This is a genomic window from Amycolatopsis coloradensis, from assembly GCF_001953865.1.
Lineage (GTDB): Bacteria > Actinomycetota > Actinomycetes > Mycobacteriales > Pseudonocardiaceae > Amycolatopsis > Amycolatopsis coloradensis.
Window position 1 is genome coordinate 55,008 of sequence record NZ_MQUQ01000010.1, and the last position, 55,332, is coordinate 110,339.

The window sequence follows — 55,332 nt, forward strand, 5'->3', positions numbered from 1 at the left end:
GTCGCGTATCAAGGCGACCAAGTCCATCGGCAAGATCACCAAGGCGATGGAGCTCATCGCCACCGCGCGCATCACCAAGGCGCGGGCGAAGGTCGCGGCGTCGCGGCCCTACTCGGACGAGATCACGAACGTGCTCTCGGCCCTGGCGGGCGCTTCGGCCAACCTCGACCACCCCTTGCTGGTCGAGCGCGCCGACCCGAAGCGCGCGGCGGTCCTCGTGATCACCAGCGACAAGGGCCAGTGCGGTGGGTACAACTCCAACGTGCTGAAGGCGACCGAGGAACTCCTCACGCTGCTGCGCAAGCAGGGCAAGGAGCCGGTGCTGTACGTGACCGGCAACAAGGGCCTGAGCTACTACCGGTTCCGTGGCCGCGAGGTGACCGAAAGCTGGACGGGGTTCTCCGACCAGCCCGGTTACGTCAACGCCTCGACCGCCGGTGAACTCATCGTCGAGTCGTTCCTGAACGGCGCCGACGACGAGGCAGGCAACGCCGACGGCATCCTCGGTGTCGACGAAATCCACGTCGTCTACACCGAGTTCGTCTCGATGCTCACCCAGCGTCCGGTCGCCAAGCGCGTCGCGCCGCTCGAGGTCGAGTACACCGAAGACGAAGAGGAGAAGCCCGAAGGCCTGCTCCCGAGCTACGAGTTCGAGCCCAACGCCGAAAAGCTGCTCGCCGCGTTGCTGCCGAAGTACATCAACACGCGGATCTTCGCGGCGATGCTCGAGTCGGCCGCATCCGAACTCGCGGCCCGCCGTACCGCGATGAAGGCGGCGTCGGACAACGCGAACGATCTGGTGGGCACGCTCACGCGGGAGATGAACCAGGCCCGTCAGGCGCAGATCACCCAGGAGATCTCCGAAATCGTCGGTGGCGCGAACGCGCTCACCGCAGCAGGAAGTGATGATTGATGACCAGTACTGAAACCCCGCGTGCCAAGGGGCGCATCGTGTCGGTGACCGGGCCGGTCGTCGACGTCGAGTTCCCGCGCGGTTCCGTGCCAGACCAGTTCAACGCGCTCAAGGTCGAGATTGAGTTCGAGCAGCTGCGCAAGACGGTGACCCTCGAGGTCGCCAGCCACCTCGGTGACAACCTCGTCCGCACCATTTCGCTCCAGCCGCAGGACGGCCTGGTGCGTGGTGCCGAGGTCACCGACACCGGCGGCCCCATCACGGTCCCGGTCGGCGACAAGGTCAAGGGCCACGTCTACAACGCGCTCGGCGAGTGCCTCGACGAGCCCGGCTACGGCGACGACCTCGAGCGCTGGGGCATCCACCGCAACCCGCCTTCCTTCGACCAGCTCGAAGGCAAGACGAAGATGCTGGAGACCGGCCTCAAGGTCGTCGACCTGCTGACCCCGTACGTCGAGGGCGGCAAGATCGGCCTGTTCGGCGGTGCCGGCGTCGGCAAGACGGTGCTCATCAAGGAGATGATCACCCGGGTCGCCCGGAACTTCGGTGGTACCTCGGTGTTCGCCGGTGTCGGCGAGCGCACCCGTGAGGGCAACGACCTCTTCCTGGAGATGTCCGAGGACGGCGTCATTAACGACACCGCCCTCGTCTTCGGCCAGATGGACGAGCCGCCGGGCACCCGTATGCGGGTCGCGCTGTCCGCGCTGACCATGGCGGAGTACTTCCGCGATGTGCAGAACCAGGACGTGCTGCTCTTCATCGACAACATCTTCCGGTTCACCCAGGCCGGTTCCGAGGTGTCGACCCTGCTGGGCCGCATGCCTTCGGCCGTGGGTTACCAGCCGACGCTGGCCGACGAGATGGGTCAGCTCCAGGAGCGGATCACCTCGACCCGTGGTCGTTCGATCACCTCGATGCAGGCGATCTACGTCCCCGCGGACGACTACACCGACCCGGCCCCGGCCGCGACGTTCGCCCACCTGGACGCCACCACCGAGCTTTCGCGTGGTGTCTTCCAGAAGGGCATCTTCCCGGCGGTGGACCCGCTGGCGTCGACGTCGACGATCCTCGACCCGGCCATCGTCGGTGAGGACCACTACCGGGTGGCCTCCGAGGTCATCCGGATCCTGCAGAAGTACAAGGAACTGCAGGACATCATCGCGATCCTCGGTATGGACGAGCTCTCGGAAGAGGACAAGCTCACCGTTCAGCGCGCGCGCCGCATCGAGCGGTTCCTGTCGCAGAACATGCTGGTCGCCGAGGCGTTCACGCAGATCCCGGGTTCGACCGTGCCGCTGTCGGAGACCATCGAGTCCTTCGACCGCATCACCAAGGGCGACTTCGACCACTACCCGGAGCAGGCGTTCCTGGGTATCGGTGGCCTCGAAGACCTCGAGAAGAAGTACAAGGAAATCACCAAGAAGTGATGTTCCGACGAGCGGCGGGATCAGTGTCTACTGTGGACGCTGGTCCCGTCGTTCGCATACAGGGAACTTCGACCATTACACTCGGTGCCAGCACCTGAGGTGAAGGGAAGCTACGTGGCTGAGATTTCTGTCGAGCTGGTAGCCGTCGAGCGCCGTCTCTGGTCCGGTACCGCCACGTTCGTGGTGGCCCAGACCACCGAGGGCGAGATCGGCATCATGGCCGGTCACGAGCCGGTTTTGGGCCAGCTCGTCGAGGGTGGCGTCGTGAAGGTGACGACGACGGACGGCGAGACCGTGACCGCCGCGGTGCACGGCGGGTTCCTGTCGGTCACCGCGACCGGCGTGAGCATTCTCGCCGAGAGCGCTGAGCTTTCGCACGAGATCGACGTCGATGCGGCCAAGAAGGCGTTGAGCGGCGAAGACGAGCAAGAGCGGGCTAGGGCGACCGCCCAGCTCCGCGCGGCCGGTCAGTCGGTCTGACCGGGAATCGGGCAGGGGCCGGGCCGTGGAAATCGCCGTGGGTGTTCTCGGGGCCCTGACCATCCTGGCCGTCGTCGCGGCCTGGTATTCGTTGCGGTGGGTCCGGATGCGCCGCGGTGGTGGCGTGAGCGTCGCGCTGCGGTGGCGTCCGGACGAGGCGCGGTCCAGTTGGCATCTGGGGCTGGGCCGCTACGAGGGCGACGAGTTCGTCTGGTTTCGGGTGTGGAGCCTGCGGACCGGCCCGGACCGGGTGTTCCAACGGGCGAGTATGGAGATCGCGGACCGGCGCGATCCTTCCGGCACGGAGGCGTACGCCGTCCCCGACGGCTCGATCGTCCTGCGGTGTGAGTCGGCCACCCAGGAGGCGATCGAGATCGCGATGGGCCCCGGCGCCCTCACCGGTTTCCTCTCCTGGCTCGAGTCGGCCCCACCCGGCCGCCGCCTCCCGCGCGCTTCCTGAGTTACGCCCCCAATCACGCGTGTTGCGCCTCTGATCACGCGAGTTCGCCGTTCCGGCACGCCGTATGCTCACGCGGTGACCATCGTCGACATCCCCGGTTCGAAGTCGATCACCGCCCGAGGCCTGTTCCTCGCGGCCGCCGCCCACGGCACGACCGTGTTGAGCAAGCCGCTGCGTTCGGATGACTCCGAGGGCTTCGCCGAAGGCCTCCTCAAGCTCGGCTACCAGGTCTCCCGCACTGACGGGGAGTGGACGATCGACGGCAGGCCTGAGGGTCCCGCCGTCGACAACGCCGACGTCTTCTGCCGCGACGGCGCCACCACCGCCCGCTTCCTGCCCGCACTGGCCGCCGCCGGTCACGGCACCTTCCGGTTCGACGCTTCCGGGCAGATGCGCGCCCGCCCGCTGGGGCCGCTCACCGACGCGCTGCTGGATCTGGGCGTCGACCTCACCTTCGAAGGCGCGCCGGGCCACCATCCGCTGGTGGTGCGGGCCGCCGGGATCAAGGGCGGGGGCCTGACGCTGGACGCCGGGCTGTCGTCGCAGTTCCTGACCGCGTTGCTGCTGGTCGGCCCGCTGACCACGGAGGGATTGCGGATCACCGTCACCGACCTGGTTTCGGTGCCCTACGTCGAGATCACCATCGCGATGATGCGGCGCTTCGGCGTCGAGGTCGTCCGGGAGGGTGACACGTTCCTCGTGCCACCCACGCCGTACCGCGCTTGCCACTACGAGATCGAGCCCGACGCTTCGACGTCGAGCTACTTCTTCGCCGCTGCGGCGTCGACCGGGCGTTCGGTGACGATCCCGGGTCTCGGCGCCGGGGCCCTGCAAGGCGACTTGGGGTTCGTCGAGGTGCTGCGGCAGATGGGCGCGGACGTCGAGGTGGGGGCGGACGCGGTGACCGTGACCGGGACCGGCGGGCTGCGCGGCGTCACGGTGAACATGCGCGACATCTCCGACACCGTGCCGACGCTCGCCGCCATCGCGCCGTTCGCGGACGGGCCAGTGCGGATCGAGGACGTCTACAACACGCGGATCAAGGAATGCGACCGGCTCGCGGCGTGCGAAGAGAACCTGCGCGCGATGGGCGTTCCGGTGGAGACCGGACGGGACTGGATCGAGATCCAGCCCGCTTCGCCTTCGGGGGCGCTCGTGAAATGCCGCCGGGATCACCGGATCGCGATGGCGTTCAGCGTCACGGGGCTGCGTACGCCGGGAATCACGCTGGATGATCCGGGATGCGTGAAGAAGACCTTCCCTGGCTTCCATGACGCGCTCGCCGTGCTTCGGGCTTCCTGGGGGCTGTGACCCACTCACGCAATTAGTCCTCTAGTTGCGGTCGTGGGAAGGGGGTCACGCAGGGGTAAGCGCACCGGCGTTGTCGCGCCCCAGCATCTCCGAAGCGAACATGAGATCTTCACCGACCGGCATTTCTACCGGGCTTCGCACGTGATCCACGTCTATTCTCGGCGTATGACTCAGAGCGAGGACGCGAACCGCTGGAGCCACCTTCCCGAGTCCGTGTCCCTGGAGGACACGATCACGATGAAGGCGATCGACCCGGGCAAGGACGGCACGCCCGACGTCGACCTCGAGCGCTATTGGGCGACACGGGAACAGGGCTGAACCCCGCCCCGTCACGCACTTCGGCACCTGCTTGCGGTACTTGCAACACGCAACGATCGCGATCAGGTGCCGAATCGCGTCGTCAGGAGGCGCCACCCGGCTGCCACAGGATGTCGCCGTCCGGATTCGCCAGCCGCGACAGGATGAACAGCAGATCCGAAAGCCGGTTCAGGTACTTGATCGCCAGCTGATTGGTCGTGGCCTGTTCGGCCTCGTACAGCGCCCAGCCGGAGCGCTCGGCCCGGCGCGCGACCGTGCGGGCCTGGTGCAGGAACGCCGCCCCCGGGGTGCCACCCGGCAGGATGAACGACGTCAGCTTCGGCACGCGTTCGTTGAACTGGTCGCACCAGCCTTCCAGCCGTTCGATGTACCGCTCGGTGATGCGCAGCGGCTCGTACGGCGGGTTCTCCACGATCGGCGCGCACAGGTCCGCGCCGACGTCGAAGAGATCGTTCTGGATCCCACGCAGGACATCGGCGATTTCGCCGGGCAGACCGCCCATCGCGAGCGCGAGCCCGATGACGGAGTTGGCTTCGTCGACGTCGGCGTACGCGGCCAGCCGCGGCGACGTCTTCGGCACGCGGGAGCCGTCGCCGAGTGCCGTGGTGCCGTTGTCGCCGACCTTCGTGTAAACGCGGTTGATGCGAACGACCATGAAGCCGACTCTACCCGGCCCGGCGTAAGGCAAATCCGGGTGAGAGGGCATGATTGGCGCCCATGAGTGAGCACTTCGACGTGCACGGCGGAGCACGGCTGGTCGGCGAGGTCGACGTGGTCGGGGCGAAGAACAGCGTCCTGAAACTGATGGCCGCGGCCCTGTTGGCCGAGGGTACGACGACCATCACGAACTGCCCCCAGATCCTGGACGTCCCGCTGATGGGCGACGTCCTGCGCAGTGTCGGCTGCGACGTCGTCATCGACGGCGACACCGCCAAGATCACCACTCCGGCCGAACTGTCGCACCGGGCCGATTCGGCCGCGATGGGCAAGCTGCGCGCGTCGGTGTGCGTGCTCGGCCCGCTGGTCGGACGGCTCAAACAGGCCGTCGTGGCGCTGCCGGGCGGTGACGCCATCGGCTCCCGGCCGCTGGACATGCACCAGAACGGCCTGCGCAAGCTGGGCGCCACCAGCACCATCGAGCACGGCTGCGTCGTGGCGAAGGCCGACGGCCTGCGCGGCGCGCAGATTTGGCTGGACTTCCCGAGTGTCGGCGCCACCGAGAACATCCTGATGGCCGCCGTGCTCGCCGAGGGCACCACGGTCATCGACAACGCCGCGCGCGAGCCCGAGATCGTCGACATCTGCACGATGCTGACCGAGATGGGCGCGAAGGTCGAAGGCGCCGGCACCTCGACCCTCACCGTCGAGGGCGTCGAGAAGCTGCATCCCACCGAGCATCGCGTGATCGGCGACCGGATCGTGGGCGCGACCTGGGCGTTCGCCGCCGCGATGACGCGGGGCGACCTGACCGTCCGCGGGGTCAACCCGCATTACCTCGACCTCGTCCTGGACAAGCTCCGCCTGGCGGGTGCCGAGGTCGAAACGTTCGGCGACAAGGGTTTCCGCATCGTCCAGACCGAGCGCCCGAAGGCGGTCGACTGGGTGACGCTGCCGTACCCCGGCTTCGCGACCGACTTGCAGCCGTTCGCGGTGGCGCTGTCGGCGGTGTCCGAGGGCACCTCGATGATCACCGAAAACATCTACGAGGCCCGGTTCCGGTTCATCGAAGAAATGATGCGGCTTTCCGGCGACGCCCGCACCGACGGGCACCACGCCGTCGTCCGCGGCGTGGAGAAGCTCTCCAGCGCCCCGGTATGGGCGGCGGACATCCGCGCCGGCGCCGGGCTGGTGCTGGCCGGATTGTGCGCGGACGGCGTCACCGAGGTCTGGGACGTCTTCCACATCGACCGCGGCTACCCGCATTTCGTGGAGAACCTGAACCGGCTCGGCGCGCGGATCGAGCGCGTTTCGGGCGAACCCGACCGGGCCTAAGCTTCGAGCACGAGCGCGGCGCCGAAACCGACCAGCGCGGTTCCGGTGACGCCGTCGAGCGCGCGGCGGACCTTGCGTCGTTCCAGCCAGGTCCGCACGCGGTGCACGAAGAACAGCAGTGTCATCAGCCAGAGCGTGCCCAGCACCGCGACCGTGTAGGCGAGCAGCAGCGCGTCCCACGCCGAGGTCGTCACCGGGTCGAGGAACTGCGGCAGCACCGACAGGTACAGCACGAGAACCTTCGGGTTGGTGATGTTGGAGAGGAAGCCCTCGCGGAAGCGGCGGAATCCGCTCGCCTGCTGCTGTTTCGCCGCCGCGACGCCGGAGTAGTCGCCTCGCCACGCGCCGCGCAGCGCCTGGAAACCGAGGAAGACCAGATAGGCGGCGCCGACCCACTTGAGCGTCACGAACACCGGCTGCGACTGCGCGATGAGGACGCCGAGGCCGAGCGCGGCGGCGGTGCCCTGGACGGAGTTGGCCACGAAGATCCCGGCCGTCGCCAGCAGCCCGCCGCGGGTGCCGCCGGACAGCGAATTCTTGAGCATCACCATCGTGTCCGGCCCCGGTGCGAGCACGATCAGGACGACGATGAGCAGATAGCTGCTGTACGAACTCCAGGTCACGGTCGCCAACGCTAGATGCCGGACGCGGCCGAGTCTCGTGGATTTCGGTCACAGTCACGATTCCCCCGGCGAACGCCTGATCTGGGAAGGCGCGCCGCGTCCGCGACCTGATCACCACGGCGCGGCAACGCGGCCGATAAGCCCGTTCGGCCCGGAGGTAACCGACGAACGGACACTGTCGCCCGCCTCCCGGACGGGTAGGGTGCGATGCCATGCATGAGGGGCAGATCGACCTCCTTCCGGGTGAACGGGTCATCTGGGCCGGGACTCCGGTGCGCAGGCCCCTCTTCAACCCCGGTGACTACTTCAACGTCCCCTTCGGCCTGCTCTGGCTGGGCACCGTCACGGTTTTCTTCTTCTACAACCACGAAACGGCGTTCCACACGGCCGCCTGGGTCGTGCTCACCGTCGCCGGCGTGTTCCAACTCGTCGGCAGGCCGCTCATCAGGTACCTCAGGCTCGCCTCGACCACCTACGCCGTGACGGACGGCCGGGTCATCGTGACCAGTTCGCTGGTGCGCCGCAGGGAGGAGTTCGCGGCGCTTGCCGGGCTGGCGGATCCCGTCGTCACCCCGGGACCCGGAAGGACCGGGACGATCACGTTCGGCAGGCTCGGCGTGCTGGTGTGGGCGTCGGCGAACTTCGGCGCGGGCTCCGGGAAGGATCGCAAGCCGCCAGTCATCCTCGTGGGTATCAGTGAGGTGGCGAAGGTGCGGGAAAAGCTCGCGAAAGCCGTTGACGAGGCACGAAAGCGCCAGGACTCGGCCGCCGGAGAATAACCCGACTGTGTCCGATTCAACTGGGCGCGCCATGTTACCGGCCGGTATGCTCGGACGGTCGTCCGCTGTGTCCGACCCGGAGGTGCACCGTGCCCTATCCCACGGACCGTGAACGGGACCGCCCCTGGGTGATGCGGACCTACGCGGGCCACTCGTCCGCGGCCGCGTCCAACGAGCTCTACCGGCGCAACCTCGCCAAGGGGCAAACGGGCCTTTCCGTCGCCTTCGACCTGCCGACGCAGACCGGCTACGACCCGGACCACCAGCTCTCCAAGGGCGAAGTCGGCAAGGTCGGCGTCCCGGTCTCGCACCTCGGCGACATGCGGCGGCTCTTCGACGGCATCCCGCTCGCCGAGGCCAACACGTCGATGACGATCAACGCGCCCGCCATGTGGCTGCTGGCGCTCTACGTCTCCGTGGCGCGCGAGCAGGCCGAAGCCGAAGGCCGCGACGTGGACGAGGTGCTGGCCCGGCTCACCGGCACTACGCAGAACGACATCATCAAGGAATACCTCTCCCGAGGCACCTACATCTTCCCGCCGGGGCCGAGCCTCCGCCTGATCACCGACATGATCGCGTGGACCGTGCACCACGTCCCGAAGTGGAACCCGATCAACATCTGCAGCTACCACTTGCAGGAAGCCGGCGCGACGCCGACGCAAGAGGTCGCGTACGCGTTGTGCACCGCCATCGCCGTCCTCGACGCCGTCCGGGATTCCGGGCAGGTCGAGCAGGCCGACATGGCCAAGGTGGTCGCGCGGATCTCCTTCTTCGTCAACGCCGGGGTGCGTTTCGTCGAGGAGATGTCGAAGATGCGCGCGTTCACCGCGCTCTGGGACGAGATCACCCGGGATCGTTACAGCGTAACGGATCCGAAGGCGCGGCGGCTGCGCTACGGCGTGCAGGTCAACTCGCTCGGCCTGACCGAGGCCCAGCCGGAGAACAACGTCCAGCGCATCGTGCTGGAGATGCTCGCGGTCTCGCTTTCCCGTGGCGCCAGGGCCCGCGCGATCCAGTTGCCCGCCTGGAACGAGGCGCTCGGCCTGCCCCGGCCGTGGGATCAGCAGTGGGCGCTGCGGATGCAGCAGGTGCTCGCGTTCGAGACCGATCTGCTGGAGTACGAGGACATCTTCGACGGCTCGCACGTCATCCAGGCCAAGGTCGACGAGATCATGGCTGGCGCGCGCGAAGAGATCGCACGAGTGCAGGATCTCGGCGGCGCTGTCGCGGCTGTCGAGAGCGGCTACATGAAGTCCCAGCTCGTCGCCGCGCTCGCCGAACTGCGGCGTGGCATGGAGAACGGCGAGCGGATCCTGGTCGGCGTCAACAAGTTCGAGACCACCGAGCCTTCGCCGTTGCAGGCCGAAGGTGCCAAGGCGATCGAGACGATCGACCCGGCCGTCGAGAAGCAGGCCGTCAGCGCGATCGAAGAATGGCGGGCGCAGCGTGACACCGCGGCCGCCGAGTCGTCACTGGAAAAGCTGAAGGCCATCGCGAAGACCTCGGAGAACCTGTTCGAGGCCACGATCGACTGCGCCCGCGCCGGCGTCACCACCGGCGAATGGTCGGGGGCCCTGCGCGAGGTGTTCGGCGAATACCGCGCTCCCACCGGGGTTTCCGCGTCGGCGGCCGCGGGCGAGGGCAACGCGGAGATCCGCCGCGTACGCGACCGGGTCAAGGCGACGAACACCGAGATCGGCGAGCGGCTGCGGATCCTGGTCGGCAAACCCGGCCTCGACGGGCATTCCAACGGCGCCGAGCAGGTGGCCGTGCGGGCGCGCGACGTCGGTTTCGAGGTGGTGTACCAGGGCATCCGGCTCACGCCGGAACAGATTGTCGCGGCGGCGGTCCAGGAGGGCGTGCACGTGGTCGGGCTTTCGGTGCTCTCGGGGTCGCATCTCGAGGTCGTGCCGCAGGTCGTGGACGGGCTCCGGGCCGCGGGCGCGGGCGACATCCCGGTCATCGTCGGCGGCATCATCCCGCCCGACGACGAGAAACTCCTGCTGGACCGCGGGATCGCGAAGGTGTTCACGCCGAAGGACTACGAACTCACCGACATCATGGACGGAATTGTCGGTTTGGTGCGGGAGCGCCACGGCTTGAGCACGTAAAGTCACCGTAAATCTCGGTACCGTAACGGCGGCTGGCGGGGGAGTCACTCACATTGCCTGGGCTAAGGTACCCACCTACGTTTCGATTAAACCGATTAATCGAAAAGGGGTGCGGCTATGGCGCACGGCGAGTGGTCGAGGCGAGAATTCTTCCGGCGGTCGGCCGTTCTGGGGGCGGTGACGATCGGCGGTCCGGTGCTGTTGTCCGCGTGCACGTCGACGACCTCCGGAAACGCGTTGGAGGCGGCGAAAAGCTCCAAGAAGATCAAGATCGGTATCGCGAACGAAGCACCGTACGGTTTCACGGATCAAAGCGGCAAGGTCACCGGTGAGGCGCCGGAAGTCGCGCGTGCCGTCTTCAAGGCCATGGGCATCGACAACGTGGAAGCCGAAGCGGTCTCCTTCGACCAGTTGATCCCCGCGCTCAACGCCAGGAAGTACGACCTCGTGGCGGCCGGGATGAACATCAAGAAGGAACGGTGCGACGCCGCCGCGTTCTCGATCCCCGACTACTCGGCGCTGACGGCTTTGCTGGTGCCGAAGGGAAATCCGCAGCAGGTCCGGAAGTTCGAGGACATCGCCGCGAAGAAGATCAAGGTCGCCGTGCTCTCCGCCGCCGTCGAGAAGGGCTACGCCACCGATGCCGGGGTGGCCGAGGACCAGATCGTCACCCTCGATTCGCAGGACAACATGCTCCGCGCGGTCACCGACGGACGGGTCTACTGCGCCGCGCTGACCGACATCTCGCTCAAGGACGTCCTGGCGAAGAACGCCGGTGCCGCGGCGGAAGTGACGCCGGGCTTCGATCCGATCAAGAACGGGCAGCCGGTCGTCTCCGCCGGCGCGTTCGTCTTCCGCAAGGACGACAACCCACTGCGCGAGGCGTTCAACGCCGAACTCGGAAAGCTGCACGACAGCGGTGAGTGGACCAGGATCGTGACACCGTTCGGGTTCTCGGCGGACAACCTGCCGAAGGCCGACGTCACCACCGAGAAACTCTGCGCGGTGTAACGGGGCTGACGTCATGTCGTCGTCGGTATCGCATATCGTCACTTCCGTCCTCAGTGGACTGACCGCGACCGTAACCGCCGCGCTCGGCGGAATCGCGGTCACCGTCGTGCTCTCGTTGATCGCGGGCCTCGCGCTCCGATCACCGTCCAGGATCGTGCGGGGGATCTCCCGGGTCTACGTGGAGATCTTCCGCGGCACCTCGGAGGTCGTCCAGCTGTTCTGGCTGTACTTCGTCCTGCCGGTGCTGGTGGGTTTCCAGCTGGTCCCGATGTTCGCCGGCATCCTGGTGCTCGGGCTGAATCACGGCGCGTACGGCGCGGAGATCGTCCGCGGCGCGGTGAATTCCGTCCCGCGGGCGCAGTTCGAAGGCGCTGTCGCGCTCAACCTGACGCCTGCCCAGCGGATGCGGCGGGTGATCCTGCCGCAGGCGTTCGCGGAAATGCTGCCACCGTTCAACAACCTGTTCATCCAGTTGCTGAAGAGCACCGCCCTGCTCTCGTTCATCGCCGTCCCGGAGATGGCGCGGCAAGGTGAACTGCTGCGGCCGGTGTTCGGTTCCGAGATCGGCTGGATCTACGGCACCGAACTCGTGCTCTACCTCCTGATCGCGTTGCTGATCACCGGCGGGATGCGGGCGTTGGAGCGGGTCGCGGCGCGGCGCCTCGGCAGGTCTCCGGCGAAGATGACGGCCACGGCGGGGGGTGTCTGATGGACTGGAGCTGGGAAGCGGCGTTCGACTCGATTCCCTTGCTGCTGAAGGGTTTGCTCGTCACCGTCGAGATCACGCTGCTCGCCTCCGCCGTCGCCTACGCGCTCGGGCTGGTGTTCGCGCTGATCCGCCGCACGGGGATTCCCGTGCTGTCGCAGGCGGTCACGTTGTTCATCGAGTTCGTCCGCAGTACTCCGTTGCTGATCCAGGTGTTCGCGATCTACTACCTGGTTCCGCCGCTGACGGGGTTCACGATGTCGGCGTTCGTCACCGGTGTGGTGGCGCTCGGCGTGCATTACGCGACCTACTCGGCCGAGGTCTACCGCGCCGGGATCGAGGCTGTCCCGAAAGGACAGTGGGAGGCCGCGACCGCGCTGAATCTGCCACGGTCTCGGGTGTGGACGGCCGTTGTCCTGCCGCAGGCGGTCCCCCGGGTTCTGCCCGCGCTCGGCAACTACACGATCTCGTTGTTCAAGGAAACCCCGCTGCTCCTGGGGATCGGCGTCCTCGACGTGCTCAACCGGGCGAAAGAGGTCGGCGCCGAAACGTTCCGCGTCATCGAGCCGTACACCCTGGCCGGGGTGCTGTTCCTGCTGGTGAGCCTGCCGGCGTCGATTCTGGTGAGAAGGTTGGAGCGTCGTGCCGCCCACAGTTGATTCCCCGATGATCCGGTTCTCGCAGGTGGTCAAGTCCTACGGTGACCACGTCGTGCTGCGGGACCTCGATTTCACCGTCGCGCCGGGGGAGTTCGTCTCGCTGATCGGGCCGAGCGGGTCCGGGAAGACGACGATCCTGCGGCTGCTGATGACCCTGGAGCGGGTCGACGGCGGCACCATCGAGGTCTGCGGTGACTACCTGAGTCATCTGAAGCGCGGCGGGAAACTGGTGCCCGCGGACGAGAAGTACCTGCGGGCCGTGCGCAAACGGATCGGCATGGTGTTCCAGCAGTTCAACCTGTTCCCCAACATGAACGTGCTGCGCAACATCACCGAGGCGCCGATCCATTCGCTCGGCCTCGCCCGCGACGAGGCCGAGGCACGAGCGGTCGACCTGCTGGAGATGGTTGGGCTTGCGGACAAGAAGGACGCGCATCCCACGCGGCTTTCCGGCGGCCAGCAGCAGCGCGTCGCGATCGCACGGGCGCTCGCGATGCGGCCGGACGTGCTGCTGCTGGACGAGGTCACCTCGGCGCTGGACCCGGAACTGGTCGCGGACGTCCTGCGTGTGCTGCGCGAGATCGCCGCGTCGACCGACATCACGATCCTGTGCGTCACGCACGAGATGCAGTTCGCCCGCGACGTCTCGGACCGGGTGATGATGTTCGACCAGGGACAGGTGCTGGAGGACGCCGTGCCGGACAAGTTGTTCAACGATCCCGATCACGACCGGACACGGCGGTTCCTCAAGGCGGTGATCGACCGTGCCTGAGGGAGCACGGCGGCGGTGAGGCCGTCGGCCGGGTGGTCATAGATCTGGTCCCCAGTACGTGAAGGCCCCCTTCATTGCGCTAGGCGCAATGAAGGGGGCCTTCACGTACTGCAAGAGAGGTTGCTGCGGCCCCACTCTCAAAGGTTGCCGAGGATCTCCTTCGTCGAGGTGACCGTGGCGAACCCGCCGCCGTGCAGGTTCGTCGCGGTCGCCTTGGACAGCTCGTCGGCGGTGAGGACGCTCCCGTCCGGCCCTGCGAGGTCGAAGGTGAACGTGGCGTCGAGCGCGAAAGTGACGTCGTAGCCGAGGTTCCCGCCGACACGCGCGGTGGTCTCGCAGCAGAAGTTCGTCTGGATACCGGCGAGCACGAACGACGTGATGCCGCGTGTCTTCAGCCAGCCGTCGAGGTCGATGTCCCCGTGGAAGGCCGAGTTGACCTTCTTGCCGAACACCAGATCCGCGCGCACTCCGTCGAGTTCGGGCTTGAAGTGGTTGCCCTCCTGGCCGGGCTGGAGCGACGAGCCGGGCCGCACGGAGTCGTGATGCACCAGCACGATCGGCAGCCCGCGCTCTTGGTAGGCGTCGACGAGCGCCTTGATGTTGGCCTCCGCGCCGGGGTTGTTGCGTGGTCCCCAGACCGGCTTGTCGAAGCCTCGCTGGACGTCGATCACGAGCAGGGCCTTGGTGTTTTCAGTGGTCATGGCTTCGAGTTTCCTGTGATCCGCGGCCGGACGGGAGTGGCAGAAGAAGCGCGATGCGGTACTTTTCTGCCATGCGCATCGTGGGTGTTCTCCTCCTGCCGGGCAGCCGGGCCTTCGACCTGGGCGTGATCGGCGAGGTCTGGGGCGTGGACCGGGCCGACAGCGGCATCGGCCCGTTCGAGGTGCGCCTGTGCTCGTCGGGCCGGATGCCGGTCGCCAGCCATCCGTTCGGGTCGCTCGGGGCGACTCATGGGCTCAGCGGCCTCGACGGTTGCGATCTCGTCCTCGTGCCCGGCAGGGTCGATCCGCGTGCCGAGGTGCCGGCGGCCGCCGTCGCCGCGCTGCGCAAGGCACACCGGGCCGGAGTCACCGTGGCGTCACTGTGTTCCGGGGCCTTCACACTGGCCGCGGCCGGGCTGCTCGACGGCCGCTCGGTCACCACCCACTGGCGGCTGCTGGACGATCTCGAAGCCGCTGCCCGCGACGCCGTCGTCCAACGGGACGTCCTGTTCACCGACGAGGGTGACGTGCTGACGTCCGCCGGAGTGGTCGGCGGCCTGGACCTGTGCCTGCACCTGGTGCGGCGCGATCACGGCGCGGAGGTCGCGGCCGCGCTCGCCCGCCGTCTCGTGATGCCGCCCGCGCGGGAAGGCGGGCAACGGCAGTACGTCGACAACCCGTTGCCGCCCAAGCCGTCGCGACCGAGTGTTTCGTCCACAATGGACTGGGCGCTGGAGCGGATCGCCGACGACATCGGCGTCGACGACCTCGTCGGCCATGCCGGGCTGAGCGAGCGGACCTTCCATCGCGAGTTCGCGGCGGCCACCGGCGTGACGCCCGGGCGATGGCTGCGCGCGCAGCGGGTGCGGCTCGCGCGGCGGCTGCTGGAGACGACCGAACTGCCGGTGGAGCGGGTCGCGCGGCGCTCCGGCCTCGGCACGGCCGCCAACCTGCGGCGACGGCTGCGGGCCGACGTCGGCGTCGGCCCCGATTCGTATCGCCGCACGTTCCGGTCGGTTACCGTCGAAGCATGGCCGAGTACGAGCACATCCTCGTGAAACGTGACGGCGACACCGTCACCATCACCATGAACCGCGCCGCGCGGCGGAACTCGCTTTCGGCGGACCACCTCGCCGAACTGCTCGCGGCGTTCCGCGAGGCGGGGGAGACCGACGCCACCGGCATCGTCCTGGCGGGCGCCGGGCCGGTGTTCTCGGCGGGACACGACTTCGGCGACGTCGCCGCTCGCGACCTGGCGGGCGTGCGCGAGCTGCTGCGGCTGTGCACCGACTTGATGAGCACGATGCGGTCGGTGCCGCAGGTCGTCGTCGCGCGAGTGCACGGGCTCGCGACCGCGGCGGGCTGCCAGCTGGTGGCGACCTGCGATCTCGCCGTCGCCACCGAATCCGCCGGGTTCGCCCTGCCCGGCGGCAAGGGCGGCTGGTTCTGCCACACCCCCGCGGTCCCGGTCGCCCGGTCGATCGGGCGGAAACGGCTGATGGAACTGGCGCTCACCGGCGACGTCGTCGACGCGGCGACCGCGCTGGACTGGGGCCTGGTGAACCGCGTGGTTCCGGACGATTCGCTGGACGACGCCGTCGCTTCGCTGCTGGAGCGCGCGACGCGGGGCAGCCGGGCGAGCAAGGCGTTGGGGAAACAGACCCTGTACGCGCAACTGGACCGGCCCGAAGCCGACGCCTACGCGCTGGCGCTGGAGGTCATGGCTTCGGCGTCGCAGCTGCCCGGGGCGCGCGAGGGGATGGCGGCCTTCCTGGAAAAGCGTTCCCCGGTCTGGCCCGACTGACCCTTATCCGGAAACGCGTTCGCGCAGCAGCAGGAGCGTGTAGGCGGCCAGCGTCTGGGCGTCGGTGATGTCACCCGAGGTGATCATCTTCTCGAACTCGTCCCGCTCGAACCAGGCCGTCCGCATGTCCTGCTCCTCGATCTCACGCTGGGGTTCACCCTGAGTGAGGTCCGTGGCGAGGAACACGCGCCCGCGCTGACTCGACATCCCGGCGGCGACGTCGGTGCTGCCGAGGTCGGCCATCGACCCCGCGATCAGCCCGGTCTCCTCGCGGAGTTCGCGGGCGGCGAGCTCGGGCGGCGGGACGTCGGCGCGGCCGGGGGCGGTGCCCATCGGGAACTCCCAGCGCCGCAGGCCGAGCGGGTAGCGGAACTGCTCGACCAGGTGAAATCTGGCCCCGTCGAAAGGGATCACCACGGCGCAGGTGGGCTTGTCGACGACGGCGTAGATCCCTTCGGAACCATCGGGCCGCCGCACGGCGTCCTCGCGCACGGTCATCCAGTTGTTCCGGTACACCTCGCGCGAGCTGACACGCTGAATGGGGTCCATGCGACCAGTATCGCGATGCTTGTCCTACCCTCGCGGGGTGCGCTTAGTGATCGCTCGCTGCCAGGTCGACTACGCTGGCCGTCTGACCGCCCATCTGCCGATGGCCACCCGCCTGCTGCTGGTGAAGGCCGACGGCTCGGTGTCCGTGCACTCGGACGACCGCGCCTACAAGCCGCTGAACTGGATGAGCCCGCCGTGCTGGCTGATCGAGGACGGCAAGCTGTGGATCGTCGAGAACAAGCAGGGGGAGAAGCTCGTCATCACGATCGACGAGATCTTCCACGACCACGCCCAGGAACTCGGCGCGGAACCGGGCTTGCGGAAGGACGGCGTCGAGGCGCACCTGCAGGAACTGCTCGCCGAGCACATCAAGACCCTCGGTGACGGCTACACCCTGGTGCGGCGGGAGTTCCCGACCGCGATCGGGCCGGTCGACATCATGGCGCGTGACTCCTCGGGCGCCAGTGTCGCCGTGGAGATCAAACGGCGCGGCGAGATCGACGGCGTCGAGCAATTGACGCGGTACCTCGAACTGCTCAACCGCGACCCGCTGCTGGCGCCGGTGCAGGGCGTCTTCGCGGCGCAGATCATCAAACCGCAGGCGCGCGTGCTGGCCGAGGACCGGGGGATCCGGTGCCTGGTGCTGGATTACGACGCTCTGCGCGGCACCGACTCCGACGAGTTCCGCCTCTTCTGACCCCCTTCCTCTCTCGCGTTTCGTCCTCTAGTTGCGGTAGTTCGAGGGCGAACCACCGCAACTAGAGGACGAAACGCGGTGGATCACGGTGCGGAGAAGCGAGGGTCGTATCCCCACTGTGGCGTTGGGTGCGCTGGGTGCGCCAACGCCACATTGGGAGCGCCGGGCCCGGCCGGACCGTACGCAAGTAGTCGGCTACTTGCGTGGGGGCTCGGTGGTCTTGAAGGCCACCTTTGGGACGTTGCACGTCTTGAAGGTGGCCTTCAAGGCATCAGGCTGGGCTGGACCCAAGCAAGTAGTCGACTACTTGCGGCCGGGGCACACGCGAGGCCGCGCGCACCCAATGCCGCATTGGGTGCACCCAATGCACCCAACGCACCCAACGTGGCATTGGGTGCACCCCAATGCACCCAATGGCGCATTGGGCGCACCCAACGCGCCCAATGTGGCATTGGGGGCACCCGCGGCCAGCCACCACTCGCGGCCACTCGGACCGGCGGACGACCGCGCCCCTCGCGTTTCGTCCTCTGGTTGCGGTAGTTGCACGCGCAACCACCGCAACCAGAGGACGAAACGCGAGGGGCGCGGTGAACAGTCGATATCCAATCGAGTCCTGCGTTTTGTATCTGCATTCTTTACCGCGCCACAGGATGCCCTAAAGGGCGGCGGGAATTAACGAACTCGGCTACTTCGGCAAAAGAACCAGCTATTTATGGGTCATTCGGGTGAACGGCGGATTCCTCTGTCTCGCGCTGTGTCACACTCGATTTCCGCGAGGGGTACCACCGACATCCGGTGGTCGTGGGTGCAGGGGTGACAAGCCATGAATGATTCCGAAAAGCGCGTCGACCTGGTGTTGGAAGGCGGCGGCGTCAAAGGTGTCGGGTTGCTCGGCGCGGTGCTGGAGTTGCACGAAGCCGGTTACTCGTTTCCCCGGATCGCCGGGACGAGCGCGGGCGCGATCGTCGCGACGCTGGTGGCCGCTTATCAGAAGGCCGGGAAGGATCTCGGCGACCTGGAAGCGGTGATGAACGACTTGGACTGCCTCCGGTTCCAGGATCAGTCCCTGCTCGACAAGGTCACCGGCGTGATCGGTGACGGCGTCGATTTGATCCTGCACGACGGGATGCACTCCGGTGACTATCTCGCCGAATGGCTCGCGCCGTTGCTGGACGAGGTCGGCGTGCGTACTTTCGCCGATCTCGCCATCGACGATCCCGAAGGTACCTTGCTTCCCTACCAACGGTATTCCCTTGTCGTCCACGTCAGTGACCTGACCCGCCGCGCGCTCGTCCGGTTGCCTTGGGATTATTCCCAGTACGGCCGCGATCCCGGTGCGGAAAAGATCGTCGACGCCGTTCGCGCGTCGATGTCCATTCCGCTCTACTTCCGGCCGGTGCAGTTCGACGTCCGCCCGGAGGGCACCGTCACCTGGGTCGACGGCGGTCTGCTGTCGAACTTCCCGATCACCGTCTTCGACCGGACCGATGCGAAGCCCGCGCGCTGGCCGACCTGGGGCATCAAGCTTTCCGGGGAACCCGTCGGCGGCAAGGACGAACCGGTGAAGAGCGCGTTGCGGATCGCCATCGGTTCGCTCGAAACCCTGATGTCGGACTGGAATCGTTACCGGTTGCACGAGGAAGGTGTGAACCGGCGGACCGTGTACGTCGACACGACCGGAGTCTCCGCCGTCGACTTCGGGCTCGGTGAAGAGGCGAAGAAGCACCTCTTCGAAAACGGGCGGGAGGCCGCGCGGCGGTTTCTGGAAAAGATCGTGCCGCAGTGAACTCGCCGGCGGTATTCCGGTGGGATGAGGGATAGGAGGATCCCATGCGTTATCGCCCGATCGGCAGTGAGCCCGCGGATGGCCGCCTCGGCCGGTTCGTCCCGGACGACTGGCGCCACGTCGAGCGCTATCCGTTGACCGCGCTGGCAACGGAGGACCGGCCGACGAGGTCGCCGGTCGTCATCGGTGTCAACTGGTACAAAGAATTCGATGTGCCGGAAAAGGACGAGAAATCCGGCGAGTTCTTCGTCGCGAAGGGCGGCGCCAAAACGCTCACCCGAATCCGCGGTGGGCACTGCGTCTGCCTCGAGCCCGGCGAATCGACCGACGGCGACACCCAGTACGCCTTCTACGACCAGGGCAAGGAAGGCGCCTGCGTCGGATTCGGCTGGTCGCGCTGCATGACGTTGTTCAACGGCGACCTCTACGCCGCGCGGTGGCTGTGGGACCAGTCGAAGTCGCGCGACGAATGGGACGAGACCAATCCCGGTGACAACAACGGCACGTCCGTCCGCGCGGCGGCCGAGGTCCTGCTCGAACTGGGTCACGTCCCCTGGTCGGAGGGCTATGCCGACGACGATCACGTCAAGCGGGCCGCGTACACGCCGGACGTCAAGAACGGCATCCACGCCTACCGGTGGGCGAAGACCGTCGACGAGGTGCACGAGGTACTGGGCAACCCGCGCGCCGACGAACTCGGCGCGGTGCCGTTCCTCAACTCGTGGGGTTCGGGCTACCCGCACCGCACGTTCCTGCCGGATGACGTCCTCGCCCGGTTGATCAAGGAGGATGGCGAAGTCGGCCTGCCCACGGACCGGTAACCCCTCGCCGGTCGCGGAAGGGGTCGTTCCTGACCGGAGCGGCCCTTTCTCGCATGGCCCTCACCGGACAAGAATTGTCAGGAACAGCCCCGAAACAGACACTTCAGTGCGGTCGCCCACCACCCGCGCTGCCGTTCCTGAATCCATGCAGTATGGTCCGCGATTGACGCGTTACCGGCGTTTCTCGTGGACATTTTCACTATGGAGGTGGGTCGGTTGCACGTGCTGGCCGATGCGAACCTGCGGCTCGACGCGAGTCCTGTCGACTACGTCCTGCTGGCCTTTTATTTCGCACTGGTGCTCGGCATCGGGTACATGGCGCGAAGGTCGGTCTCGAGCAGCCTGGACTTCTTCCTCTCCGGCCGTTCGCTGCCCGCCTGGGTCACCGGCCTCGCCTTCATCTCGGCGAACCTCGGCGCGGTCGAGATCATGGGTATGTCGGCCAACGGCGTGCTCTACGGCCTCCCGACCGTCCACTACTTCTGGATCGGCGCGATCCCGGCGATGCTGTTCCTCGGCATCGTGATGATGCCGTTCTATTACGGCTCGAAGGTCCGCAGTGTCCCGGAGTTCATGCTCCGCCGGTTCGGCAAACCCGCCCACCTGGTCAACGGAATCAGCTTCGCGAGCGCGCAGATCCTCATCGCCGGCGCGAACCTGTTCCTGCTCGCCAGCGTGGTGAACCTCCTGCTCGGCTGGCCGCTGTGGGTGTCGATCATCGTCGCGGCCGCGGTCGTGCTCTCCTACACCGCGCTCGGCGGCCTCTCCGCCGCGATCTACAACGAGGTCCTGCAGTTCTTCGTGATCGTCGCGGCGCTGCTGCCGCTGACCATCGTCGGCCTGGTGAAGGTCGGCGGCTGGCAGGGCCTGGTCGACAAGGTCTCCGCCAGCCCCGGTGGCGACGCGCAGCTGTCCTCCTGGCCGGGTGACAACCTCACCGGCTTCGGCAACAGCTTCCTCTCGATCCTCGGTCTCGTCTTCGGCCTCGGTTTCGTCTTGTCCTTCGGTTACTGGACGACGAACTTCGTCGAGGTCCAGCGCGCCATGGCGTCGAAGAGCATGTCGGCCGCGCGGCGGACGCCGATCATCGGCGCGTTCCCGAAGATGTTCATCCCGTTCATCGTGATCATCCCCGGCATGATCGCCGCGGTCACCGTGTCCGAGTACGTCCAGGACAAGCAGATCCTGCTCGACGGCGGCGAAGCGCCCAGCGGCGTCACCGCGAACAACGCGATCCTGCTGCTGATGCGCGACCTGCTGCCCAACGGCATGCTCGGTGTCGCGCTCGCCGGTCTGCTCGCCTCGTTCATGGCCGGGATGGCCGCGAACCTGAGTTCGTTCAACACCGTCTTCACCTACGACATCTGGCAGTCGTACGTGAAGAAGAACGAGTCGGACGGCTACTACCTCCGGCTCGGCCGCCTGGTCACCGCGATCGGCACGGTGCTGGCGATCGGCACCGCGTTCATCGCGTCGAACTCCGGGAACATCCTGACCTACCTCCAGGACCTGTTCTCCTTCTTCAACGCGCCACTGTTCGCGACCTTCATCCTCGGCATGTTCTGGAAGCGGATGACGCCGACGGCGGGCTGGGTCGGCCTGGTGTCCGGTACCGCGTCCGCGATCACCGTGTGGCTGCTGTCGCAGGCCGGGGTCCTCGGCCTCACCGGGCAGGGCATCAGCTTCGTGGCCGCCGGTACGGCGTTCGTCGTCGACATCGCGGTCAGTGTCGCGGTTTCGCTCGCCACCGCGCCGAAGCCGGAATCCCAGCTGGTCGGCCTCGTGTACTCCCTCACCCCGAAGGAGTCGCTGAAGCACGACGAAACCGGCGACGACGCGGGCTGGTACCGCAAGCCGGGCCTGCTCGCTGGCATCGTGCTGATCCTGACCATCGTGCTCAACATCATCTTCTAGGAGGCCGGAGATGGCTGCGTCCCAAGCTCCCAAGAAGGCCGGCGTCTTCGACATCCGGCTGGTCATCGCCCTGCTCATCGGCGGCTACGGCCTGGTGCTCACGATCATGGGCATCGGCTTCACCACCGAAGAGGAGCTGGCGAAGGCCGCCGGCGTCAGGATCAACCTGTGGGCGGGCATCGGCATGCTGGTGTTCGCGGCGTTGTTCGTGCTGTGGGCGAAGCTGCGGCCCATCGTGGTGCCGCCCACGGCCGAAACCGGCGAGGACGGCGAATAGCCGGGTTGTCCGGACAGCGGCGCGGCGCTCCAGCTACCGTGCACTTCGTGCTGCTCAACGCTCGACGTCGCCGGATCGCGTCCGCGCTGGCCATGGTGGCCGCGCTCGGCGTGCTTTCCGCCTGCGGTCAGGACCTCGGCAAGTCCAACTTCGCCCGTACCACCGTCGCCGCCGAAGGAGGCAGTGGCGGAGAGGTGCCGAGCGGGGCGATCAACGACCCGGCCGTCACCCCCGCGGTGATGCGCACGATCGACCCGTGCCCGCTGGTGAACAAGGACGTGCTGAGCAGTCTCGGCACCCCGGAGGACCCGGTGCCGGGGTCCGTCTCGTTCGGTACCTGCCGGACGAAGGTCGTCGACGCCGGTGGCAAGAAGCTTTCCGTCAGTGTCGACATCGGCGCGTCGACCTACTTGACCAACACCGGTGGTGCCGTGGTCACGGCGGTGGAGGGCCTGCCGCAGGTGGAGCGGAAGGCCAAGGACGGCAAGAGCTGCGACGTCGGTGTCTTGACGCTGCGCCAGCCCGAGCGCGGCATGAACTTCTCGGTCACCTACGACGGCGGCGACCCCTGCACGGCTGCCCGTGCGGTGGCGGCGAAGGCCGTGAAGAGCCTGCACGAGTCCCCCGCGAAGTTCCCCTCCAGCGCGGGCACGCTCACCGCGGTCGACCCGTGCACCGCCGCCGACGCCGCCGTCCTCGGCGAGGTGGTGCCGCACGGCGCGACCTCACTGTCGAGCTTCCACTCGTGCGACTGGACGCCGGGTTCCAACCCGCGGATCTCGATCGGCTTCCGCCCCGGCCTCCCGCCGCAGGAACGCGACGGGACCAAAAAGGTCGAGATCGACGGCGTCACCGCCTTCCAGAAGGTCGGAAGTGGCAACGACGCCGAGTGCAAAATCGAGTGGCAGCACAAGCCGTGGGTCGACGACGACGTCGAGCTCGTCAGTGTGATCTACAAGAACTACGACGAGAAGAAGGACGAAGTCGCGTCCTGTGAGAAGGCGGCCAAGATCGCCGAATCGGTGATCTCGAAGCTCCCGAAGCCCTGACGCTGGCGGCATCCGGCCGGGCGAGGTAGGAAGGGGACATCCCACCCGCCGACGTGTCGGAGACCGCCATGAAGAAGATCATCAACGACCCGAAGACGGTGGTCGCGGAATCCCTGCGCGGGCTCGCCGTCGCGCACGCGGACGTTCTGCGCGTGGAGGACGATCCGGCGATCGTGGTGCGCGTGGACGCGCCCGTGGCGGGCAAGGTCGCCGTGATCTCCGGCGGTGGATCCGGCCACGAACCCCTGCACGGAGGCTTCGTCGGGCAGGGCATGCTGGCGGCCGCCGTGCCGGGCGCGGTGTTCACCTCGCCGACGCCGGACGCCGTCGAGGCCGCGGTCAAGGCCACCACCGGCGACGCGGGCGCGCTGCTGATCGTGAAGAACTACACCGGCGACGTGCTCAACTTCGAGACCGCCGCGGAACTCGCCGCCGCCGAGGGGCTGGACGTGCGCAGTGTCGTGATCGACGACGACGTCGCGGTCAAGGACTCCACGTACACCGCCGGTCGCCGCGGGGTCGGCGGCACGGTGCTGCTGGAGAAGATCACCGGCGCCGCCGCCGACCGCGGAGACCCCCTCGACGCGGTGGAAGCCTTGGCGCGCAAGGTGATCGGCCAGGTCCGCTCGATCGGCGTCGCGCTCACCGCGCCGACCGTGCCGCACGCGGGGGAGCCGAGTTTCGACCTCGCCGACGACGAGATCGAGTTCGGCATCGGGATCCACGGCGAACCCGGAATCGCAAGGACACCGGCCCTGTCCGCCGACGAACTCGTCGCGCGGATGGTCGAGGCGCTGGTGACGGATCTACCTTTCGGCGAAGGCGACAAGGTCCTGCTGTTCACGAACTCGATGGGCGGCACCCCGCTGGTCGAGCTGTACCTGGCACACGGCATCGCCGAGCGGCTGCTGGCCGAGCGTGGGATCGTGGTCGAACGGCGCCTGGTGGGGCCGTACATCACCAGCCTCGAGATGCAGGGGATGAGCCTGACGTTGCTGAAACTGGACGACGAGCTGACCGAGTTGTGGGACGCGCCGGTGAACACCCCGGCCCTGAGGTGGGGAGTCTGATGGCCTGCACCGCCGAGACGCTCGCCGCCGCCTTGCGGGCGGCGGCCGCGGTGATCGCCGGACATCGCGGCGAGCTGATCGACCTCGACCGTGCGATCGGCGACGCCGACCACGGTGAGAACATGGACAGGGGTTTCGCCGCCATCGTGTCCGCTTTGGACGCTCTGGCCCCCAAGACACCCGAAACCCCCGCCGCGGTGATGAAACTCGCCGCCACGACGTTGATCTCGAAGGTGGGCGGGGCGGCGGGGCCGTTGTACGGCACGGCTTTCCTGCGCGCGTCGGTCAAGCTGGGTGACGCCGCGGAGGTGGACGGCCCGTTGCTCGTCGAAGCCTTGCGCGCGGCACTCGAAGGGGTGCAGGCGCGCGGCAAGGCCGTCGGAGGAGACGCGACCATGGTCGACGCGCTCATTCCCGCGGTATCCGCCGCCGAAGAGGCGGCCGGTTCGGACATCGCGGCCATCCTGACCGCCGCGGCGGACGCCGCGGACAAGGGCGCCGAGTCCACTGTGGACCTCGTGCCGCGCAAGGGTCGCGCGTCCTACCTCGGCGAGCGCGCGAAGGGGCATCTCGACCCAGGGGCCCGTTCGACGGCGCTGGTGCTGCGCGCGTTCGCGGAGGCGGCCCGGTGAGCGTCGGAATCGTGCTCGTCTCCCACAGCGCCAAACTCGCCGAAGGGCTCGCCGAACTCGCCGCGCAGATGGCACCGGACGTCACCATCGTGGCGGCCGGAGGACTGTCCGAAGGCGGGATCGGAACGGATTACGACGAGGTCGTCGCCGCGACCCAGCGCGCCGATTCGGGGGCGGGCGTCGTCCTGCTGTACGACCTCGGCAGCGCGCAGATGACCGCGGACCTCGCCGTCGAATCGCTCGCCGACCCGTCGGCCGCAGTCGTCGTGGACGCACCGCTCGTCGAGGGCGCGATCGCCGCCGCCGTCGCGGCACAGGGCGGGGCGGATCGCCAGGCCGTCGCCGGAGCCGCCGCCTCGGCGGGTGCCCCGCCGGACCTGACGATCGACAGCGGCGCGCGAGACGGCGAGAGCGGTGTCGAACTCACGCTGCGCAACGACGTCGGGCTGCACGCGCGGCCCGCCGCGGTCCTGGTCCGGAGCATCGCTGGGCTGGACGCGGAGGTCACCGTGCGGCTCGGCGAGGAGACCGCGGACGCCAACAGCGTGCTCGCGCTGATGGCTCTCGGCGCCCGTCAGGGTGACCGGATCGAGGTCCGCGCGCGGGGTGCGCAGGCCAACGAGGCGCTCGCCAAGGTCAAGGACCTGGTCGAGCAGAACTTCGGCGAGTGAAGCCTGAAGTACATGAAGGACCCCTTCCTTGCGCCCAGGTACAGGAAGGGGTCCTTCATGTACTCGGGGCTGACCAGGGACTGTCTCGATCCGGAGGGTGACAGCCGCTGCTTTCCGCGACCCGGCATGGCACGATCGGAGAAAACTACCAGCGAGTAACCTCCGGAGGCCGGTTGTGGCGCGGGAAATCTCGAGTGTGGGAGTCATCGGTCTCGGCACCATGGGTGCCGGGATCGCCGAGGTGCTCGCGCGGAGCGGCGTCTCCGTGGTCGCGGTGGAGATCGACGACGACGGCGTCAGCCGGGGCCGGGGTCATCTGGAACATTCGTCCGAACGGGCGGTGTCCGGTGGCAAACTCGACGCGGACGGCCGGACCGCGTTGCTCGGCCGGATCCGGTACACCACGTCGCTGACCGAACTGTCCGATGTGGATCTGGTGATCGAGGCGATCCCGGAGAACCTCGAAGCCAAATTCGACGTGTTCGCGGCGCTGGACAAGATCACCGGCGCGGACACGATCTTCGTGTCCAACACCTCCTCGCTGTCGATCACCGAGATCGGCGTGCACACCGGGCGGCCGGGCAAGGTCGTCGGGATGCACTTCTTCAACCCGGCGCCGATCCTCAAACTGGTCGAGATCGTCCGCACCGTCGTCACCGAACCCGAGGTCGTCACCGACGTCGTCGCGTTCGCCGAACGCCTCGGCAAGACCCCGGTGGTGATCGGCGACCGCGCCGGGTTCATCGCGAACGCGTTGCTGTTCGGCTATCTCAACCACGCCGTGCGGATGTACGAGCAGCGCTACGCCACCCGCGAGGATCTCGACGCGGCGATGCGGTTCGGCTGCGGATATCCCATGGGGCCCTTGGCTTTGCTCGACCTCATCGGGCTCGACACCGCGTACGAGATCCTCGACACGATGTACCACCAGTCGCGTAACCGGCTCCACGCGCCGGCGCCGTTGCTGAAGCAGATGATCACCGCCGGACTGCTCGGCCGGAAGACCGGACAAGGGTTCTACACCTACGACGAGCCCGATTCGCCGACAGTGACCGACGCGGTCACGGCGTCCACTGTGGACACGATGGCGCCGCGCGAGGTGCGCAAGGTCGGCGTCGTCGGAACCGGGACCATGGCGACCGGCATCGTCGAGGTGTTCGCGAAACGGGGTTACGAGGTCATCCTCCGGGCGCGGAGCGCGGAAAAGGCCGCGGCGTCGGTCGCCCGGGTGAAGAAGTCGCTGGACAAGGCCGTCGTCAAGGGCAAACTCTCCGAAGAGGACGCCGGCGCCGCGCTCGGCCGGATCTCACCGGCCGTGGAGTTCGAGGAACTGGCCGACGTCGACTTCGTCATCGAGGCCGTCGCCGAGGATCTGGCCGTGAAGCAGGCCGTTTTCGCCGCTCTCGATGACGTCGTGAAACCCGGCGCGGTGCTGGCGACGACCACGTCCTCGCTGCCGGTGATCGAATGCGCGGCCGCCACCTCGCGGCCGTCGGACGTGGTCGGCGTGCACTTCTTCAACCCGGCGCCGGTGATGAAGCTGGTGGAGGTCGTCTCGACCATCGCGACCGCGCCCGACGTGCTCGCGACCGTGGACGCCGTCTGCGCGGGGGTGGGCAAGCACCCGGTCCACTGCGGCGACCGGGCCGGGTTCATCGTCAACGCGCTGCTGTTCCCGTACCTCAACGACGCGGTGAAGATGCTCGAAGCGCACTACGCGGAGGCCGACGACATCGACACGGCGATGAAGGTCGGCTGTGGGCTGCCGATGGGCCCGTTCGAGCTGCTCGACGTCGTCGGGCTGGACGTTTCGCTGGCGATCCAGCGGACCCTGTTCAACGAGTTCCGCGAAGAGGGCTTCGCGCCCGCGCCGCTGCTGGAGCACCTCGTGACCGCCGGACGGCTGGGCCGGAAGACGGGGAAGGGTTTCAAGGACTACTCGGCCAAGTAGGGCGCGTTGGCGCGAGTGGGCGACCACTCGCGCCGGCGGCCGGTAACTTGGATCGCATGCCGGTTTCCTCGGGGGTCAGGAGGCGGATCAAGGAGTTTCTCGATCCGGACGACGACCTCCAGTACGTGTTCCCAGCCGACATCTTCGGCAGCGCCAATCCCAGCGTGTTCATCGCGGTCACCCGCAAGACGATCACGGTGCTGTCGACTGGGCACTGGAGCAGGACGACGCCGAAGCGGGTCATCTCGACAACCCTGCGCGACCAGCGGATCGGGCCGGTGGACACGGCGACCACCCCGTGGTTCAAGTTCTGCGGCATCGTCTACGAGCTCGACGACGAGTACGTCTCGGTCGTCCACGCCGCCGACGCGGAAATAATGCGTGACGCGGCAAAACCTGAAGATCCCCTGCCGGACCTCTAAGCTCGCCGGAGTGCGCCAGCTGACATACGACGGGGTGCCGATCCCCGGCTTGAACGACCTGGTCCGGACGGCCATCCGCCTGCATCCCGCGCAAGGCGACCCCCGTCCGGACGAAAGCCATCTGGGCGGCCCGCTGCTCTGGCCGTCGGACGAACCGTGGCCGGAATGCCCGGTGACCTGGCCGCCGGACCCGGACGCGTCCGACGACGCGTGGGCGGGCGGGCATCCGCTCGACGAGCCGGTTCCGGCGATGGTCGGTGCCGCGCAGTTCTTCCGTGGCGACTTCCCCGAACTGCCCTTCCCGGAGGGCACCGACGTCCTGCAGATCCTGTTCTGCCCGATGGAGCACAACAGCCCGCATCACCAAGGGCCCGCGCTCCGGCTGGTGTGGCGTGATTCCGGCGAAGTCGAGGACATCTCGGACCCGCCGCCCGTGCCCGAGGACGCCGACGCCGCTCTTCTGCCGGTGCCCTGCGTGTTCGAACCGTGCTCGATCGACGAACTGCCCCGTCTCTGCGACTTCCCGCCGGAAACCCGCGCCGCGCTCGGTATCCCCGAGGGCGCGCAGGACGACCCGGAGGGCTGGCCGGAGCTGGACCAGTACTCGAAGATCGGCGGCTGGACCGCCTGGCACGCGACCGCTCGTCACGAGCTGGGCTGCCGGGAATGCGGCGCCGAGCTGCGGCAGACGATCGCGCTGGCCACGGAGGAGCACGAGGTCGGCTGCGGGTGCGAGGTCGCCGAAGCGGAACCGGCAGGCTGGTCGTTCACCCGGAAGGGGGTGCTGAACGTCTTCACGTGCCCCGCCGACGTCGCGCATCCGTTCAAGGTCCGGATCGACTAGCGGTCCCGTGCCACCAAGCCGTGTCCCTCGATTCGCTGTCCCTCATCCGCAGTGACCAGTGGGGCACAGGTGACGTGTCGGTACCCCCGATCCTCTCGGTACCGGCGCCTGTTCGGGTCCGTGAAGGACTCCTTGAGGGCCCAGGTCTCTCAAGGAGTCCTTCACGGACCGCGGGTCCCGGCCCAGCCGCCGTAGGTACCTAGAACACCCTTACCTCTCACCCGAAAACGTCACTCTCGATCACCTGTACCGAGCACTGATCTGCGAGTGCGGCCTAGGCGGGCGGTAGCAAAGGTCCCCCGCTCCAGTGCTGGAAGACGAGGTTCGTGTGCACCCGGGCGATCTCGTCGCGGGCGGTCAGCTCGTCGAGCACCAGGCGTTGCAGTTCGGTCGCCGAAGCGGTGGCGACGTGCGCGAGGAAGTCGTCCGGTCCGGTCAGGTGGTAGACGGCGCGGACCTCGGGCAGTGCCAGCAGATGCTCGACGAACGAGTCCACCAGCGTCCGCCGGTGCGGGCGGACCTGGACGAACAGGAGCGCTTCGAGCGGACGGCCGAGTTTGGCGGCGTCCACCTCCGCGCGTTGTCCGATGATCACCCCGAGCTCACGAAGCCGGTTGACGCGGTCGAGGCAGGTCGAGGGCGCGATGCCGGCTTCGGCCGCCAGATCCTTGTTCGAGATCCGGGCGTCGTTCTGGAGCAGCCGCAGAATCCGCAAGTCGACCGTGCTCAGTTCGACAGAATCCGACATTGGCGAATGATATCCGAGGATATTGCTTCCGATCCGGAGAAAACCGCACCATCTCGGTATGACCGCAACGCTGCGCACCCGAGCCGTCCACGCCGGCCGTGACGACCTCACGGACCTCGGCGTCCACGCCGCTCCGCTCGACCTGTCCACGACCTACCCGTCGCGGGACAGCGTCGAGGAGGCGGGCCGCATCGACGAGTTCGCCGCTACGGGCTCGCTGTCCGGGCTCCCCGTCTACGGGCGGCTGAGCAATCCGACCGTCGAACGATTCGAGAAGGCGCTGGCCGAACTCGAAGGCTTCGAAGACGCCGTCGCGTTCGCCACCGGCATGGCCGCGGTGTCGGCTTCGCTGCTCGCCGCCGTCGCGCGGGGCAAGCGGCACGTCGTCGCCGTCCGGCCGGTCTACGGCTGCACCGACCACATGCTCACGTCCGGTCTGCTCGGCACCGAGGTGACCTGGGCCGATCCGGCGGGACTCGCCTCCGCGGTGCGTCCCGACACCGGACTGGTGCTGCTCGAAACGCCCGCGAACCCGACCCTGCGTGAGGTCGACATCGCCGAGATCGTGCGTGCCGCGGGCGATGTGCCGGTGCTGGTCGACAACACCTTCGCGACTCCTGTGCTCCAGCGTCCCGGACGGCACGGAGCCCGGTTCGTCCTGCACAGTGCGACCAAATTCCTCGGCGGCCACGGCGACGTCATGGGTGGTGTGGTCGCTTGCAGCGCCGAGGACGCCGGGATGCTCCGGCAGATCCGCTTCGCCACCGGAGGCGTGCTGCACCCGCTAGCCGGGTACATGCTGCTTCGCGGCCTTTCGACGCTCCCGCTGCGCGTCAGCGCCGCGTCCGCGACGGCCGCCGAACTCGTCGAGCGGCTTCGTTCGCATTCGAACGTCAGCGCGGTGCACTACCCGAGCGTCGGTGGGCCGCTCATCGCGTTCGAGGTCGAAGGCGATCCGCACGCGCTCATCGGCGCGGTCCGGTTGATCACCCCGGCCGTCAGCCTCGGCAGCGTGGACTCGCTCATCCAGCATCCCGCCTCGATCAGCCACCGGATCGTCGCCGAGGACGACCGGCACGGAGCGGGCGTCACCGACCGGCTGATCCGCATGTCGGTGGGGCTGGAGGACGTCGAGGACCTCTGGCATGACCTGGATCAGGCACTCAAGGCTTGCTGAGTTCTGCGATCGCCATCACCAAGATGTCGACAAATCGTCCGCCCTGGCTAACCTGGTCGGGTGAAAGATCTGGTCTCGTCCTGGGTGGAATCTTCGGCTCGTAGCACGCTTTCCCGGCTGCACCAGCAGATCGGTGTCGCCGGGCTCGCGGCGGCGGCGGCCGTACCCGGGCTGTCGGCCGTCTTCGATCAGCACTCCGCCGCGGTGCGGGACATCCTCGCGGCGGGGGTCGAAGGCTCGGCGGCGGTCGCCGGGGTCGTCCTGCTGGCCGGCTACACGCGAGGGCTGCTGGACGAGGCGAAAACCACGGGCTGGACGTTCCGTGCCCCGGCCGATCTGTCCGCTTGGACCACCAGTGACTGGATCACCGCGCGGCTGGTCGGCGTGTGTTCGCTGGCCGTCACGATCGACGACCGGCCGACCGGGAGCGGGTAGGGCGGCCGGACGCCCCACCCGCTCCTGGGGAAGGTCAGCGGTACTCCGGCGGAGGGGGCATGTTTCCACCGGGGGACCGCTGGCCGGGATCCTGGTGCTGGGACACCTGACCCTGGCTGGGCGGGAACTGCTGGTGCTGCGTCGGCTGCTGACCCGTCCGGTTCGGGTCGGCGGCGTGGTGCCCGGCGGACACCGGCTGGTCGACCGTCGTGCGCTCGGTCGGCACGTCACCCGAGCGGCCTGCGTCTTCGCGACCGCGCTGGTAGGCCTCGGCCTGTGCCTTCGCGGCGGGGATCTCCGACTCGGCCCGGCCGAGCCAGGTGTCCCAGCGCTGCTGCATCGGCTTGATGAGACCACCGCCGACACCGACGACGGCGATGCCGCCGACCGTGGCGAGCACGGTGATCAGCACCGGCAGCGTGACCGCGGTGGCCACGCCGATCTGGTTCAGCGCGGCGATCACACCGAGACCCCAGATGAACACCGAGGCGATGGTGGCGAGCACCTTGCCGTAGGAAACTCCGGCGAGGGCGTTGGCGACCAGGTCCTTGACCGCCTTGGCGATCGCGCCGGCGATCACCACGATGATGATCGCGACGATGGCGCGCGGCAGCCAGGCGACGATCTCGTTGAGCAGTGAACTCACCGGGTTCGGGCCGAACACGCCGAACGCGAACTGCAGGGCGATCAGCAGGATCGCGTAGTAGACGATCTTGCTGATGATGTCCGACGCGTCGAACTGGCTTCGCGCGAGCATCTGTTTGAAGCCCCCGCGTTCGAGGAGCCGGTTGAATCCGACCTTCTCGAGCACCATGCTCACGGCTTTGGCGAGCGCTTTCGCGATCAGCCAGCCGATGAACAGGATGACCAGGAACGCGAGTAGTTTCGGGACGAAGGTGGCGACCGAACTCCAGGCGCTCGACACGCCTTGACCGAAATCGACGGCCGCCAGTGCTGATGTGGCCACTGGACGTTCTCCCTTCCACCACTGGAGGTTCCAGGCTGGTGGGACGGGAATACCCGCCATTCGGGCGAGCACACGTTAGGCCACCCGAACGAGTGGGTCAGCCGCAACAGCCGCCTCCGCAGCAACCGCCTCCGCCCGATGGGACGGGGGCCGGACCGGAAGCCGAACCGGTCAGCGCGACGGTCGTCAGCAGCTTGACGGTGTCCTGGTGGCCTTCGGGGCACGGCGCGGGCGCGCCGGACTCGCTCATCGGCCGGAGCAGTTCGAAGGTTTCGGTGCACTCGCGGCAGCGGTAGGCGTAAGTCGGCATGCGCTCATCTTCTCATCTCCTTTCCTCTCGCGGGATGGCAAGCTGGCCGGGTGGAACTGCCTGTCGCGGCGCGTGTGCCGCACCTCGGCCAAGTCGTCCCGTCCGTCCTCTCCGCCCTCGGCGCCGCCGGGTTCGCTAACTCACTGAACCTCGCCGAGGCGTCCAGCGCCTGTGTCCTGCTCATCGACGGTCTCGGCTGGGAACTGCTGGCCGAGCATGCCGCAGACGCGCCTGTGCTCACTCAACTGGCGAAGTCGCCGCTGCGGGTCGGTTTCCCGGCCACGACCGCGGCCGGGCTCGGCGCGATCGGCACCGGGCTGGCCTCGGGGGAGCACGGCCTGGTCGGCTACAGCTTCGAAGTCCCCGGGGCGGGCGTCATGAACGCCTTGCGTTGGGCCAGTCACGTGGACGGCGGCGATCTCCGCGGCGCGCTGCCGCCGCGCGAGGTCCAGCCCCTGCCGACGACGTTCGAGCGCGCGGCGGCCGCCGGGATCACGACCAGCGTGGTCTCGTCGGCGAAGTTCGCGGACACCGCGCTCACCCGCGCCACGCAGTCCGGCGCCCGCTACGTGGGCGTCCACGCGCTCGGCGACCTCGCCGCCCGCGTCCTGAACTGTCTCCAGGCACGTCCGGCGTTCTGCTGGGGCTATCACAGCGAACTCGACATGCTGGGCCACATCTACGGACCGGGTTCGTCTCCGTGGCGGATGCAACTGCGGCACGTCGACAAGCTGGTCGAGTCCGTTGTGGACGGTCTGCCGTCCGGTGCGCTCCTCGCGGTCGTGGCCGACCACGGCATGGTGACCGTCGAGGGCGCGCTCGACATCGACGAGACGCCCGCGCTGCTCGGCGGGGTCCGGGCCATCGGGGGCGAGGTCCGGGCCCGGCACGTCTACAGCGAACCGGGGGCGGAGGCCGACGTGCTGGCGGCCTGGCGTGAGGTGATCGGCGACCGGGCGTGGATCACCTCGCGCGAGGAGGCCGTCGAGGCGGGCTGGTTCGGGCCGGTCGCCGACCGGGTCCGGCCGCGCATCGGCGACGTCGTCGTGGCGGCGAAGGGGCGTTTCGGTCTCGTGCGGGAACTGGCCGAGGCCGTCGAGTCCTCGATGGTCGGTCAGCACGGCTCGCTGACCCCGGCCGAACAACTCATCCCGCTGGTCCTCGCGCGCGGTTAAGCCGCGTTTCGTCCTCTGGTTGCGGTCCTTGCGGTGCGCAACTACCGCAACTAGAGGACGAAACGCGTCAGTCCGGCTTCCTGGCCGAGAAACTGATGGAGCGTTTCGGGACGTGGTCGACCTTGATGTCGGTGAATCCGGCGTCCTGGAGCCGGGGCCAGACCGAAACCGGGTCGAGCGCGTTCATCGTGTCGCCGAGGTGGAGGAGCCGGAACGGCGCGCTCGCCAGGCTGTCCATCGCCCGCAGGAGACCGCCGGAGCGGAGCACCCGGAACGCCTCGGCGAAGATCGCGTCCTGCAACCCCGTCGTCGGCACGTGGTGCAGCATCGTGAAGCAGACGACCGCCGAGAATCCGCCGTCCTCGAAGGGCATCGCCGCGCCGTCACCATGGACGATCCGCACCCGGCCGTCGAACTCCCGCTTGAGGAGATCCACCGACGCTTCGTCGATTTCGAGGGAGGTGAGCCGGGGGACGAGCCCGGCCAGGGCCCGGGTGGTCGCGCCGTAGCCGGGGCCGATCTCCAGTACGGAGTCGCCGAGATCGAAACCGGCGACGTTGCGCGGCATCTCGGCGGCGACGGCCTTAGCCCACAGCGCGGAACTGCAGAGTTTGCGGTGCACCAGGTTCATCGGCATGAATCCGAAGCTAGCCGTGACCGGTAGGCGATAGGCTGCCAAGTGATGTCGAATATCGGACTCCTTCCCCCGATGGCGACGGCGATGGTGCTCGGCGAAATGGACCTGCCCGCGGGCACCTGGTTGCCGTGGCACGAGCACGACGGTCACCAGCTCGCGTGGGCGGCGCGGGGGATTCTGAGCGTGAACGTCGGCGAGCAGCACTGGGTGCTCCCGCCGACGAGGGCGTTGTGGATCCCGGCCGGAGTCGTCCACCGGACCGGCGCCACCGCGCAGACCGTGTTGCGGGGTGTCTACGCGGCTCAGGACCGGTGTCCTGTTCGCTGGGCCGTGCCGACGCTCGTCGCCGTCCGGCCGCTCCTGCGGGAGCTGCTGGAACATTTGGGCTCGGCCGAGCTCGACGACGGCGCCCGCCGCCGCGCCGAAGCCGTCGTCTTCGACCTGCTCGAACCGGTGGACGTCGTGCCGATCAGCGTGCCGATGCCCTCCGACGGGCGCGCGCTGGCCGTCGCGCGTGCGGTGATCGCCGATCCGGCGGACCGGCGTGGCCTCGCGGACTTCGCGCACGGCGCGGGCGCGAGCGAACGCACGCTCGCGCGGCTGTTCCTCACCGAGTGCCGGACGACGTTCGGCGCGTGGCGGGTGCAGGCCCGGTTGCGCGCGTCGCTGCCGCTGCTGGCCGAGGGCATGCCGCTGACCGCGGTCTCCCGCCGGATCGGCTACTCCTCGCCGAGCGCGTTCGTCGTCGCCTTCCGCCGGGCCGTCGGTGTGACACCGGGCGCCTACTTCGGCGGTTGAGCGAGGACTGGAACCACGGCGTGGCTTTGCGCGTGAGGCGTTGTCCCGTGTCCGCGAGACTTCACCGGAGCGCCCCTCTCACGGCTCGATCGGCGCGCTCAGAAGGGACACGGTTACCGTTTCCGCGTGCCTCGACGTAACCGGCCCGAACGCGGTGGACGCCCAGACCTCGGCGCGTCGACCGGCTGGGCGCGCTCCGAATCGGCCACGGACGGCGAATGGCTGGTCCGGACCGTGCCCGGCGCGCAAGCCACCAAGGACTACCGCTGCCCCGGCTGTGACCACGAGATCCGGCCGGGGACCCCGCATCTGGTCGTCTGGCCCGCCGACGACACCGGCGGGGTCGCCGACCGACGCCATTGGCACAAGGCGTGCTGGGACGCGCGGTCCCGGCGCCGCCCCGGCCGCTGGTGATCCGGCACGACTCAGCGCCGCAGGTGCAGTGAAGGCGCTCCCTCGAACTCCTCCTTCGTGTGGATCCTGAAACCGAGCCGCTCGGCGACCCGGATCGACGGTTTGTTGGACTCCATGATGTTCGCGATCACCGGGACGTCCGGGATCTCCCGCTCCGCCCAGTCGACGACGGCGGCCGCCATCTCCGTCGCATAGCCTTTGCCCCAGGCGAACGGCCAGAAGCGGTACGCGAGGTTCAGCACGCGCTCGCCGTTCCATTCGTGATACCGGACGCCGCCGAAGCCGGCGATCACGTCCGGATCGTCCAAAGCGGACACCGTCACGTAGCCGAAACCATGCTCGGCCCATTGCTTCATCCAGACGTCGAAGAGTTCGCGCGAACCTTCGACGGTGTGCGGCACGACGTTGAACTTGTTCGTCTCCGTATCGGCCTGCAGTGCGACGATGTTCTCGCGATCCGCCTCGTGCAGCGGCCGCAGCAGCAGCCTCTCCGTCTTGATCTCTGTCAGCACGGCTCCGACGGTAGACCCGGGGTACGACAGAATTGTCGCCATGACGGATCTCCCGCTGGTACTGCTGCACGCCTTCCCCGTCGACGCCCGCATGTGGGACCCGGTGCGCGCGCCGCTTTCGGAACGCCTTCGGTTGATCACCCCCGACCAGCGCGGTCTCGGCCGCAGCCCGCTGCCGGAAACCGACCGGGAGCCCGACCTGGACGACGCCGCCCGCGACGTCGTGGCGCTGCTCGACCGGCTCGAACTCGACAAGGTGGTCCTCGGCGGCTGCTCGATGGGCGGCTACCTGACGATGGCGGTGCTGCGCGTCGCACCGGAACGCGTGGGCGGTCTCGTGTTCATCGACACCAAGGCGACGGCCGACACTCCCGAAGCCGCGCAAACCAGGCACGACCTCGCGGCGCGGGTCGAAGTGGAAGGCACCGGATGGCTGCCCGAAACCCTCACGCCAGGACTGCTCGCCGAGAAGGCCGCCCCCGAGGTGTCCGAACGGCTTCGCGAACTGATCACGACGCAGCCACCGTCGGGGATCGCGTGGGCGGCCCGCGCGATGGCGGCACGGCCCGATTCGGCCGGGACACTGCGATCGGCGAACGTACCAGCGCTGGTCGTGGTCGGCGAAGAGGACCGCCTGACCCCGTTGGACGCGGCGAACACCCTGGTGGAGACGTTGCCGGACGCGACACTGGTCGTGCTGCCGGAGGCGGGACATCTCACGCCGCTGGAAGATCCGGCCGGAGTCGTCGAAGCGATCTTGGGCTGGTACCCCGCGTAGAAACGTTTCCCTCGCCCCTTTGAAGGTATAGCGGACAGGGGGACTTGTGGCAAGCCCCCATTCCCGGTCCACAATTCGTGCCTTCACGTTTTGCCGAAGGGGGATTCCCATGCGTGTACTCCTGTCCACTATCGGGACGAGGGGCGAGGTGCAGCCACTGGTGGCGCTGGCGGTGCGATTACGGGAACTTGGCCAGGAGGTCCGGCTTTGCGCGCCGCCGGATTTCCGGGAATGGGCCGAAGGGCTCGGGATCTCCTTTGCCCCGTTGGGGCCCGGGCTCCGGCCGACCGCGAAACCGGATTCCGGCATGACCAAGGCGATGGCCACGCCGGAAGGGCGCCGTGAGCTGGCCGAGGCCATGGTGGTGAACCAGTTCGAGACGATGCCGGAGGTGGCCGAGGACTGCGACGCCGTCGTCGCGGGAATGGCTTTGAACATCGCCGCCCATTCGGTCGCGGAGCGGAAAGGAATTCCCTATTTCTTCACCGCTTATTGCCCGATAACGCTGCCTTCGCTGCACCATCGTCCACCCGTTTTCCCCGGATGGGCTCCCCAAGATCCCGAAGCCGCCATCCCGGCCTTGTGGGCCGACGACGCGGAACGGTGGAACGGGCAATGGGGTGGCGTGCTCGCCGCGCGGCGGAAACTGCTGGGCCTGCCGCCGGTCGACGACGTCCGCGGGCACATCTTCACCGAGCGGCCGTGGCTGGCCGCCGATCCGGTGCTGGCGCCGTGGCGGGAACCGTCCGCGCTGGACGTGCACCAGACCGGCGCCTGGATCCTGCCGGACCACAGCCCGTTGTCCCCGGAACTGGAGGCGTTCCTCGACGACGGGGAACCGCCGGTCTATTTCGGATTCGGGAGCATCCGCGCGCCGGAAGAGATCGCGAAGGCGATGATCGAGGCGGCGAGGGCGCACGGGCGGCGGGCGATCGTGTTCCGCGGCTGGACCGAACTGGCGCTGATCGACGACGAACCCGACTGCCTCGCGATCGGGGACGTCAACCAGCAGGCGCTCTTCCCGCGGGTCGCGGCGGCCGTGCACCACGGTGGTGCCGGTACGACCACGGCGGCGACCAGGGCCGGGGTCCCGCAGGTGCTCGTCCCGCAGAAGTTCGACCAGCCCTACTTCGCGCAGCGCGTCCGGGACCTCGGGGTGGGGACCTCGATCACCGGGGAACCGACGGCGGAGTCGCTGACCTCGGCGCTCGCGGAGGTGCTGCGGCCGGAGGTCGCGGAGTGGGCGCGTCAGGCCGGTGGTGAGGTGCGGGTCGACGGGGCCGATGTGGCGGCTCAGCTCCTCATGACTTCGGTCTAGCCCCCGCGCGTTGTCCCGGCGCACCCAATGTGGCATTGGGTGCACCCAACGCACCCAATGCCACATCCGGCGCATCCGGCTTCGCGTTCGCCCCGCCCGCAAGTAGTCGACTAATTGCGGGAGAACGGCCCGGGCTTGATGATCTCGAAGGCCACCTTGAGACGGTCAACGCCCCAAGGTGGCCTTCAGGACCCCGGGCCCGCCCGCAAGTAGTCGACCTCTAGTTGCGGTGGTTCGCACTACCGACTCCCGCAACTAGAGGACTACTTGCGGGAGAAGTAGCGCTCCAGTGCCGCCTCGGCCTCCCCGAGGCGCGAAGGGAACCGCCGCGCGATCACGAACCGCCAGGGAACCTCGAACAACCGCCGAAGCGCGATGAACGGCTCCAGCGACGAAGGCGCCACGTCCGCCGGGTACGCGGAAAGAGCCGCGGCACCCGCTTCCGCGTAGAGCACGCCGAGATCCCAGCCGAGCGGCCCGCGCCAGGTGTCTTCGAAGTCGAGCCAGCACGGCCCGGCCGCCGTCGCGACGACGTTCCCCGGGTGGGCGTCCCCGTGCAGTGGCCGCACAGGCGAGTCAGGCAGTGCCGCGACGACCCTTTCGAGTTCTTCGTACAGTCGCGGCGCCGCTCCGTTCATGAACGACCCGTGCCGGTCGAGCAGCGTCCGGAGTTCACCGACGGGTCCGAGTTCGGGCAGTTCACCGGGGTAGTCCGCGAGCGCCGCGTGCACTCGCGCGAGTGAAGACGCCACCTCCCGCGGCGGCAGGGTGGCTCCCGGCTCATGGGGGGTGTAGTGCCAGAGAGTGACCGGCAACCCCTTGGCGAAATGCGGTCCGGCCGGGGGATCCGTGGTCGGTGAGACGACGAGCACATCACGTTCCGTGAGGTGCCTCGACAGCTCGACGTCGCACGCGAGCCAGTCCGCGGGGGACGTCCGGGCCAGGCGCGTGGTTCCCGGCGCTCGCGCCACCACCGGACCCAGTCTCACCAGCACGTTCGACTTGAAATGCAAGACATCGGGATCCCCGGTCGGCAGCCCGTACCGGTCACCGACAGCGATCGCCGCGGCCACTCCCGCCCGGGTGTGTTCGTCGGTCACGGCGCGATCTTGCCAGCCGGTGCGCGCGACAGTGGGTAGTGAGGGCTACGATCCCCATTAGCCGCCGAAATGGGTCCCGAACCCGGCCGACGGCAGAACATTGACCACCACAAGGTTTGAGTGTTGGAGGCAGGAGTGACGGCCGTAGCCCCCAAGCCGATCGCCACGCGCCCATACCCCGCGCGCGAGTCGGTTAAGGGTTCGTACCTGCTGCGGTTGTTCCGCACGACGGACCACAAGCAAATCGGCATCATGTACCTGGTCACGTCGTTCGCCTTCTTCATGGTGGGCGGCGCGATGGCGATGCTGATCCGCTCCGAGCTGGCACGTCCCGGGCAGCAGTTCCTTTCGCAGGAGCAGTACAACCAGCTGTTCACGATGCACGGCACGATCATGCTGCTGCTGTACGCGACGCCGATCCTCTTCGGATTCGCGAACTTCGTGCTGCCGCTCCAGATCGGTTCGCCGGACGTCGCGTTCCCGCGGCTGAACGCGTTCTCGTACTGGCTGTACCTCTTCGGCGGCCTGATCGTGATGTCCGGCTTCCTGACCCCGGGTGGCGCCGCCGACTTCGGCTGGTTCGCCTACACCCCGCTGTCGGACGCCATCCACTCGCCCGGCGTCGGCGCCGACCTGTGGATCTCCGGTCTGGTCGTGTCCGGTCTCGGCACCATCCTCGGTGGCGTCAACATGATCACCACGGTGGTCTGCCTGCGCGCCCCCGGTATGACGATGTACCGGATGCCGATCTTCACCTGGAACATCCTGGTCACCAGCATCCTGATCCTGCTGGCGTTCCCGATCTTGACCGCGGCCCTGATGGGCCTGCTGGCGGACCGGCATCTCGGGGCGCATGTGTTCGACCCCGCGAACGGCGGCGTGATTCTCTGGCAGCACCTGTTCTGGTTCTTCGGCCATCCAGAGGTCTATATCGTGGCCCTGCCGTTCTTCGGGATCGTGTCGGAGATCTTCCCGGTCTTCAGCCGCAAACCGATCTTCGGCTACAAGGGCCTGGTCTGGGCGACGCTGGCGATCGCCGCGCTGTCGGTGGCCGTGTGGGCGCACCACATGTACGCGACCGGCGCCGTGCTGCTGCCGTTCTTCTCCTTCATGACCTTCCTGATCGCGGTCCCAACCGGCGTGAAGTTCTTCAACTGGATCGGCACGATGTGGAAGGGCCAGCTGTCCTTCGAGACGCCGATGATCTTCTCGATGGGCTTCATCGTCACGTTCCTCTTCGGCGGTCTGACCGGCATCATGCTGGCCGCGCCGGCGATCGACTTCCACGTGTCGGACAGTTACTTCGTCGTCGCGCACTTCCACTACGTGCTCTACGGCACGATCGTGTTCGCCACGTTCGCCGGGATCTACTTCTGGTTCCCGAAGATCACCGGCCGCATGATGGACGAGAAGCTCGGCAAGTGGCACTTCTGGACCACGTTCATCGGCTTCCACGCCACGTTCCTGGTGCAGCACTGGCTGGGCGCCGAAGGTATGCCGCGGCGGTACGCGGACTACCTGCAATCCGACGGCTTCACCACGCTGAACACGATCTCCACGATCGGCGCGTACATCCTCGGTGCGTCGACGCTGCCGTTCATCTGGAACGTCTTCAAGAGCTACCGGTACGGCGAGATCGTCACGGTGGACGACCCGTGGGGCTACGGCAACTCGCTCGAATGGGCGACGTCCTGCCCGCCGCCGCGGCACAACTTCACCGAGCTGCCGCGGATCCGTTCCGAGCGGCCGGCGTTCGAGCTGCACTACCCGCATATGGTGGAGCGCATCCACAAGGAGGGTGAGATCGGCTTCTTCGGGAAGCAGAAGGTCAACTCCCACCGGGCGCCGTCCCAGGTGCTCACCGAGGCGGTCATGCCGGGTGATCACTCCGAGGACAACTCCAGCGAGAAGTGACCCGATAAGCGGAATCGGCGCGTGCCTTGCCTCACACAGGGGCAAGGCACGCGCCTTTTCGTGGTCGGCTGAGGGAGACTGACCCCGTGACGCAGACACCAGTTCTCATCACCACCACCGGCCCCGACAAGCCGGGCGTGTCCTCGGTGCTGTTCGCCGTGCTGTCGCGCCACGACGTCGACGTCCTCGACGTCGAGCAGGTGGTTATCAGAGGCCAGCTGGTGCTCGGCGTGCTCGCCGGGGTGTACCGCGACCCCGAAGGCCTCCAGGAGTATGTCGAGCAGGCGATGGCGTCGGTCGGCATGCAGGTCGAGGTGAAGATCGGTTCGGCCATCGGCGCCGACCCGTTCGCCAGCGGCCAGAAGGACTCGACGCACGTCCTGCTGATGCTCGGCCGCCCGGTGACCGCGCGGGCGTTCTCCGACGTCGCGCGCCGCCTGGCCGCGCTGGACGTCAACATCGACTCGATCCGCAGTGTCGCCGACTACCCGGTCACCGGGCTGGAGCTGTACACCTCGCTCGCCCAGGACACGCCGGAGGCCGACGCCGCGTTGCGGACCGCGCTGGCCGATGCCGCCGTCGAGGCCGGGATCGACATCTCGGTCGAGCGGGCCGGGCTCGCCCGCCGGGCCAAGCGGCTGGTCGTCTTCGACGTCGACTCCACGCTCATCCAGGGTGAGGTCATCGAGATGCTCGGCGCGCACGCCGGCGTCGAACCGCAGGTCCGCGAGATCACCGAGGCCGCGATGCGCGGGGAACTGAACTTCGGTGAGTCGCTGGAGCGCCGTGTCGCGCTACTCGAAGGGCTTCCGGAGACGGTGCTGGACGAGGTCGCCGCGTCCATCGAACTCACCGCGGGTGCGCGCACGACCATCCGCACGCTGAAGCGGATGGGCTTCCGCTGCGGAGTCGTTTCGGGCGGGTTCACCAGGATCATCCAGTCGCTGGTGGACGATCTCGGCCTCGACTTCGCCGCCGCGAACGAACTCGAAGTGGTCAACGGCAAGCTCACCGGCCGGGTGGTCGGGGAGATCGTCGACCGCGCGGGCAAGGCGACCGCGCTGCGCCGGTTCGCCGAGGAGTATGAGATCTCGCTTCAGCAGTGTGTCGCGGTCGGTGACGGGGCGAACGACATCGACATGCTGTCGGTCGCCGGGATGGGTGTCGCTTTCAACGCCAAGCCCGCGCTGCGCGAGGTGGCCGACACCGCGCTTTCGCATCCGTACCTCGACGCCGTGCTGTTCCTGCTCGGTGTCACGCGCGGTGAGATCGAGGCCGCCGACGCGGCCGACGGTCTCGAACTGTCCCGGCCATGAGCGTGCTGGAGCCGCTGGCCGCGCGCTACGCGTACTGGCTGGGCCTGCCCGCCGAGGCCACGGAAGACACCTCGGACGAGGATCCCGCCGAGGTCCGCGCCATGCCGGTCATCCTGCGGATGGAACGCGCCGAACCGCCGTCCCGGACCGCTTTGCTGGAAGCCTCCGCGGCGGCGGCCGTCGCGGTCTGCCTGGATGAGCGCGCCCTGCCCGAAGGCGAATGGCACGAGCCGCTCAAGGCCTGGGTCGACGGCCGGATCCGCAAGGTCGCCCGGCGTGCGCGGGGTGCGCACTGGCAGGCGGTCCAGGAGTTGCCGGGCATCACGGTCGAGGTCGACGGCGCCGAGGCACGGGCCTTGCTTCCCTGCCGCGTGATCGAGACGCCGAAAGAGGTCTCGCGGTTGCAGATCTCCGGGAGCGAACTCCCGGCCGACGAGCCGGGGGCCGCACCGGCCGGTGTCCCGCGGTTGCTGCTGAACCCCGAGGTCTCGATGACCGTCGGCAAGGGCGCCGCCCAGGTCGGGCACGCGACGATGATCCTGGCCTCGCTGCTGGACGAGCCCGGACTCGCCGCCTGGGCCGAGGCCGGTTTCCGCTGCTCGGTGCGGACCCCGCCGGTCGCGACCTGGAAGGCGCTGTGCCCGGTCGAGGACCCCGAGGGCTCGTGGCGCCGGGACGGAGTCGTCGCGGTCCGGGACGCGGGATTCACCGAGGTTGATCCCGGTACGGTCACTGTCCTAGCCCAAAGGGCTTAACCTCTTATACTCCCCGCATGGGTGACCGGCTGATCGCCGGGCGCTACCGCTTGGAGGAGCGGATCGGCGCCGGAGGCATGGGCGTGGTCTGGCGTGCCACCGATCAGGACCTCGGACGGGTTGTCGCGCTGAAGCGTTCGCAGGCGGGGGACAACGGCCAGATCCGGCGTGAGGCGCGGATCGGCGCGGGCTTGCATCATCCGAACGTGGTCACCGTCTTCGACGCGGTGATGGACGGTGACGAGCGCTGGCTCGTCATGGAGTACCTGCCTTCGCGCAGCCTCGCGGACATCCTCGAAACCGACGGTCCGTTGCCGCCCGGCAAGGTGGCGAAGATCGGCGTCCAGCTCGCCGCGGCGCTCGCGGCGATGCACGAGAAGGGCATGGTCCACCGCGACCTCAAACCGGGCAATGTCCTGGTGGCGGCGGGCGGAGCCGCCAAACTCACCGACCTCGGCATCGCGCAGTGGGCGGAGGTGACCCGCACCGGGGGCGCCCTCGACGTCGGGACTCCCGGCTACGTCGCGCCCGAGATGGCCGAGGGGCGGCAGGCGGGTGCCGCGGCGGACGTGTTCTCGCTGGGTGCGACGCTGTTCGCCGCCGTCGAAGGCACGTCGGTGTGGGGAGACGCGAACGCGGGACCGTTCGTCCAGCTCCGGCGGGCGACGTCGTACACCCTGGAACCGATCCGCCAGGCTGGACGGCTGGCGCCGGTGCTGACCGAGCTGCTGCGGCGCAAACCCGCCGGGCGGCCGAACGCCGTCCGCGCCGCCGAGCTGCTGGCCGAAGTCGCGGACGTCGACGTTCCGGCGCGGTCACGACGTTTCCGGGTGACCAGGCGCGCCGTCGCGATCGGAGCCGTCGCCGCGGTACTGGTACTGGTGGGAGGCCTCGTCTACGCCACAAAGGAACCGGCGTCGATCGCGGCCGCCCCGGTCCCCGCCGATTCGGTCGGCGACCCGCGCACGGCGGATCCCTGCGCGCTGGTGGATCCCTCGGTGCTGAAGCAGTTCGGCACCCCCGAACTCGACACCGCCAACGGCAACTTCAACGCCTGCGGAATCCTGCTGCGCGTGAGCCCCGACGACGGCGACATCGTCGACGTCCGGCTCGAACTGACGATTCCGAAATCGCCGTTGCTGGAGAGGCCGGCGCCGGGGCGCTTGACCGTGCGCGAAGTGCCGGGTGAACCCGAAGAGAAGTGCGGCCGGGTCATCCCGTTGCCGGACGGGAACCAGGTCTGGGTGCACGCCCGGCACATCCAGGACTGGCACGCCCATCTGTGCGACTACGTCGACCCGGTGGCCGTGCACGCGGCCGCCGTGCTGAACCGGGAACCGCTCAAGCGGCGTCCCGTTCCCTTCGCCGCGGGAACGCTCGGGAGTCTCGACGCCTGCGCGCTGGGCGGGGAGCTGCCGCGGGCGATCGTCGGTGGCCCGGCCGCGCCGGATCCGGTCTTCGGCAACTGGGAGTGCTACTGGAACCATCGTGAGACGGAAGTGACGATCCGGTTCGAGCGGGAGTGGGCGCCGTTCGAGGCGGACGGCACCCGGGTCGCTCTCGGATCGCGGGAGGCCTTCGTCGAGATCGCGCCCGAGTGGGACGCTTGTCAGGCGGAGATCCCGCACCGGACCTTCACCGGGAACGGCCGTGCCATGATCGAGACGGTGGAGATCTACGTCTCGGACAAGGTCAAGAAGCCGCCGGAGATGTGCCCGGCGGCGGAACGGCTCGCCAGGGAGATCGCGCCAAGGCTGCCACCACTCTGAAAGGGAAGCCCGTGTCTTTGGAAGTCCAGCGCGACGGCGAGCACCGCTTCGTCGGCCGCAACGAACGCGGCGCCGAGGTCGTGATCGGCCGCAAGGGCGCCGAGGGCGCCTTCTCGCCCGCCGAACTGCTGCAGATCGCGGCGGCGGGCTGCTCAGCCGTCACCGCCGAGAACCTCATCACGCGGCGGATCGGGGAGGACTCGAAGTTCCGGGTCGGCGTGACCGCGGACAGGCGCGAAGGCGCTTCGGAACTCGACGGCGTCCACGTGGCTTTCGACGTCGACGTGTCTTCGCTGCCCGCTGAGGACCGGGAGGCGCTCGCGGCGGCGGTGGATCGCGCCATCGAGCGGTTGTGCACGGTGAGCCGGACGCTGAAGAAGGGGATCCCGGTCACGGAGAGCTTCCCGGTGGAGTAGGGCCCGGGGATGTTATGAACGGTCCGTTCATAACAAATTTTGTTATGAACGGACCGTTCATAACACTTCGTTAGTGCTTCGCGGCGTGGCCTTCGGAGCTCCAGACCACGTACGCCTCGTCGGCGTCGGTGGTCATGGCCTCGATGAACTTCTCGTTGTCGAAGCCGGGCAGCGTCTGCAGCCGCTCGATCAGCGCGTCGGCGGCGGGGTCGCCGCTGGGGATCGCGGTGCCCTTCCCGTCGGCGCCGGCGAGCATGAAGAAAACGTCTTCTTTCCACGGGCCTTCAGGGATCACTCTGACCACCACCGCGGACAGCTCGGACCACGTGACGGCTTCCTCGCTTCCGTCCGCGAGCTGGCGCCGCACTCCGGTGTCATCGACGCTGACGGTCCGGGATTGTGCGTTGGGCGACTCGTGGGACAACCGGCTCTCCCTGTCTTCGGCGTTCCGTTTACGGTACTCGGCCGTGTTCCAGACCACTCAGGCCGGGGCGGCGGCGTCGAGGCGGCGCAAGGCGTCGCGGGCGACCTTCGGGTCCATGGTCGGCCAGAACGGCGGCAGTGAGGCGCGCAGGAATCCGCCGTAGCGAGCCGTGGCCAGCCGCGAGTCCAGGATCGCCACCACGCCGCGGTCGGTGACCGAGCGGTGCAGCCGTCCGGTGCCCTGTGCGAGCAGCAGTGCGGCGTGCGTGGCCGCGACGGTGAGGAAACCGTTGCCGCCCCTGGCTTCCACGGCTCGCTGCCGCGCGGACGAGACCGGGTCGTCCGGGCGTGGGAACGGGATGCGGTCGACCACCACGAGCTGGAGCGACGGACCGGGCACGTCGACGCCCTGCCACAGCGACAGCGTGCCGAACAGACAAGTGCGCGCGTCCTCGGAGAACTTTTGCACCAGCAGGCCGGTGGAGTCGTCGCCCTGGCAGAGGATCGGCACGTCGAGCCGTTCCCGCATCTCCTCGGTGGCCTGCTTCGCCGCGCGCATCGAGGAGAACAGGCCGAGCGTGCGCCCGCCCGCGGCCTCGATCAGCTCGGCCAGTTCGTCCATCGTCGAGGGCTGTAGGCCGTCCCGGCCCGGCGGCGGCAGATGTTTGGCCAGGTAGAGGATGCCGTTGCGCTTGTGGTCGAACGGGGAGCCGACGTCGAGCCCGGTCCACTTCGGGCCGTCGCTGTCGGCCGGGACCGCCTTGTCGGTCGCCGCGCCGGGTGCCTTCTCGACCCTGGCCCCGCCGGGCGGCAGACCCCATTGCCGGGCCATCGTGTCGAAAGTGCCGCCCAGGGTCAGCGTCGCCGAGGTGAGGACGGTCGTGTGCTGGTTGAAGACGCGCTCCCGCAGCAGGCCCGCGACACCCAGCGGAGCGACCTTCAGCGCGGGCGGACGCGGGTTCGTGGAGAAGCGGTCTCCGGTCAGCCAGACGACGTCGCGTTGATGCGCGTTGTCGTCGTCGAAGGCTTCGAGCAGCCGGACCGCGGTGTCGTGGACCTCTTCGAGCAGCGACCGCGCCAGTTTGCGGGCGGTGGCCTCGTCGACCTCTTCCTTCCGGTCCTTGCCGAGCGCGGTGAGGCAGCGGTGCGCGGCGTCGCGGACGGCGGGGATCGCGCCGGTGAGGGCCTGCGGCAGCGAGTCCATGCGGCCCGACGGCAGGTCGTCGAGGATCAGGGCCAGCCCGTCGCTCGCCTCCAGCAGCTGGTCGGCCACCTCGTCGTCGACCAGTTTCCCGCAGCGCCGGGCGGCGGCGGTGACCATGCCGCTGGTCAGTTCGCCGGTGGCCACGGACGTCACGCGGTCGACAAGGTCGTGCGCCTCGTCGATGATCACCAGGTCGTGATCGGGGAGCACCTGGTAGCCCTGCAGCGCGTCGATCGCCAGCAGCGCGTGGTTGGTGACCACGACGTCGGCCTTGCCCGCCTCGGCGCGGGACCGTTCCGCGAAGCAGTCGGTGCCGATGGGGCAGCGTGAGGCGCCAAGGCATTCCTTGGCCGTGACGGAAACCTGGCGCCACGCCTGATCCGAGACGCCGGGGACCAGCTCGTCACGGTCGCCGGTCTCGGTGTCGGACGACCATTCCCGCAGCCGCGTGACCTCTTTGCCCAGCCGGGAGACGGCGAACGGGTCGAACAGCTGCTGGTCCTCCGGCTCGTCCGGGGCGCCGGAATCGAGCCGGTGGAGGCAGAGGTAGTTCCGGCGTCCCTTGAGGATCGCGAAGGTGGGTTCACGGCCGAGGGGCTTCTTCAGCGCCTTCGCGAGCCGGGGGAGGTCTCGGTCGACCAGCTGGCGTTGCAGGGCGATGGTGGCCGTGGAGACCACGACCGTCGCCTCCTTCTCGACCGCGTGCCGGATCGCGGGAACGAGATAGGCCAACGACTTCCCGGTGCCGGTGCCCGCCTGCACGGCCAGGTGCTCGCCGGTGCGGATGGCGCGGCCGACGGCGTCCGCCATCCGCACCTGTCCCTCGCGCTCGGCACCGCCCACGGACTCGACCGCGTGGGTCAGGAGTTCGAGGACACCGGGGAAATCAGCACGGGTTGGCACGGGTCAAGACGATAGCCGGGGCCACCGTCAGGATCGGCCTCGCGGTGTTATGAAAGGTCCGTTCATAACAAGATCTGTTATGAACGGACCTTTCATAACACGCGCCGGAGCGGTGAAAGGGCCGGTCACGCGTCCTTGCGGAAGCGTGAGACCAGCGCCCAGGTGCCCGGAAGCAGCGCCGCCGCGACGGCGATCTTCAGCGCGTCACCGATGAGGAACGGCACGACACCCAACGCCAGCCCGGTCGACAAGCTGTACCCGGCCGAGGCCATCAGCCACGGCACGCCGATCGAGTAGATGACAAGGTTGCCCAGCACCATTGTTCCCGCCATGCGCAGCGGTGTGCGGTCTCCGCCGCGGCCGGCGAGCGCGCCCACCAAGGCGCCGGCGAAGACGAACCCGACGATGTAACCGGCGCTGGCGCCGAACAGTCCGGACGAGCCGTCCTGGAACCAGCCGAAGCCTGCCGCGCCGACGGCGAGGTACAGCGCCATCGACAGCGCGCCGCGCTTCCAGCCCAGCGCCGCGCCGACCAGCAGGGCGGCGAACGTCTGGCCGGTCATCGGCACCGGCGAGCCGGGCACCGGGAGCATGATCTGCGCGGCCGCGCCGGTCAGCGCGGCGCCACCGGCGACCAGGATCGCGTCACGGACCAGTGCGCCGGGAACGAGGTCGGCGAGGACGACATGACGGTCGGCCACAGACAGCGAAGACACTCAGACCTCCTATGAGTACACAAATGTGAACCGAGGTTAACGCCAGACGACGGGTCGCGGACCGAATGTCGGCCACCTCACGGTCATCGCCGATCCACCCGTCCGGGTGGCGTGGCCCTGCACCGGTCAGGGACTTGGTGGAGGCTGCCAACCATGACGAAACCCAGGACGGCGGGGCGGCTGCTGTCGGTGACCATGCTGACCGGAGCACTGGTGGCGGGAGGTACCGCGACGGCGACGGCGGAAGCGGCGCCCGCGACGGCTTCGGCGGCGGTCGGCTCGCTCGACGTGGAGATCGGCGACGAGCACGTCGTCACCGGTGATCTGGCGCCGTGCGACGTCGACGGGCCGCTGACCGGGACGACCCAGGGCGGGGCGACCGGCGATTTCGCCCGGTTCGGCGGCGGTGAGTCGAACTGCGGCCGGACCGGCGCGGTGGCCGTCGGCGAGGCGTCCGGGCAGCGGTTCGAGACGACCCTGCTCGAACGCTTCGGCGGCCCGGTGATCAAGGTCCGCACGTTCATGGCGAAGTGCAGCACCACCAAGGACGGCAGCCTCGGCTACATCGAGTTCGGCGACGTCATCGGGTTCACCCTGCCGGAGAACATCCCGCAGAACTATCGGCTGACCATCGCCGGTGGCGAAGACGGGACGACCCTGGCGTCGCTCACGGTCAACGAGACCGTCACGCCGACGCCGCCCGACGGGAGCCTCGTGACGCACATGCTGCACATCAAGCTGTTTCCGCAGGGCGGCGGACCGGCGAAGGGCGACATCTACCTCGGGACCGCGCGCTGCGACCCATACGGCAAGAAGAAGCCCTGACACTCGAGCTGACACCCACGCGTTTCGTCCTCTAGTTGCGGTACTTGCACACGCAAGGACCGCAACTAGAGGACGAAACGCGAGAGGGGCTTAAGTGCGCGAGACGTACTTCGCGGCCGCGGCGACGAATTCGCTCGCCCTGGCCGCGAGGTCCGCCAGTGACCCGCTGGAGGTGAGCGAGTCACCCAGCAGCGGCGTCGCGGCGGCGACGGCGATCGAACCCGACTCGAGGTACTTCGCGACGTCGGCGAGGTGGACGCCGCCGGTCGGCACCAGCGGGATGTCCGGCATCGGCGCCCGGATCGCCCGCAGGTAGGCGATCCCGCCGACGGCGGCGATCGGGAACACCTTCACCGCGGCCGCGCCCAGGCGCCAGGCCTGGTCGATCTCGGTGGGGGTCAGCGCGCCGCAGACCACCGGCAGCCCGCGCTCGTGCGCGCGCTCCAGCACCAGCGGGTTCACCGTCGGCGTGACCAGGAACGTCGCGCCCGCGTCCGCCGCGATGTCCACATCGGACGGTTCACGGACGCTCCCGGCGCCGACGTGCGCGTCGTCGCCGAGCTTCTTGCGGATGGCCGCGATGGCTTCCGGGGCGCCCGGCGTGGTCAACGCCGCTTCGAGCACCCGGACGCCCGCCGCGTGCAGCACTGTCGCGGCGTCGGCGAAGCGGTTCGCGTTGTCGGCCCGCAGGATCGCGACGAGCCGGTTTTCGATCAGGGTGTCCTGGAGGTGGTGCTGGATCATGCGGCCGGGACCGGCGCCTTCCCGGTGTAGGTCACGCCCGCCTCGTCGAAGTCCTTGAGCGCGGCGTCGACCGTCGGCTGCGAACCGCCGACAGTGAGATCGAGCAGCACACGCACGGTGAAGCCCGCCTTCGCCGCGTCGAGCGCGGTGGCGCGTACGCAGAAGTCGGCTGCGATGCCGACGACGTCGACCTCGGTGACGTCGTGCTCCTTCAGCCAGGCGTCGAGCGTCTTGCCGTCCCGCGCGTTGCCCTCGAAGCCCGAGTACGCGGCGGTGTACTCGCCCTTGGAGAAGACCTCGCTGATCGGGACCACGTCGAGCGCCGGGTGGAACGAAGCGCCGGAGGTGCCCGCGACGCAGTGACGCGGCCAGCTGTCCTTGAAGTCCGGCGTCTCGCTGAAGTGGTCGCCCGGGTCGATGTGGTAGTCGCGAGTGGCGACGACGTGCGCGTAGCCGCCCTCGGCGGCCTGCTTGGAGATCGCTTCGGCGGCGGCTGCGCCACCGGGCAGGCCGAGCGACCCGCCTTCGCAGAAGTCGTTCTGCACATCGACCACGATCAGGGCGGTCCCCATGTGTTGCTCCTGAGTTCTCATCAGACGAATACGGTCGGGATGGCGGGCTCCCCGTGCGAGAGCTTGAGGCCCTCCCACGGCAGGCTCACCAAGGCCCGGCGAAGCCGCTGGCGCGCGTCGTCCAGCGTGGGCAAATCATTCACCGTCCGGCCGTCCCGGACCAGCGGAATCTGCAATTCGTGGTCGTTCGGTCCCTGTTCCGGGACCTGCGAGGACGGCGCCGCGGCCGTCCAGATCACCTCTTCGACGGCGGTGCCGGTGTCGCGGTGCCGCCGCAGCACGGATTTCCGGCCGCCGCGGGACTCCTTGTGCGCGCTGCGCTTGGCGACCGGTTTACCGTCGACGTCCACGAGTTTGTAGACCATCCCGGCGGTCGGCGCGCCGGAGCCGGTGACGACCGAAGTGCCGACGCCGTACGCGTCGACAGGCTCCGCCCGGAGCGCCGCGATGGCGTGTTCGTCGAGGTCACCGGACACCACGATGCGGGTGTCCTTGGCGCCGAGGGCGTCCAGCTGCTCGCGGGCCTTGCGGGCCAGCGGGCCCACGTCACCGGAGTCGATGCGGATCGCGCCGAGTTCGGTCCCCGCCACCCGGACAGCTGTTTCGATGCCCTTGGTGATGTCGTAGGTGTCCACCAGGAGTGTGGTGTCGGCGCCCATCTTGTCCACCTGCGCGTGGAACGCCTCCTCCTCGCTGTCGTGCAGCAGCATGAAGGCGTGCGCGACGGTGCCCCGCGTCGGGATCCCGTAGCGGCGACCCGCTTCGAGGTTGGACGTCGTGGCGAAACCGGCGAGGTACGCGGCCCGCGCGGCGGCGACGGCGGCCCACTCGTGGGTGCGGCGCCCGCCCATCTCGATGATCGGCCTGCCGTGCGCGGCGCCCGACATACGCGCCGCGGCGGACGCGATCGCGCTGTCGTGGTTGAGGATCGACAGGATCAGCGTCTCCAGCACGACGGCCTCGCCGAAGGAACCGGCGACGGTCAGGATCGGGGAGCCGGGGAAGTAGAGCTCGCCCTCGGGGTAACCATCGATGTTCCCCTGGAAGGAGTAGTCCGCGAGCCACGAAAGGGTGGCGTCGTCGACGACGGCGGTCGCCTCCAGCTGGCTCAGCTCGGCGTCGGTGAACCGGAAGTCCGCGATCGAGTCGAGGACCCGGCCGGTTCCCGCGACGACGCCGTAGCGGCGACCGTCGGGCAGGCGACGGGCGAAGACCTCGAAGACACACGGCCGATCCGCGGTCCCGTCGGCCAGGGCGCTGGCCAGCATGGTCAGCTCGTAGTGGTCGGTGAGCAACGCGGTGCCGGCGCCAGTGGCCGCCTCGGGGAAACCCATGCTGCCAGCCTATTCACCCACATGGCCGGACCTGCCAGCCCGTACCGGGTTGGGCCCGTGACACCATGGAGTGCATGTCCACGCCTGTCGCATCCGAGCAGACGCAGGTTGATCCACAGGGAGTAGAGGTCGTCTCTGAGGACAACCCCTGGCGGACGGTCGTCTGGAACGATCCGGTGAACCTCATGTCGTACGTGACGTACGTGTTCCAGAAGCTGTTCGGTTACAGCCGGGACCATGCGACGAAGTTGATGCTCGACGTGCACCAGAAGGGTAAGGCGATCGTGTCGTCCGGCTCGAAGGAGAAGGTCGAGACCGACGTCGCGAAACTGCACGCGGCCGGCCTCTGGGCGACGATGGAGCAGCCTTCATGAACGGATGGCGCCGCAAAGGCGAAACCATCGTCGCCGGGTTCGAGCAGCAGGAGGCCGCGGTGCTCCGCGGTCTGGTCAGCCAGCTGGAGGACATGCTCACCGCGCGTGCCGAGGAGGCGCCGCAGGACGAGCTGGCGGAGCTGACCGGGATCCGCACCGGCCCGACCGAGTCGCCCGACGATCCGGTGCTTTCGCGGCTGTTGCCGGACTTCCACAAGCTGGATCCGGACAACCCGACCCGCGAGGACATCGATTCGGCCGCGGCGATGCGGTCGATCCACGAACCCGATCTGCTGGACAGGAAGGTCGGCGTCGCCAAGATCGTGCTGGACACCCTGCCGCGTGACGGCGGGGACGTGCGGCTGACCTTCGAGCAGGCCGACGCGTGGCTCGGCGCGCTGAACGACGTCCGGCTGGCGCTGGGCACCGCGCTCGACGTCACCGAGGACATGCCCGACGAACTGCCCGAGGACGATCCCCGCGCGCCGCATCTGGGCGTCTACCACTGGCTGACCTGGGTTCAGGAGACCCTCATCCAGTCGCTGACGTCGTGATCACCGACGTTCCGGGTGTGCTGGTCGGGCACCACGAGCGGGTCGGCGACGGGTGGTCGACCGGGACGACGGTCGTGCTGGTCCCCGGCGGCGCCGTCGGGGCCGTCGACCAGCGCGGCGGCGCGCCCGGCACGCGGGAGACCAATCTGCTGGAGCCGGAGAACCTGGTCCAGCACGTCAACGCGATCTGCCTGTCGGGCGGGAGCGCGTACGGCCTGGCCGCGGCGGACGGCGTCATGCGCTGGCTCGCCGAGCGGAACCTGGGCATGCCGGTCGGTGCCGAACCGCACGAGGTGGTGCCGATCGTGCCCGCGGCGGTGCTGTTCGACCTGCCGCGCGGTGACTGGGGCAACCGTCCGGACGCCTCCTTCGGCTACGCGGCCTGTGAAGCGGCCGCGGCCGGTCCTGTGCCGCTGGGCACCGTCGGCGCGGGTGCCGGGGCGAAGGCGGGATCACTCAAAGGCGGGATCGGGACGGCCTCGGAACGGGTCGGGGAGTTCACCGTCGGCGTCGTCGCCGCCGTGAACGCCGCCGGCGAGGCCGTCGACCTCTCGACCGGCCGCGCCTTCGCGGCGGATCACGAGGTCGACGGCGAGTTCGGCGTCCGCTGGCCCGACCGGCCCGGCGACGTCGAGGCGAAGGCGGCAGGGCTCAACACGACCATCGGCGTGGTCGCGGTCGACGCGGCGTTGTCCAAGGCGGAGGCGCGACGGCTCGCGGTGGCCGCCCAGGACGGTCTCGCCAGGGCCGTACGCCCGGCGCACACGATGTTCGACGGCGACACGGTCTTCGCGCTGGCGACCGGCGAGCGGGAACTACCCGGCGGCGCGGGCCCGATCGCGGCGACGCGACGGGCGGCGGTGCTGGACACGCTGTGCTCGGCGGCCGCGCGGGTGTTCGGGCGGGCGATGGTGCACGGCGTGCTGAACGCCACTGCGGCGGGTGGCATGCGCGCGTACCGCGACGTGTGGCCCGAAGCCCTCGCGTAACGAGGAACGGACGCTGACGATCAAGTCGGCATGCAGCACGGGGGCTCGTGGATCGTCGAGATCCACCACGACAACATCAACACCAGAATGGGCTTCATGCTGGTCTTCGAAGAGCTGCTCGGCATGTCCGCCGGCGAAGGGGCCCAGCTGGTCGACACCCTCGACCAGAACGGCCATGCCGACTTCACGCCCCTGCCACAGCCCGAGGCAGAGCGGTTGGTCGCCGCGTTCCAGGTCCGCGGTGTCAGCGCGAAGCTGCGGAAGGCCCGGCGTGCGTGACGCGGCGCGGGTGGCCCGCGAGGGCGACGGCGCCCGGATCGACATGGTGGAGAACGTGGCCGAGGTGCTGCGGTTCGTCCTGAGCGACTTCGCCGCCGCGCTGGCAGCCGATCCGGCAGGACCGGAGGGCATACCCGGCGAGCTGCTGTTCCCGGACGCCTACCGCCGGAAGGCCGACAGCGCCGAGTTCCGGGCGACGTACGGCCAGGCCATGCGGAGCGAGGTCGCCGCCGCGACGACCCGCGTGATCGAGACCTGGCCGGACGGGCAGGTCGTGATCCTCGACCGGGCCGGAGTGCGTGACCTGCGTCTCGTACTCGTCCACGCCCAGGTCCGGTACTTACGCAAGCCGCGCTGGAAGACCGCCCCACCGGACGAGCGCTACGCGAAGAATGACCGCGAGGTGACGTCTTTCTGGCTTCAGCAACTGGACCGCATGATCAGCGGGGTGGTCTACGTCGATCCCGCCGAGCCGATCGTCTACACGCTCTGAGTGGCGGCAATCTCAGAGTGTGGACCGGCCGCGTCCAGCACCTAAGATGTGCGATGTGCTCCGGATCCGCCGTGAACTAGTCGACGAGATCGTCGCCCATGCCCGTCGTGACCATCCCGATGAGGCGTGCGGGGTGATCGCCGGACCCGAAGGATCGGACAGTCCCGAGCGGTACATCCCGATGCTGAACGCGGCACGCTCACCCACGTTCTACGAATTCGACTCGGGCGATCTGCTCAAGCTCTACCGCGAGATGGACGCCAACGACGAGGTCCCGGTGGTCATCTACCACTCGCACACCGCGACGGACGCCTACCCGTCGCGCACCGATGTCTCGTACGCCTCGGAACCGGACGCGCACTACGTGCTCGTGTCCACGAAGGACCCCGACTCGCATCAATTCCGGTCGTACCGGATCGTGGACGGGGAGATCACCGAGGAGCCCGTCGAGATCACCGGCTGAACCCCCGCCCCGGAATAAGCCGGGCCCGCCCGAACGTCTGCGTTGTAGAGAACACCACCGGAGGTAGAAAACCATGGCCGTGACCGTGTCCATCCCGACCATCCTGCGTACGCACACCGGCGGCGAGAAGTCCGTCGAGGCGACCGGCAAGACCGTGCTCGAGGTGATCG

At 68.5% G+C, this 55,332-nt stretch carries 63 protein-coding genes (2 of these 63 running past the window's edge); 47 read left to right on the plus strand and 16 right to left on the minus strand.

Annotated features, from left to right (window positions below):
* The 6 genes from BS329_RS18425 to BS329_RS18450 form a co-directional block, all read left to right on the plus strand.
* Window positions 1-913 carry the 3' portion of a F0F1 ATP synthase subunit gamma gene (locus tag BS329_RS18425; protein WP_076162416.1) on the plus strand. It extends 26 nt beyond the left edge of the window, so 913 of the gene's 939 nt are visible here — the last part of the coding sequence; the start codon falls outside the window, past its left edge; it ends in the stop codon at window positions 911-913.
* The gene (gene atpD, locus BS329_RS18430; protein ID WP_076162418.1) at window positions 913-2,340 is read left to right on the plus strand and encodes a F0F1 ATP synthase subunit beta; all 1,428 of its coding nucleotides are present in this window, start codon (window positions 913-915) and stop codon (window positions 2,338-2,340) included. Before BS329_RS18425 ends, atpD begins: the two co-directional genes overlap by 1 nt.
* Before the next feature lie 114 nt (window positions 2,341-2,454).
* Window positions 2,455-2,820, plus strand: coding sequence for a F0F1 ATP synthase subunit epsilon (locus tag BS329_RS18435; protein ID WP_007028324.1), 366 nt, complete (start codon window positions 2,455-2,457; stop codon window positions 2,818-2,820).
* Window positions 2,821-2,845: 25 nt separating this feature from the next.
* Entirely contained in the window at window positions 2,846-3,280 is a 435-nt protein-coding gene (locus BS329_RS18440; protein WP_076162420.1) for a DUF2550 domain-containing protein, read from the plus strand.
* Window positions 3,281-3,355: 75 nt separating this feature from the next.
* Entirely contained in the window at window positions 3,356-4,591 is a 1,236-nt protein-coding gene (gene aroA, locus BS329_RS18445) for a 3-phosphoshikimate 1-carboxyvinyltransferase (protein WP_076162422.1), read from the plus strand.
* A gap of 165 nt (window positions 4,592-4,756) precedes the next feature.
* Window positions 4,757-4,909 (plus strand): hypothetical protein, encoded by a 153-nt coding sequence (locus tag BS329_RS18450; RefSeq protein ID WP_244197212.1) that lies wholly within the window; start codon window positions 4,757-4,759, stop codon window positions 4,907-4,909.
* 82 nt (window positions 4,910-4,991) lie between these two features.
* Here the strand turns inward: BS329_RS18450 and BS329_RS18455 are convergent, their stop codons facing one another.
* Window positions 4,992-5,564 carry a cob(I)yrinic acid a,c-diamide adenosyltransferase gene (locus BS329_RS18455; protein WP_076162424.1) on the minus strand — a complete coding sequence of 191 codons (573 nt, stop codon included), beginning with the start codon at window positions 5,562-5,564 and terminating at the stop codon, window positions 4,992-4,994.
* A gap of 62 nt (window positions 5,565-5,626) precedes the next feature.
* Between BS329_RS18455 and murA the strand changes: the two genes are divergently transcribed.
* The gene (murA, locus tag BS329_RS18460) at window positions 5,627-6,901 is read left to right on the plus strand and encodes a UDP-N-acetylglucosamine 1-carboxyvinyltransferase (protein ID WP_076162426.1); all 1,275 of its coding nucleotides are present in this window, start codon (window positions 5,627-5,629) and stop codon (window positions 6,899-6,901) included.
* Here the strand turns inward: murA and BS329_RS18465 are convergent.
* A complete protein-coding gene (locus BS329_RS18465; protein WP_076162804.1) occupies window positions 6,898-7,524 on the minus strand; it encodes a LysE family translocator in 627 nt (208 codons plus the stop codon). The genes murA and BS329_RS18465 overlap by 4 nt on opposite strands.
* A gap of 212 nt (window positions 7,525-7,736) precedes the next feature.
* Here BS329_RS18465 and BS329_RS18470 point away from each other — a divergent pair, with 212 nt between their 5' ends.
* The 6 genes from BS329_RS18470 to ehuA all read left to right on the plus strand — a co-directional run bounded on the left by BS329_RS18470 (window position 7,737) and on the right by ehuA (window position 13,562).
* Window positions 7,737-8,303 (plus strand): YdbT family protein, encoded by a 567-nt coding sequence (locus tag BS329_RS18470; RefSeq protein WP_076162428.1) that lies wholly within the window; start codon window positions 7,737-7,739, stop codon window positions 8,301-8,303.
* Between the two features lie 89 nt (window positions 8,304-8,392).
* Window positions 8,393-10,414, plus strand: coding sequence for a protein meaA (locus BS329_RS18475; protein WP_076162430.1), 2,022 nt, complete (start codon window positions 8,393-8,395; stop codon window positions 10,412-10,414).
* 117 nt (window positions 10,415-10,531) lie between these two features.
* On the plus strand, window positions 10,532-11,425 hold the full coding sequence (gene ehuB / locus BS329_RS18480) for an ectoine/hydroxyectoine ABC transporter substrate-binding protein EhuB (RefSeq protein ID WP_076162432.1): 894 nt from the start codon (window positions 10,532-10,534) through the stop codon (window positions 11,423-11,425).
* A 13-nt stretch (window positions 11,426-11,438) separates the two neighbouring features.
* Window positions 11,439-12,134 (plus strand): ectoine/hydroxyectoine ABC transporter permease subunit EhuC, encoded by a 696-nt coding sequence (gene ehuC / locus BS329_RS18485; protein WP_076162434.1) that lies wholly within the window; start codon window positions 11,439-11,441, stop codon window positions 12,132-12,134.
* Window positions 12,134-12,790, plus strand: a complete 657-nt coding sequence (gene ehuD, locus BS329_RS18490; RefSeq protein WP_076162436.1) for an ectoine/hydroxyectoine ABC transporter permease subunit EhuD — start codon at window positions 12,134-12,136, stop codon at window positions 12,788-12,790. Before ehuC ends, ehuD begins: the two co-directional genes overlap by 1 nt.
* A 7-nt stretch (window positions 12,791-12,797) precedes the next feature.
* Window positions 12,798-13,562, plus strand: a complete 765-nt coding sequence (gene ehuA / locus BS329_RS18495; RefSeq protein WP_076162438.1) for an ectoine/hydroxyectoine ABC transporter ATP-binding protein EhuA — start codon at window positions 12,798-12,800, stop codon at window positions 13,560-13,562.
* A 137-nt stretch (window positions 13,563-13,699) separates the two neighbouring features.
* On the opposite strand, the gene BS329_RS18500 is transcribed toward ehuA, so the two are convergent.
* Window positions 13,700-14,263, minus strand: coding sequence for a cysteine hydrolase family protein (locus tag BS329_RS18500; protein WP_076162440.1), 564 nt, complete (start codon window positions 14,261-14,263; stop codon window positions 13,700-13,702).
* Window positions 14,264-14,334: 71 nt separating this feature from the next.
* Here BS329_RS18500 and BS329_RS18505 point away from each other — a divergent pair, with 71 nt between their 5' ends.
* Complete coding sequence (locus BS329_RS18505) at window positions 14,335-15,321, plus strand: GlxA family transcriptional regulator (protein WP_076162442.1); 987 nt, start codon at window positions 14,335-14,337, stop codon at window positions 15,319-15,321.
* Window positions 15,294-16,067 (plus strand): enoyl-CoA hydratase-related protein, encoded by a 774-nt coding sequence (locus BS329_RS18510; protein WP_076162444.1) that lies wholly within the window; start codon window positions 15,294-15,296, stop codon window positions 16,065-16,067. Before BS329_RS18505 ends, BS329_RS18510 begins: the two co-directional genes overlap by 28 nt.
* 3 nt (window positions 16,068-16,070) lie before the next feature.
* Here the strand turns inward: BS329_RS18510 and BS329_RS18515 are convergent, their stop codons facing one another.
* Window positions 16,071-16,616, minus strand: coding sequence for an NUDIX domain-containing protein (locus BS329_RS18515; RefSeq protein WP_076162446.1), 546 nt, complete (start codon window positions 16,614-16,616; stop codon window positions 16,071-16,073).
* A 37-nt stretch (window positions 16,617-16,653) separates the two neighbouring features.
* On the opposite strand from BS329_RS18515, the gene nucS reads away from it, so the two are divergent.
* The 12 genes from nucS to BS329_RS18575 all read left to right on the plus strand — a co-directional run bounded on the left by nucS (window position 16,654) and on the right by BS329_RS18575 (window position 28,750).
* Window positions 16,654-17,313 carry an endonuclease NucS gene (gene nucS, locus BS329_RS18520; protein WP_076162448.1) on the plus strand — a complete coding sequence of 220 codons (660 nt, stop codon included), beginning with the start codon at window positions 16,654-16,656 and terminating at the stop codon, window positions 17,311-17,313.
* An 823-nt stretch (window positions 17,314-18,136) separates the two neighbouring features.
* Complete coding sequence (locus tag BS329_RS18525; RefSeq protein ID WP_076162450.1) at window positions 18,137-19,099, plus strand: patatin-like phospholipase family protein; 963 nt, start codon at window positions 18,137-18,139, stop codon at window positions 19,097-19,099.
* A 44-nt stretch (window positions 19,100-19,143) separates the two neighbouring features.
* A complete protein-coding gene (locus tag BS329_RS18530; RefSeq protein ID WP_076162452.1) occupies window positions 19,144-19,920 on the plus strand; it encodes a hypothetical protein in 777 nt (258 codons plus the stop codon).
* A 216-nt stretch (window positions 19,921-20,136) separates the two neighbouring features.
* On the plus strand, window positions 20,137-21,834 hold the full coding sequence (locus BS329_RS18535; RefSeq protein ID WP_076162805.1) for a sodium:solute symporter family protein: 1,698 nt from the start codon (window positions 20,137-20,139) through the stop codon (window positions 21,832-21,834).
* A gap of 10 nt (window positions 21,835-21,844) precedes the next feature.
* A complete protein-coding gene (locus tag BS329_RS18540) occupies window positions 21,845-22,111 on the plus strand; it encodes a hypothetical protein (RefSeq protein WP_076162454.1) in 267 nt (88 codons plus the stop codon).
* Between the two features lie 47 nt (window positions 22,112-22,158).
* Entirely contained in the window at window positions 22,159-23,160 is a 1,002-nt protein-coding gene (locus tag BS329_RS18545) for a DUF3558 domain-containing protein (RefSeq protein WP_244197213.1), read from the plus strand.
* Window positions 23,161-23,228: 68 nt separating this feature from the next.
* Window positions 23,229-24,230 carry a dihydroxyacetone kinase subunit DhaK gene (dhaK, locus tag BS329_RS18550; protein ID WP_076162807.1) on the plus strand — a complete coding sequence of 334 codons (1,002 nt, stop codon included), beginning with the start codon at window positions 23,229-23,231 and terminating at the stop codon, window positions 24,228-24,230.
* On the plus strand, window positions 24,230-24,862 hold the full coding sequence (dhaL, locus tag BS329_RS18555) for a dihydroxyacetone kinase subunit DhaL (protein ID WP_076162456.1): 633 nt from the start codon (window positions 24,230-24,232) through the stop codon (window positions 24,860-24,862). The genes dhaK and dhaL overlap by 1 nt, the downstream gene beginning before the upstream one ends.
* Window positions 24,859-25,533, plus strand: a complete 675-nt coding sequence (dhaM, locus tag BS329_RS18560; protein WP_076162458.1) for a dihydroxyacetone kinase phosphoryl donor subunit DhaM — start codon at window positions 24,859-24,861, stop codon at window positions 25,531-25,533. Before dhaL ends, dhaM begins: the two co-directional genes overlap by 4 nt.
* Window positions 25,534-25,708: 175 nt before the next feature.
* Window positions 25,709-27,484, plus strand: a complete 1,776-nt coding sequence (locus tag BS329_RS18565; RefSeq protein ID WP_076162460.1) for a 3-hydroxyacyl-CoA dehydrogenase family protein — start codon at window positions 25,709-25,711, stop codon at window positions 27,482-27,484.
* 56 nt (window positions 27,485-27,540) lie between these two features.
* The gene (locus tag BS329_RS18570) at window positions 27,541-27,906 is read left to right on the plus strand and encodes a hypothetical protein (RefSeq protein ID WP_076162462.1); all 366 of its coding nucleotides are present in this window, start codon (window positions 27,541-27,543) and stop codon (window positions 27,904-27,906) included.
* Between the two features lie 10 nt (window positions 27,907-27,916).
* Entirely contained in the window at window positions 27,917-28,750 is an 834-nt protein-coding gene (locus BS329_RS18575; RefSeq protein WP_076162464.1) for a YwqG family protein, read from the plus strand.
* A gap of 274 nt (window positions 28,751-29,024) precedes the next feature.
* Here BS329_RS18575 and BS329_RS18580 read toward each other — a convergent pair whose 3' ends face one another.
* Window positions 29,025-29,498, minus strand: coding sequence for an Lrp/AsnC family transcriptional regulator (locus BS329_RS18580; RefSeq protein WP_076162465.1), 474 nt, complete (start codon window positions 29,496-29,498; stop codon window positions 29,025-29,027).
* Window positions 29,499-29,556: 58 nt separating this feature from the next.
* Here BS329_RS18580 and BS329_RS18585 point away from each other — a divergent pair, with 58 nt between their 5' ends.
* Window positions 29,557-30,675, plus strand: coding sequence for a trans-sulfuration enzyme family protein (locus tag BS329_RS18585; protein WP_076162466.1), 1,119 nt, complete (start codon window positions 29,557-29,559; stop codon window positions 30,673-30,675).
* 60 nt (window positions 30,676-30,735) lie between these two features.
* Complete coding sequence (locus tag BS329_RS18590; protein WP_076162467.1) at window positions 30,736-31,110, plus strand: DUF6401 family natural product biosynthesis protein; 375 nt, start codon at window positions 30,736-30,738, stop codon at window positions 31,108-31,110.
* A 34-nt stretch (window positions 31,111-31,144) separates the two neighbouring features.
* Here BS329_RS18590 and BS329_RS18595 read toward each other — a convergent pair whose 3' ends face one another.
* Window positions 31,145-32,077: a mechanosensitive ion channel family protein gene (locus BS329_RS18595; RefSeq protein WP_076162468.1), complete on the minus strand. Its 933-nt coding sequence runs from the start codon at window positions 32,075-32,077 to the stop codon at window positions 31,145-31,147.
* Between the two features lie 97 nt (window positions 32,078-32,174).
* Window positions 32,175-32,387: an FmdB family zinc ribbon protein gene (locus tag BS329_RS18600; protein WP_076162469.1), complete on the minus strand. Its 213-nt coding sequence runs from the start codon at window positions 32,385-32,387 to the stop codon at window positions 32,175-32,177.
* A 50-nt stretch (window positions 32,388-32,437) separates the two neighbouring features.
* On the opposite strand from BS329_RS18600, the gene BS329_RS18605 reads away from it, so the two are divergent.
* Window positions 32,438-33,562: an alkaline phosphatase family protein gene (locus tag BS329_RS18605; protein ID WP_076162470.1), complete on the plus strand. Its 1,125-nt coding sequence runs from the start codon at window positions 32,438-32,440 to the stop codon at window positions 33,560-33,562.
* Between the two features lie 67 nt (window positions 33,563-33,629).
* On the opposite strand, the gene BS329_RS18610 is transcribed toward BS329_RS18605, so the two are convergent.
* A complete protein-coding gene (locus tag BS329_RS18610; RefSeq protein ID WP_084749970.1) occupies window positions 33,630-34,193 on the minus strand; it encodes a class I SAM-dependent methyltransferase in 564 nt (187 codons plus the stop codon).
* Between the two features lie 51 nt (window positions 34,194-34,244).
* Here BS329_RS18610 and BS329_RS18615 point away from each other — a divergent pair, with 51 nt between their 5' ends.
* Window positions 34,245-34,997 (plus strand): AraC family transcriptional regulator, encoded by a 753-nt coding sequence (locus tag BS329_RS18615; RefSeq protein WP_244197214.1) that lies wholly within the window; start codon window positions 34,245-34,247, stop codon window positions 34,995-34,997.
* A gap of 126 nt (window positions 34,998-35,123) precedes the next feature.
* The gene (locus tag BS329_RS18620; RefSeq protein WP_076162472.1) at window positions 35,124-35,411 is read left to right on the plus strand and encodes a hypothetical protein; all 288 of its coding nucleotides are present in this window, start codon (window positions 35,124-35,126) and stop codon (window positions 35,409-35,411) included.
* A gap of 11 nt (window positions 35,412-35,422) precedes the next feature.
* Here BS329_RS18620 and BS329_RS18625 read toward each other — a convergent pair whose 3' ends face one another.
* Window positions 35,423-35,923, minus strand: a complete 501-nt coding sequence (locus BS329_RS18625; protein ID WP_084749918.1) for a GNAT family N-acetyltransferase — start codon at window positions 35,921-35,923, stop codon at window positions 35,423-35,425.
* Between the two features lie 40 nt (window positions 35,924-35,963).
* On the opposite strand from BS329_RS18625, the gene BS329_RS18630 reads away from it, so the two are divergent.
* Together BS329_RS18630 and BS329_RS18635 are read left to right on the plus strand one after the other, a co-directional pair.
* A complete protein-coding gene (locus tag BS329_RS18630; RefSeq protein WP_076162476.1) occupies window positions 35,964-36,701 on the plus strand; it encodes an alpha/beta fold hydrolase in 738 nt (245 codons plus the stop codon).
* Between the two features lie 109 nt (window positions 36,702-36,810).
* Window positions 36,811-38,019 carry a glycosyltransferase gene (locus BS329_RS18635; RefSeq protein ID WP_076162478.1) on the plus strand — a complete coding sequence of 403 codons (1,209 nt, stop codon included), beginning with the start codon at window positions 36,811-36,813 and terminating at the stop codon, window positions 38,017-38,019.
* 263 nt (window positions 38,020-38,282) lie between these two features.
* Here BS329_RS18635 and BS329_RS18640 read toward each other — a convergent pair whose 3' ends face one another.
* Entirely contained in the window at window positions 38,283-39,119 is an 837-nt protein-coding gene (locus BS329_RS18640; RefSeq protein ID WP_076162480.1) for a phosphotransferase, read from the minus strand.
* Window positions 39,120-39,254: 135 nt separating this feature from the next.
* On the opposite strand from BS329_RS18640, the gene ctaD reads away from it, so the two are divergent.
* The 5 genes from ctaD (at window position 39,255) to BS329_RS18665 (ending at window position 45,289) form a co-directional block, all read left to right on the plus strand.
* Complete coding sequence (ctaD, locus tag BS329_RS18645) at window positions 39,255-41,033, plus strand: aa3-type cytochrome oxidase subunit I (RefSeq protein ID WP_076162482.1); 1,779 nt, start codon at window positions 39,255-39,257, stop codon at window positions 41,031-41,033.
* A gap of 86 nt (window positions 41,034-41,119) precedes the next feature.
* Window positions 41,120-42,349 (plus strand): phosphoserine phosphatase SerB, encoded by a 1,230-nt coding sequence (serB, locus tag BS329_RS18650; protein ID WP_076162484.1) that lies wholly within the window; start codon window positions 41,120-41,122, stop codon window positions 42,347-42,349.
* Window positions 42,346-43,104 carry a peptidyl-tRNA hydrolase gene (locus tag BS329_RS18655; protein WP_076162486.1) on the plus strand — a complete coding sequence of 253 codons (759 nt, stop codon included), beginning with the start codon at window positions 42,346-42,348 and terminating at the stop codon, window positions 43,102-43,104. Before serB ends, BS329_RS18655 begins: the two co-directional genes overlap by 4 nt.
* A gap of 17 nt (window positions 43,105-43,121) precedes the next feature.
* Window positions 43,122-44,873, plus strand: a complete 1,752-nt coding sequence (locus BS329_RS18660; RefSeq protein ID WP_076162488.1) for a serine/threonine-protein kinase — start codon at window positions 43,122-43,124, stop codon at window positions 44,871-44,873.
* 11 nt (window positions 44,874-44,884) lie between these two features.
* Window positions 44,885-45,289 carry an OsmC family protein gene (locus tag BS329_RS18665; RefSeq protein ID WP_076162490.1) on the plus strand — a complete coding sequence of 135 codons (405 nt, stop codon included), beginning with the start codon at window positions 44,885-44,887 and terminating at the stop codon, window positions 45,287-45,289.
* 70 nt (window positions 45,290-45,359) lie between these two features.
* On the opposite strand, the gene BS329_RS18670 is transcribed toward BS329_RS18665, so the two are convergent.
* The 3 genes from BS329_RS18670 to BS329_RS18680 all read right to left on the minus strand — a co-directional run bounded on the left by BS329_RS18670 (window position 45,360) and on the right by BS329_RS18680 (window position 48,535).
* Window positions 45,360-45,713, minus strand: coding sequence for a hypothetical protein (locus BS329_RS18670; RefSeq protein ID WP_026466908.1), 354 nt, complete (start codon window positions 45,711-45,713; stop codon window positions 45,360-45,362).
* Between the two features lie 57 nt (window positions 45,714-45,770).
* Window positions 45,771-47,819 (minus strand): ATP-dependent DNA helicase, encoded by a 2,049-nt coding sequence (locus tag BS329_RS18675; protein ID WP_076162492.1) that lies wholly within the window; start codon window positions 47,817-47,819, stop codon window positions 45,771-45,773.
* 125 nt (window positions 47,820-47,944) lie between these two features.
* A complete protein-coding gene (locus tag BS329_RS18680; protein ID WP_076162494.1) occupies window positions 47,945-48,535 on the minus strand; it encodes a biotin transporter BioY in 591 nt (196 codons plus the stop codon).
* A gap of 153 nt (window positions 48,536-48,688) precedes the next feature.
* On the opposite strand from BS329_RS18680, the gene BS329_RS18685 reads away from it, so the two are divergent.
* Entirely contained in the window at window positions 48,689-49,360 is a 672-nt protein-coding gene (locus tag BS329_RS18685; RefSeq protein WP_076162496.1) for a hypothetical protein, read from the plus strand.
* 90 nt (window positions 49,361-49,450) lie between these two features.
* Here BS329_RS18685 and BS329_RS18690 read toward each other — a convergent pair whose 3' ends face one another.
* The 3 genes from BS329_RS18690 to BS329_RS18700 are packed head-to-tail and all read right to left on the minus strand — an operon-like array spanning window position 49,451 to window position 52,010.
* Window positions 49,451-50,104 carry a bifunctional 4-hydroxy-2-oxoglutarate aldolase/2-dehydro-3-deoxy-phosphogluconate aldolase gene (locus BS329_RS18690; RefSeq protein WP_076162498.1) on the minus strand — a complete coding sequence of 218 codons (654 nt, stop codon included), beginning with the start codon at window positions 50,102-50,104 and terminating at the stop codon, window positions 49,451-49,453.
* Window positions 50,101-50,676, minus strand: coding sequence for an isochorismatase family protein (locus BS329_RS18695; RefSeq protein ID WP_076162500.1), 576 nt, complete (start codon window positions 50,674-50,676; stop codon window positions 50,101-50,103). The genes BS329_RS18690 and BS329_RS18695 overlap by 4 nt, the downstream gene beginning before the upstream one ends.
* A gap of 20 nt (window positions 50,677-50,696) precedes the next feature.
* Window positions 50,697-52,010: a nicotinate phosphoribosyltransferase gene (locus tag BS329_RS18700; RefSeq protein WP_076162502.1), complete on the minus strand. Its 1,314-nt coding sequence runs from the start codon at window positions 52,008-52,010 to the stop codon at window positions 50,697-50,699.
* A gap of 74 nt (window positions 52,011-52,084) precedes the next feature.
* On the opposite strand from BS329_RS18700, the gene clpS reads away from it, so the two are divergent.
* From clpS to BS329_RS18735, 7 genes are all read left to right on the plus strand, one after another.
* Entirely contained in the window at window positions 52,085-52,384 is a 300-nt protein-coding gene (clpS, locus tag BS329_RS18705) for an ATP-dependent Clp protease adapter ClpS (protein WP_076162504.1), read from the plus strand.
* The gene (locus BS329_RS18710; protein ID WP_076162506.1) at window positions 52,381-52,938 is read left to right on the plus strand and encodes a DUF2017 domain-containing protein; all 558 of its coding nucleotides are present in this window, start codon (window positions 52,381-52,383) and stop codon (window positions 52,936-52,938) included. The genes clpS and BS329_RS18710 overlap by 4 nt, the downstream gene beginning before the upstream one ends.
* Window positions 52,935-53,927, plus strand: coding sequence for a P1 family peptidase (locus BS329_RS18715; RefSeq protein WP_076162508.1), 993 nt, complete (start codon window positions 52,935-52,937; stop codon window positions 53,925-53,927). The genes BS329_RS18710 and BS329_RS18715 overlap by 4 nt, the downstream gene beginning before the upstream one ends.
* Before the next feature lie 30 nt (window positions 53,928-53,957).
* Entirely contained in the window at window positions 53,958-54,206 is a 249-nt protein-coding gene (locus BS329_RS18720; RefSeq protein ID WP_076162510.1) for a hypothetical protein, read from the plus strand.
* Window positions 54,199-54,699 (plus strand): DUF2017 family protein, encoded by a 501-nt coding sequence (locus BS329_RS18725; RefSeq protein ID WP_076162512.1) that lies wholly within the window; start codon window positions 54,199-54,201, stop codon window positions 54,697-54,699. Before BS329_RS18720 ends, BS329_RS18725 begins: the two co-directional genes overlap by 8 nt.
* A gap of 55 nt (window positions 54,700-54,754) precedes the next feature.
* A complete protein-coding gene (locus BS329_RS18730; RefSeq protein WP_101613470.1) occupies window positions 54,755-55,162 on the plus strand; it encodes a M67 family metallopeptidase in 408 nt (135 codons plus the stop codon).
* 73 nt (window positions 55,163-55,235) lie between these two features.
* Window positions 55,236-55,332 carry the 5' end (the start) of a MoaD/ThiS family protein gene (locus BS329_RS18735; protein ID WP_005165659.1) on the plus strand. 176 nt of this gene lie beyond the right edge of the window, so 97 of the gene's 273 nt are visible here — the first part of the coding sequence; its start codon is at window positions 55,236-55,238; its stop codon lies beyond the right edge, outside the window.

Coding starts and splice junctions, on each gene's coding strand:
- BS329_RS18540 (WP_076162454.1), top strand. CDS start 21,845: ATGGCTGCGTCCCAAGCTCCCAAGAAGGCCGGCGTCTTCGACATCCGG.
- BS329_RS18685 (WP_076162496.1), top strand. CDS start 48,689: ATGACGAAACCCAGGACGGCGGGGCGGCTGCTGTCGGTGACCATGCTG.
- clpS (WP_076162504.1), top strand. CDS start 52,085: ATGTCCACGCCTGTCGCATCCGAGCAGACGCAGGTTGATCCACAGGGA.
- ehuB (WP_076162432.1), top strand. CDS start 10,532: ATGGCGCACGGCGAGTGGTCGAGGCGAGAATTCTTCCGGCGGTCGGCC.
- ehuC (WP_076162434.1), top strand. CDS start 11,439: ATGTCGTCGTCGGTATCGCATATCGTCACTTCCGTCCTCAGTGGACTG.
- BS329_RS18510 (WP_076162444.1), top strand. CDS start 15,294: ATGGCCGAGTACGAGCACATCCTCGTGAAACGTGACGGCGACACCGTC.
- dhaK (WP_076162807.1), top strand. CDS start 23,229: ATGAAGAAGATCATCAACGACCCGAAGACGGTGGTCGCGGAATCCCTG.
- dhaL (WP_076162456.1), top strand. CDS start 24,230: ATGGCCTGCACCGCCGAGACGCTCGCCGCCGCCTTGCGGGCGGCGGCC.
- murA (WP_076162426.1), top strand. CDS start 5,627: ATGAGTGAGCACTTCGACGTGCACGGCGGAGCACGGCTGGTCGGCGAG.
- BS329_RS18720 (WP_076162510.1), top strand. CDS start 53,958: ATGCAGCACGGGGGCTCGTGGATCGTCGAGATCCACCACGACAACATC.
- BS329_RS18505 (WP_076162442.1), top strand. CDS start 14,335: ATGCGCATCGTGGGTGTTCTCCTCCTGCCGGGCAGCCGGGCCTTCGAC.
- atpD (WP_076162418.1), top strand. CDS start 913: ATGACCAGTACTGAAACCCCGCGTGCCAAGGGGCGCATCGTGTCGGTG.
- ehuD (WP_076162436.1), top strand. CDS start 12,134: ATGGACTGGAGCTGGGAAGCGGCGTTCGACTCGATTCCCTTGCTGCTG.
- BS329_RS18500 (WP_076162440.1), bottom strand. CDS start 14,263: ATGACCACTGAAAACACCAAGGCCCTGCTCGTGATCGACGTCCAGCGA.
- BS329_RS18710 (WP_076162506.1), top strand. CDS start 52,381: ATGAACGGATGGCGCCGCAAAGGCGAAACCATCGTCGCCGGGTTCGAG.
- BS329_RS18470 (WP_076162428.1), top strand. CDS start 7,737: ATGCATGAGGGGCAGATCGACCTCCTTCCGGGTGAACGGGTCATCTGG.
- BS329_RS18515 (WP_076162446.1), bottom strand. CDS start 16,616: ATGGACCCCATTCAGCGTGTCAGCTCGCGCGAGGTGTACCGGAACAAC.
- BS329_RS18690 (WP_076162498.1), bottom strand. CDS start 50,104: ATGATCCAGCACCACCTCCAGGACACCCTGATCGAAAACCGGCTCGTC.
- BS329_RS18700 (WP_076162502.1), bottom strand. CDS start 52,010: ATGGGTTTCCCCGAGGCGGCCACTGGCGCCGGCACCGCGTTGCTCACC.
- BS329_RS18570 (WP_076162462.1), top strand. CDS start 27,541: ATGCCGGTTTCCTCGGGGGTCAGGAGGCGGATCAAGGAGTTTCTCGAT.
- BS329_RS18635 (WP_076162478.1), top strand. CDS start 36,811: ATGCGTGTACTCCTGTCCACTATCGGGACGAGGGGCGAGGTGCAGCCA.
- BS329_RS18660 (WP_076162488.1), top strand. CDS start 43,122: ATGGGTGACCGGCTGATCGCCGGGCGCTACCGCTTGGAGGAGCGGATC.
- BS329_RS18585 (WP_076162466.1), top strand. CDS start 29,557: ATGACCGCAACGCTGCGCACCCGAGCCGTCCACGCCGGCCGTGACGAC.
- BS329_RS18530 (WP_076162452.1), top strand. CDS start 19,144: ATGCGTTATCGCCCGATCGGCAGTGAGCCCGCGGATGGCCGCCTCGGC.
- BS329_RS18655 (WP_076162486.1), top strand. CDS start 42,346: ATGAGCGTGCTGGAGCCGCTGGCCGCGCGCTACGCGTACTGGCTGGGC.
- BS329_RS18455 (WP_076162424.1), bottom strand. CDS start 5,564: ATGGTCGTTCGCATCAACCGCGTTTACACGAAGGTCGGCGACAACGGC.
- BS329_RS18450 (WP_244197212.1), top strand. CDS start 4,757: ATGACTCAGAGCGAGGACGCGAACCGCTGGAGCCACCTTCCCGAGTCC.
- BS329_RS18525 (WP_076162450.1), top strand. CDS start 18,137: ATGAATGATTCCGAAAAGCGCGTCGACCTGGTGTTGGAAGGCGGCGGC.
- BS329_RS18695 (WP_076162500.1), bottom strand. CDS start 50,676: ATGGGGACCGCCCTGATCGTGGTCGATGTGCAGAACGACTTCTGCGAA.
- BS329_RS18610 (WP_084749970.1), bottom strand. CDS start 34,193: ATGAACCTGGTGCACCGCAAACTCTGCAGTTCCGCGCTGTGGGCTAAG.
- BS329_RS18600 (WP_076162469.1), bottom strand. CDS start 32,387: ATGCCGACTTACGCCTACCGCTGCCGCGAGTGCACCGAAACCTTCGAA.
- ehuA (WP_076162438.1), top strand. CDS start 12,798: ATGATCCGGTTCTCGCAGGTGGTCAAGTCCTACGGTGACCACGTCGTG.
- BS329_RS18580 (WP_076162465.1), bottom strand. CDS start 29,498: ATGTCGGATTCTGTCGAACTGAGCACGGTCGACTTGCGGATTCTGCGG.
- BS329_RS18630 (WP_076162476.1), top strand. CDS start 35,964: ATGACGGATCTCCCGCTGGTACTGCTGCACGCCTTCCCCGTCGACGCC.
- BS329_RS18615 (WP_244197214.1), top strand. CDS start 34,245: ATGTCGAATATCGGACTCCTTCCCCCGATGGCGACGGCGATGGTGCTC.